Here is a 57,671-nt window from a genome sequence, read left to right as displayed (position 1 = left end):
GTCCGGATGCTCGCCGTGGTCCTCACCGTCGGCCAGCAGGCCCGCGCCGGCACCGAGCGCGTCCTGGAGCTGATCGACACCCGCCCGACCATGGAGGAGGGCACCAAGGTCCTGCCCGCCGACGCACCCGCGACGGTCGAGTTCGACGACGTGTCCTTCGGGTACGACCGCGCCCCCGGCAAAACCCGCCCGGTTCTGACCGGGCTGAGCTTCGAGATACGGCCGGGCGAGACCCTCGCCGTCGTCGGCTCCTCCGGCTCCGGCAAGTCCACGGTCTCCCTGCTGCTGCCCCGCTTCTACGACGTCACCCACGGCGCCGTCCTGATCGGCGGCCACGACGTGCGCGAGCTGACGCTCGACTCGCTGCGCGCCGCGATCGGCCTGGTCCCCGAGGACTCGTTCCTCTTCTCGGACACGGTCCGGAACAACATCGCCTACGGCCGCCCGGACGCGACCGAGGACGAGATCCTCGCCGCCGCCCGCGCCGCCCAGGCCGACCGCTTCATCTCCGAGCTGCCCGACGGCTACGACACCACCGTCGGCGAACACGGCCTCACCCTCTCCGGCGGCCAGCGCCAGCGTGTCGCCCTCGCCCGCGCCCTGCTCACCGACCCCCGCCTGCTCGTCCTCGACGACGCCACCTCGGCCGTCGACGCCCGTGTCGAGCACGAGATCCACGAGGCGCTCAAACACGTCATGCAGGGCCGTACGACCCTGCTCATCGCGCACCGCCGCTCCACCCTCAACCTCGCCGACCGCATCGCCGTCCTCGACGGCGGCCGGCTCGCCGACATCGGCACCCACGACGAACTCCAGGAGCGGTCCGCCCTGTACCGGCGGCTGCTCACCGACCCCGACGAGCTCGGTGGGGTCTCCCCGGGACACGCGCTGCCCGCCGTCCCGCGCGAGGACACGTCCGTACGCGACGAGCTGGACGCCGAGTTCGACGCCGAGCGCGGGGTGACCCCGCGGCTGTGGAGCGGTGACCGCACCCCCCGGGACCCTGCCCTCTCCGGCACCCCGGCCACCCCGGAACTGCTCGCCCAGGTCGACGCGCTGCCCCCGGCCACCGACACCCCCGACATCGACGAGGCGCGTGCCGTACGCCCCGAGGACTCCTACGGCCTGCGCCGCCTGCTGCGCGGCTTCGGGCCGCCCCTCCTCGCCAGCCTCGGCCTGGTCGCCGTCGACGCCGGCATGGGCCTGCTCCTGCCGATCCTGATCCGGCACGGCATCGACCAGGGCGTCAGCAGGATGGCGCTCGGCGCGGTCTGGGCGGCCTCGCTGCTGGCGCTGGTCGCGGTGTTCGCCCAGTGGGCGGCGCAGATCGGCGAGACCCGGATGACCGGCCGCACCGGCGAGCGGGTCCTCTACTCGCTGCGCCTGAAGATCTTCGCCCAGCTCCAGCGGCTCGGACTCGACTACTACGAGCGGGAGCTGACCGGCCGGATCATGACGAGGATGACGACCGACGTCGACGCCCTCTCGACCTTCCTGCAGACGGGGCTGGTCACCGCCTTCGTCTCGGTCGTCACCTTCTTCGGCATCATGGTCGTCCTGCTGGTGATCGACGTACAGCTCGCGCTCGTCGTCTTCACCACCCTGCCCCCGCTGATCGTCGCGACCTTCTTCTTCCGCCGGGCCAGCGTGAAGGCGTACGAGCTCGCCCGGGAGCGGGTGTCGGTGGTCAACGCCGACCTCCAGGAGTCGGTGTCGGGGCTCCGGATCGTGCAGGCCTTCCGCCGGGAGCGGGACGGCTCCCGGCGCTTCGCTGAGCGCAGCGAGAGCTACCGCAAGGCCCGTATCCGGGGCCAGTGGCTGATATCGGTCTACTTCCCGTTCGTCCAGCTGCTGTCCTCGGTCGCCGCGGCGAGCGTCCTGATCGCGGGTGCGCACCGGGTCGAGGCGGCCACCCTCACCACCGGCGCACTGGTCGCGTACCTCCTCTACATCGACCTGTTCTTCGCGCCCGTCCAGCAGCTCTCCCAGGTCTTCGACGGCTACCAGCAGGCGACCGTCTCGCTGGGCCGCATCCAGGAGCTGCTGCGCGAGCCGACGTCGACGCAGGCCGCCGACCGGCCCCGCGAGGTCCCGTCCCTGCGCGGCGAGATCGCCTTCGAGGACGTGCACTTCGCGTACGGCAACGACGAGGAGGCCCTGGGCGGCATCGACCTGGCCATCCCGGCCGGGCAGACGGTCGCCTTCGTCGGCGAGACGGGTGCCGGGAAGTCGACCCTCGTCAAGCTGGTCGCGCGGTTCTACGACCCGACGGGCGGCCGGGTCACGGTCGACGGCACCGATCTGCGCACCCTCGAACTCACCGAGTACCGGCACCGGCTCGGGGTCGTCCCGCAGGAGGCGTACCTCTTCCCGGGGACCGTCCGGGACGCCATCGCCTACGGGCGGCCGGAGGCCACCGACGCCGAGGTGGAGGCGGCGGCCCGCACGGTCGGCGCCCACGAGATGATCGCCACCCTCGACGGCGGCTACCTCCACGAGGTGGCCGAGCGCGGCCGCAACCTCTCGGCGGGCCAGCGCCAGCTGATCGCCCTCGCCCGCGCCGAACTCGTCGACCCCGACGTCCTCCTCCTCGACGAGGCGACGGCGGCCCTGGACCTGGCGACGGAGGCCCAGGTCAACCTGGCCACCGACCGCCTCGCGGGCCGCCGTACGACGCTCGTGGTCGCCCACCGGCTCACCACGGCCGCCCGCGCCGACCGGGTCGTGGTCATGGACCACGGCCGGGTCGTGGAGGACGGCACGCACGACGAGCTGCTGGCCCGCGACGGCCGGTACGCCGAGCTGTGGCGCACCTTCATCGGCCAGGCCGAGGAGCCGGAGGAGCCGGTGGGCGTGGCCGGCTGAGGGACCCGGCTCGGCGGTCGGCCGTGCGGACGGCGGTGAGGAGCAACTCCCGCCTGTCCGGTCTCGCTGACGGTCGTGCAACCATCCGACATACGTTCTGCGTCCGTACATCAGTACGTCCATGGATGGTGCACAACTGCGGTACGGGAGGGGACGACTGTGGACAGTGGCCCTGTACGTCGGTGGCTGGCGCTCGGCGCGGCCGCGCTGGCCGCCTCCGGGGCGCTCGCCCTCGCGGCACCGGCCGAGGCCCAGGCCGCCACGGCCGGCAGCTGCGCCGGGCGCGAGGTGTGGACGATGCCCTTCGCCACCGGCGTCGTGCACGTCTACCGGCAGGGCGGCTATGTCTGTGCGATGACCATTGCCGGCGGCTCCGACGCCCAGCGCGCCATGTCCGTCAGCATCCAGGCCCGCGGCAACCGCCCGGTCGTCGACAAGGGTCAGTTCCGCCATCGCGCGGGTCCGGTGACGGTGCACGCCGGGCACCGGTGTGTGTGGGTGAAGGGCTCGGTGGGGCGCAGTTCGGTGAGCTCGGGCTGGATCCTGTGCTGAGGCGCGGATCGGGCCGGGGCTGACTTCGGACGTTCACACCGGGCGGGCGCAGCCCACCGGCCGTTCCCCGCCGAGCTGGACGTACAGGGCCGTCGACGCCGGGCAGCCGGCCCGGGAGGTCACCGCCCGTACCACCTTGTACTGCGGTTTCCGCTTCCCCGAGCCGTCGCAGGCGGTCTCGCGGACCTGGCCGCGGCCCGAGCCGTACACACAGTCGCCGACGATGGTGCGTGGCCCACCGCCCCCACCGGGATCGCCGGGGTGCGGCGGCTCCAGGTTGCGCATACAGGCGTAGCCCCGCGGGATCGTTCCGGCACCGGTCCCGCCACCGGTGCGCTGGGCGCTGATGTGCAGCACGAAGTCGGTGGTACCCGGGCACAGCGGCCCGTCGGCGATGCTGCCGTCGTACCGGGCCACGACCCGGGCCGCCGCCCGTTCGCTGGTGCAGGGCACCTCGGTGAAGCCGGCGGTCCCGAAGGAGCTGCACTCGTCGACCGCGAGGAACCGCTCGCCGTACCCGGACACCGGCGGATCCGCCGTCGACCGGGCGCTGCCCGCCGGCTCCCCGGACGAGGTCAGCCGGCATCCGGCGAGCAGCAGGGCGGCCGCGAGCGCCAGCGGCACCCTCACAGAACGTCTCGCTCGCATGCCAATCCCCCCGGGCCGGCCCCTCAGCCAGCGTGGCCCGCGACCACGGTCCACGCCAGCTGTGCGGGAGGCTTTCCGCCCATTGAGGGTGTTACGCCCGGTCCGTTACGTACGTCTAGTACGTCAGCCCATGACCGATGGGGTACAGCACCTGCGCCGGAACGTCCGCCCGCTGCACCGGCACCGGCAGCTTTCCGCGCGGCGCGACCCGGCCCGCGATCACCCGGGCGGCGGCACGCAGTTCGACGTCGGTCCAGGAGTACGAGGCCAGGAAGGCCTTGACGGCGGGCAGTTGGGCCACGTCGTACGGATTGCGCACGGCCACCGCCACCACCGGCCGCCCGGTGGCGAGGAGTTGCTCCACGAGCCGCTGCTGTCCGCTGCCCGCCGTCACGTTGTACGTGCCGACGACGACCGCGTCCACCCCCCGCGCCGCCGCGACCGCCTTGTCCACGGCCTCGGCGGAGGGTTCCGTACCGGTGGACAACGCGCTCGCGGAGAAGCCGAGTTCGGTGAGGGCGGCGGCGAGCACGCCGGTGGGCGGGCCCGTCGTGCCGGACGGGGAGGCCGGGTCGGCGCCGACGACCAGCACCTTGCCGTGGGTACGGCGGGAGAGGGGGAGCAGGCCGCCCTCGTTCACCAGCAGGGTCGTCGTCCGCTCGGCGATACGGTCGGCGGCGGCGAGGTGCTGCGCCGTGCCGACCACCCGGCCGACGTCCTTGGCCTGGACGTACGGCCGGTCCAGCAGCCCCAGCCGGGACTTCAGCCGCAGGATCCGGAGGATCGATTCGTCCAGCCGGGACTCGGTCAGCTCCCCGCCCTGTACGGCCTTCAGGACGGCGTTCCAGGCGACGTCCGGGGCGGGCGGGTCGAGAAGCTGGTCGACGCCGGCCTTGAGGGCGAGCACGGGCACGCGGTCGTCGCCGTACTTGGTCCGTACGCCCGCCATGCCGAGCGAGTCGGTCACCACGACCCCGTCGTAGCCGAGTTCGCCGCGCAGGATGCCGGTGACGACGGGGTGGGAGAGGGTGGCCGGGTCACCGGAGCCGTCCAGGGCCGGGAACTGGATGTGCGCGGTCATGACCGAGTCGACGCCGGCCTCGACCGCCGCCCGGAACGGCACCGCGTCCAGCTTCTCCCACAGCTCCCGGCTGTGGGTGATGACCGGGAAACCGGTGTGGCTGTCCACGGCGGTGTCGCCGTGCCCCGGGAAGTGCTTGGCGGTCGCCGCGACCCCTGCGGCCCGGTACCCCGCCACCTCGGCGGCGACCAGCGCGCCGGCCGCGTCCGGATCGGCGCCGAAGGACCGCACGCCGATGATCGGGTTGGCCGGGTTCACGTTGACGTCGGCGTCGGGGGAGTAGTCCTGGAGGACGCCCATCGCCCGCAGTTCCGTGCCGGAGATCCGGCCCACGGTGCGGGCGTCGGCACGCGAGCCGCCCGCCCCGATCGCCATCGCGCCCGGGAAGAGGGCCGCGGGCCTGCCGATCCGGCAGACGGCGCCGTGCTCCTGGTCGGTGGCGATGAGCACGGGCAGACCGCGCGGCTGCGCCAGCGACGCCCGCTGGATCCCGTTGGAGAGGTCGGCGATCTGCCGCGGATCGCGGGTGTTGTGCGTCCAGGTGAAGTAGATGATCCCGCCGACCCGGTACTTCGCGATCAGCTCGGCGGCGGTGCGGACGCCGATCTCCTTGAGGTTGGCGTCGATGTCGGCCTGGTCCGGGTCGGTGGCCGAGTGGCCGTAGAACCGCATCACGAACAGCTGGCCGACCTTCTCCTCCAGGCTCATCCGGGAGATGAGGGAGCGGAGCTTCGTGTCGTCGGAGCCGAGGGCGTACGCGCCGGCGCCGACGGCCAGTCCCGCGGTGACGCCCGCGGTCGCGGCCAGAACGGTGCGTCTGGAGGGCATATGCGCTCCTTTTGGTGGGGAACCGCTGAAACGCACGTTAACGGGAAAGGGGCCGCCATCGGCGCATTGGAGGGGGGCACGTCGATGGCGGCGGGCCGGCGGCCGTGGTGCGGCGGAGAGGGTAGGTCAGCGATCGCAGCCAGCAGCGAGGGCCGACACCACACCACGGAGACTCTTCCGACAGCCTGGGCCTTGGACGGGAGGAGGAAGGGGTGGGTTCCCGGCAGGGGGCGGATTTCCGTAATTCGGTGCCGGTGGGTTTTGAGGAACGCGAGTGAAGCGCGCCCCGTCTTTCAGGGGCGCGGGGAACTGCGTGACCAGCCCCCACCGGCCCGCACGCATCGAACAACTTGTTCCACCCCATGGACAAACGTCCCCCCACCCCCGAGAAACCGGAGATCATCGGTCCATGCCCGCTGTCGACATCCCCGGTTCCAAGTCCGTCACCGCCCGCGCCCTCTTCCTCGCGGCCGCCGCCGACGGAGTCACCACCCTCGTCCGCCCCCTCCGCTCCGACGACACCGAGGGCTTCGCCGAGGGCCTCGCCCGGCTCGGCTACCGCGTCGGCCGCACCCCGGACACCTGGCAGGTGGACGGCCGCCCGCAGGGCCCCGCGCTGCCCGAGGCCGAGGTCTACTGCCGGGACGGCGCCACCACCGCCCGCTTCCTGCCCACCCTCGCCGCGGCCGGCCACGGCAGCTACCGCTTCGACGCCTCCGAGCAGATGCGCCGTCGCCCCCTCGCCCCGCTCACCCGCGCCCTGCGCGATCTCGGTGTCGACCTGCGCCACGAGGCGGCGGAGGGGCACCACCCGCTGCGCATCGAGGCGGCCGGGGTGGAGGGCGGCGAGGTGACGCTCGACGCCGGGCAGTCCTCGCAGTTCCTGACCGCGCTGCTGCTGCTCGGCCCGCTCACCCGCAAGGGCCTGCGGATCCGGGTGACGGACCTGGTCTCGGCGCCGTACGTGGAGATCACGATCGCGATGATGCGGTCGTTCGGGGTGGAGGTGGCACGGGAGGGCGAGGTCTTCGTCGTCCCGGCCGGCGGCTACCGGGCCACGACCTACGCGATCGAGCCCGACGCCTCCACCGCGAGCTACTTCTTCGCCGCGGCGGCGGTGACCGGGCAGGAGGTCACCGTCCCGGGGCTCGGACGCGGCGCGCTCCAGGGCGACCTGGGCTTCGTCGACGTGCTGCGGCGGATGGGCGCGGACGTGGAGATCGCCGAGGACCGTACGACCGTCCGCGGCACCGGCGGACTCCGGGGTCTGACCGTCAACATGCGGGACATCTCCGACACCATGCCGACCCTCGCGGCGATCGCCCCCTTCGCGGACGGTCCGGTCCGGATCGAGGACGTGGCCAACACCCGGGTGAAGGAGTGCGACCGGCTCGACGCCTGCGCGGAGAACCTGCGCCGGCTGGGCGTCGGGGTCAGCACGGGCGATGACTGGATCGAGATCCGGCCCGGCACCCCCGCCCCGGCCGAGATCAAGACCTTCGGCGACCACCGCGTCGTGATGTCCTTCGCGGTGACCGGCCTGCGCACGCCCGGCATCTCCTTCGACGACCCCGGATGCGTGAAGAAGACGTTCCCGGGCTTCCACGAGGCGTTCGGGGAGCTGGCCGCCGGGTGGGGAATTTCGTTCGACGGCGTGTGACCGGGTCGGCGAGACTCCGGGCGTGACCTACATATTGCAAGGCCCGGTGCTGGAGGGCGGGCTGGTGCGCCTGGAGCCGCTGGAGCACCGGCACGCGGACGATCTGGCGGTGGCGGCGGAGGAGAACCGCGGGACCTACGACTTCACCTGGGTCCCCCGGGCCGGGGAGGTCGGCGGCTACATCGACGCCCAGCTCGCCCGTGCGGCGACCGGACGGCTCGCGCCGTACGCGCAGGTGTCCCCGGCGACCGGGCGGGCCGTCGGCGCGACGGCGTTCTGGGATCCCCGGAGCTGGCTCGGTGAGGACCGGCTGGACGCGGTGGAGATCGGGTTCACCTGGCTGGCCCGCTCCGCGCAGGGCACCGGGATGAACGCCGAGGCCAAGTACCTGCTCTTCCGGCACGCCTTCGAGGTCTGGGGTGTCGCCCGCGTCGACCTCAAGACCGACGCCCGCAACGAGCGCTCCCGTGCCGCCATCGCCGCCGCCGGCGCCCGCTTCGAGGGCGTGCTGCGCAACTGGTCCCGCTCCTGGGCGCCGGGCGAGGACGGCCGGCTGCGGGACTCCGCGATCTTCTCGGTCACGGCGGCGGAGTGGCCCGGGTGCCGGCAGCGGCTGGCGGAGCGGATCGCGGGGTACGACGCCGTACGGCCACGGCCTGTGTGAGGCCCGTCCTCACGCCGACTCGTTGAGCAGCCGTGCCAGATGCTCCCGGCCCCCCGCCAGCAGGTCCGGCAGCGGGGCCGCCGTCTCGTACCAGCGTTTCTCGTACTCCCAGCACAGCCAGCCGTCCCAGCCGTGCCGGGACAGCACCTCCACGCACTCGGAGAGCGGCAGGATCCCGGCGCCGAGCGGCAGCGGGGTGGTGTCCTCGGCCGAGGCGATGTCCTTGACCTGGACATAGCCGAGGTACGGCGCGAGGGCCGCGTAGCTCTCGGCGGGCTGCTCGCCGCCCAGCCAGGTGTGCATCACGTCCCAGAGGGAGCCGACCTGCCGGTGGCCGACCGGGCCGAGGACGCGGATCGCGTCGGCGCCGGTGCGGTGCGAGTCATGGGTCTCCAGCAGGACCCGGACACCGAGTGCGGAGGCGTCCTCGGCGACCGTGCCCAGCCGTCCGGCGGCGATCGCGTCGGACTCGGCCGCGGGCAGCGCGGGATCGGCGCCGGGGAAGACCCGGACGAAGGACGCGCCCAGGTCGTGGGCCAGCTGGAGGAGCCCGCGCATCTCGTCGAGGACCGGGCCGTCCGCGCCGGGCGCCGCGACACGCGCGTACCCGGCGACGCCCAGGACCTCGACCCCGCAGGACTTGAACTCGGCGGCGACATCGGCCCGTTGGGCCGGGCCGAGGCCGGGATGCACAGGTTCCTCCGGGTGGGCGCGCAGCTCTACGCCGTGGTAGCCGTGGGCCGTGGCGAGCGCCAGCACGTCCGTCACCGGCAGACCGGGAACTCCGAGGGTGGAGAAGGCGAACCTCATACCCACCAACCTACTTCTCAGCCGCCGGTCCCGTGCAGGTCCAGCCGCCAGTCCTGGCCGACCAGGTCGTTGCCGAAGGAGCGGTGCGGTTTCTCGGCGGTGAGGACGAAGCCGTGCCGCTGGTAGATGCGGCGGGCGGCGGACAGGATGTCGTTGGTCCACAGGACCAGGTCGCGGTAGCCGACCCCGCGCGCGAACTCGATCACGGCGCCGACCAGCCGGTCGCCGATGCCGAGCCCCCGGGCCTCCGGTTCGACGAGCAGCAGCCGCAGCCGTGCGGTGCCGGGGGCGTCGTCCCGTACGCACATCACGCAGCCCATGGGCCGCCCGGCCCACTCGGCGATCCAGACCCGCTCCAGGTGCGGGTCGTGGTCCTCGGCGAAGTCGGCGACGATCCGGGCCACCAGCCCCTCGTAGTCGGCGTTGAAGCCGTACTCGGCCGCGTACAGCGCGGCGTTGCGCTGCACGATCCAGCCGAGGTCGCCGGGGTGCGGCTCGCGCAGGACGACCTCGCCGGCGCCCTCCGGGGTGTGCCCGTCGCCGAGGATCGTACGGATGGTGCGCATGGCCTCGGCGAGGCGCGGCCGCTGGCCGGGGTCGACGGCGCCCAGCAGCGAGCCGACCGAGTCCCGGGCCCGCTCGTCGAGCAGCTCGGCGGCGGCCCGGCCGCCCGCGGTGAGGGACACGCGCCGGCGCCGGGGGTCCTTCTCCGAGGGGGAGCGCTCGACCAGCCCGGCCTCCTCGAACTTGTTGAGGATCCGGCTCAAGTACCCGGCGTCCAGCGCGAGATCCGACCGCAGGTCGGCCGCGTCGGTGTCGGCGGAGTGCGCGAGCTCGTACAGCACGCGGGCCTCGGTGAGGGTGTACGGGGCGTAGAGGTGGCGGCCGTAGTCGAGGGCGCCGATGAGGTTGGTGTAGAAGCGGTTGAAGGCGCGGATGTCCTGGACGGTCATGGCTGGGCCCCGATGGTTGACTGAGTCAGAGATACCGTCCTCCGAGGCTATCCCGACCCCTGTCCGGCCGGAAGGTGTCGGCCCGAACGGCGGCTCTGCAGGCTTTACTTGTTCTTTTTGCCTAGGCCTGGTCCTGCTTTTGACTTCGTCGCATCCGAGTCGTAGGTTTATACACGAACGTCACTTATGTCCGTTTCAACTTCGGGCGTTGACGTGGTCCGCCGGAGAGCCCGGGGCGGTGCGGAAACCGACATCGCGGGCGGCGGACGCGCTCAGAGCTGCGCGCAGGCTCTGGAGTGCACGCAAGGCGGTCCCTGACGGGCCGTCGGTAACACAACCACACCCTCTGAGAGGGGCGAATCATGCGCGCGCACAGCACTCGGATCAGGAGAGTCGCCATCGCTGCCATTTCGGCACCGATCCTGGCGCTCGCGGCCGGAGCCGGCGTTGCCAGCGCGGCCACCCACTCCGCACCGGACCACGTTGTCACCTACCAGGAGCACGGCGGAGGCGGCGGTGGCGGCGGAGGCCACGGCGGCGGAGGCGGCGGTGGCGGTCACGGTGGCGGCGGCTACGGCGGCGGAGGCCACGGTGGCGGCGGCTATGGTGGCGGCGGCTACGGCGGCGGAGGCCGCGGCGGCGGAGGTTACGGCGGAGGCCACGGCGGCTACGGCGGCGGCTGGTGGGGCGGCGACGATGACTACGGCTATGGCGGCTACGGCGGCCACGGTGGTGGCGGTCACGGTGGTGGCGGCTACGGCGGCGGTGGCTACGGCGGTGGCGGCTATGGCGGCGGTGGCTACGGCGGTGGCGGTCACGGTGGTGGCGGCTACGGCGGCGGCGGTGGCGGCGGCCACGGCGGCGGCGGTGGCGGCGGCCACGGCGGTGGCGGTGGCGGCGGCGGTCGCTGATCAGCCCCTTGTGACCGACACTGCCTGACGGCAGATCAAAGGATGGATCCGGGTGCCCGAGCCGCGGGCACCCGGATCTGTGCGCGCAGAACCCGCACGGCCCCGGCCCCGTGGCCGTGCAGGCGGTGACCGGGTGAGGGCCGTCCGCGGGGGCGGAGGCCCGGGGCGGGCCCTGCCCGGCGGCCGCCGGCCGGCGGCGACCGCTGCCGGCCGGTCCGCGTCTTCGGGACGGCGAGGATGTTCGGGGGCACCTGAGCCGCGTCCCTCGACCTCCTCACCGCGGTGCCCGGACCGCCGTGTAATCGCACATCAGGCTCGCGGCACGCCCGAGGAGCCCCGCACCATCAGCTCCCCGCGGACCGTGGCGATCCCGCCCGGCGGCGGCTCCTCGCGGCCCATGGCGATACGGCCGGCCCGCGCCCCCGCCTCCGCCAACGGCAGCCGTACCGTCGTCAGCGAAGGCACCGCGTCGATGCTGAACGGCAGGTCGTCGAAGCCGGCCACCGACACGTCCGCCGGGATCCGCAGCCCCGACTCCCGCAGCGCCGCGCACGCGCCCAGCGCGACGGAGTCGTTCGCCGCCACCACCGCCGTGAGCGTCGGGTCCCGGCGCAGCAGCTCCAGCGTCGCCTCGTACCCGGCCCGCCGGTCGTACCGTCCGTGCACGGTCCAGCGCGGGTCCTCCTCGATCCCGGCCGCGGCCAGCGCCGCCCGGTGCCCTTCGAGCCGGTGCCGGGTGGTCGTCCGCTCCTCCGGCCCCGCGATGTAGCCGAGCCGCCGGTGCCCGAGCCCGATGAGGTGCTCGGTCAGGAGCCGGCCGCCGCCGCGGTTGTCGAAGGTCAGCGCCACCGCGTCGGTGTCCGGCGCCGGCGGCCGCCCGCACAGCACCACCCGGGTCCCCGCGTCCGCCAGCTTCCGCAGCTTCGCCGCCACCGCCGCCGCGTGCGGCACGTCCTCCACGGCACCGCCGGTCAGGATCACCGCCGCCGCCCGCTGCCGCTGCAGCAGGGTCAGATACGTCAGTTCGCGCTCCGGCGACCCCCCGGTGTTGCAGGTCACAGCCAGCCGCTCGCCGCCCGCGCGCCCGCCCGGACCGCCGATCTCGCCCTGGATCGCGCTCGCCATGATCCCGAAGAACGGGTCCGCGATGTCGTTGACGAGGATGCCGACCAGGTCGGACGTGGCCGCCGCGAGGGCGCTCGCCGGCCCGTTCAGGACGTAGTCCAGCTCGTCCACCGCCCGCAGCACCCGCTCGCGTGTGGTCGCCGCCACCGGGTAGTTGCCGTTCAGTACGCGCGACACCGTCGCGGGCGAGACCTGGGCGCGGGCCGCCACGTCCGCCAGGGTCACCGTCATCTCGTCGTCCTCCGGTCGCGCATCTCGTCGTACGCCGTCGTACACAGCCTGATCAAAGGAAGCCCCCTTGCCGAGCAGACCATAAGGCCAATCACCCCGGTCGTTCGCCCCCTCGAACAACTCGACCCCATCACGGTCTTGTACAGACCACCGCTGAAAGGCTAGCTTCAGACTGTATAGAAAGCGCTTGCTGCGTTGCTGAGACGCACGCGGACGAAGGGAAACACGTGACACGCAAGACGGTGCGTATCGCCATGAACGGCGTGACCGGACGCATGGGCTACCGCCAGCACCTCGTCCGCTCGATCCTCGCCCTGCGCGAGCAGGGCGGTCTCGACCTCGGCGACGGCACCGTGCTGTGGCCGGAACCGATCCTCGTCGGCCGCCGCGAGCACGCGCTCCGCGAGATCGCCGACCGGCACGGGATCGAGCACATCTCCACGAACGTCGAGGAAGTCCTCGCCGACCCGACCGTGGACATCTACTTCGACTCCCAGGTCACCTCCGCCCGTGAGGAGGCCCTCAAGCAGGCCATCGCGGCCGGAAAGCACATCTACACCGAGAAGCCGACCGCGACCGGTCTGGAGGGCGCCCTGGAGCTGGCCCGGCTCGCCTCCGCGAAGGGCATCAAGCACGGCGTCGTCCAGGACAAGATCTTCCTGCCCGGCCTGCTCAAGCTGAAGCGGCTCATCGACGGCGGCTTCTTCGGCCGGATCCTGTCGGTGCGCGGCGAGTTCGGCTACTGGGTCTTCGAGGGCGACTGGCAGACCGCCCAGCGCCCCTCCTGGAACTACCGCGCGGAGGACGGCGGCGGCATCGTCGTCGACATGTTCCCGCACTGGGAGTACGTGCTCCACGAGCTGTTCGGCCGGGTGAAGTCCGTCCAGGCCCTCACGGCCACCCACATCCCGCAGCGCTGGGACGAGGGCGGCAAGCCCTACGACGCCACCGCCGACGACGCCGCCTACGGCATCTTCGAGCTCGACGGCGGGGCCATCGCCCAGATCAACTCCTCCTGGGCGGTCCGCGTCAACCGCGACGAACTGGTCGAGTTCCAGGTGGACGGCACCGAAGGCTCAGCGGTCGCCGGCCTGCGCAACTGCCGTGTCCAGCACCGCAGCGCGACCCCCATGCCGGTCTGGAACCCGGACATCCCGGCCACCTACGCCTTCCGCGACCAGTGGCAGGAGATCCCGGACAACGGCGAGTTCGACAACGGCTTCAAGGCCCAGTGGGAGCTGTTCCTCAAGCACGTCTACGCCGACGCGCCCTACCAGTGGGACCTGCTGGCCGGCGCCCGCGGTGTGCAGCTCGCCGAGCTGGGCCTGAAGTCCTCGGCCGAGGGCCGCCGTATCGACGTTCCGGAGATCGCGCTGTGACCATCCAGCTTCCCGGCCCCGACGGGGGACTGCGGGCGTACGAGCCGCGCAGCGAGCCGCTCGCCGTCACCCCCGGCACCGCCTTCACCTCCCGCACGGTCTTCTCGGCGGCGCACGTCGTCGCCGACCCCTTCGCGGACACGAGCCCCGACTCGCCCGCCGCCGTCGACTGGGACGCCACCCTCGCCTTCCGCCGCCACCTGTGGTCGCACGGCCTGGGCGTCGCCGAGGCGATGGACACCGCCCAGCGCGGCATGGGCCTGGACTGGGCGGGCGCGGCCGAGCTGATCCGCCGCAGCGCCGCCGAGGCCAGGGCGGTCGGCGGCCGGATCGCCTGCGGCGTGGGCACCGACCAGATCACCGGCCCGGCGACCCTCGCCGAGGTCCGGGCCGCCTACGAGGAACAGCTCGCCCTCGTCGAGGAGACCGGCGCCCAGGCCATCCTGATGGCCTCCCGGGCGCTGGCCGCGGCCGCCTCCGGACCCGAGGACTACCTCGACGTCTACGGCCACCTGCTCCGCCAGGCCACCGAACCGGTCGTCCTGCACTGGCTCGGCCCCATGTTCGACCCGGCCCTGGAGGGCTACTGGGGCTCGTCCGACCTGGACGCGGCCACCGACACCTTCCTGGAGGTCATCGCCGCCCACCCCGACAAGGTCGACGGCATCAAGGTGTCGCTGCTGGAAGCCGGCCGCGAGATCGACATCCGCCGCCGCCTCCCGCAGGGCGTCCGGTGCTACACCGGCGACGACTTCAACTACCCCGAGCTGATCGCGGGCGACGAGCAGGGCTTCAGCCACGCCCTGCTCGGCATCTTCGACCCGCTGGGCCCGCTGGCGGCCGAGGCGGTCCGGGCCCTGGACACGGGGGACCGGAACGGCTTCCGGGCACTGCTCGACCCGACCGTCGAACTCTCCCGCCACCTCTTCCAGACCCCCACCCGCTTCTACAAGACGGGCGTGGTCTTCCTGGCCTGGCTGGCCGGCCACCAGTCGCACTTCACCATGGTCGGCGGCCTCCAGTCGGCACGCTCCCTCCCGCACTTCGCCCGCGCCTACGAACTCGCCGACGGCCTCGGCCTGTTCCCGGACCCGAAGCTGGCGGAGGAGCGGATGAAGACCCTGCTCGCCCTGTACGGAGTCAACCAGTGACCGGCGACCTGTCCCGCTTCTCGATCAACCAGATGACCGTCAAGCAGCTGTCGATGCCCGAGTTGGTCGACGCCTGTCTGGACCTGGGCGTGCCGGGCGTCGGCCTGTGGCGCGAGCCGGTGCAGTCGTACGGCGTCGAGGCGACCGCCAAGCTGGTCCGCGAGGCGGGCCTGGCGGTCACCACGCTCTGCCGGGGCGGCTTCTTCACGGCCATCGACCCGGGCGAGCGCGCCGCCGCCCTGGCCGACAACCGGCGCGCGATCGAGGAGGCGGCGACCCTCGGCACGGACACCCTCGTGCTGGTCTCCGGCGGCCTGCCGGCGGGCTCCAAGGACCTGCACGGCGCCCGGGAGCGGATCGCCGACGCGCTGGCCGAACTGGGCCCGTACGCCGAGCGGCACGGCGTCCGGCTGGCCATCGAGCCCCTGCACCCGATGTACGCCTCCGACCGCTGTGTGGTCTCCACCCTCACCCAGGCCCTGGACCTCGCGGAACGCTTTCCCGCGCACCAGGTCGGCGTCACCGTGGACACGTACCACATCTGGTGGGACGACCAGGCGCCCGCGCAGATCGCCCGCGCCGGCGCGGGCGGCCGTATCCACACCTTCCAGCTCGCCGACTGGACCACCCCGCTGCCGGAGGGCGTCCTCAACGGCCGCGGCCAGATCGGCGACGGCGCGATCGACATGCGCGAGTGGAAGGGCTACGTGGAGGCGGCCGGCTACACCGGCCCCATCGAGGTCGAGCTCTTCAACGACGCCTTGTGGGCCAGGGACGGCCGGGAGGTGCTGGCGGAGACGGCGGACCGCTTCGTGACGCACGCGGCGGACTGACGGGTCGGTGGCCTGCCTGCTTCCCGGGGCCAGGGGCAGGCCACGGCCCTAGGATCGGGTGCGGCACCCGAACAGCGGCGGATCGTCCATCAAGTGGCCCGTGCGAAAGGCCTCGACATAGGCCACGGGGGCGGCGTCCTCGAAGCTCAGGAGTGGTGAGACCAGGTGTTGTCCGCCGCAGCCTCAGCTCCCCCCCGTACTTCTCCCGTTGCGTCCGAGGCTTCCGGCGCTCGCTCATGCGGCCAACTCCCGTTCCTGACAGAGGCTCTGTCAAGTCCACACCTCTGGAAGCGTAGCCACCCTCGACCCCACTCTGTGAGGGCATCACCACACAACGAAGTCACCGCAGGTGAGAAGGCAGGTCGGTATGACGTGTCTCCTGGCACGGCTGGTCGAGCCGTTGCTCCGGTTCTTCCTGCCCGCTCGGGGGCGACGGCGCTATGCGTATCCGTACTCGTGCCCGTACGTCGGCCGCCCGACGGCGTACCGCAGGGGCGAAGCTCCCCTGCGCGGCGAGGGCAGCCCGCTCGTCCGCCCCTGTCTCGACCACGTGGAGACCTACGTATGAGCGGGCGGCTGCTTCCGTGGACCGGCGTGGACGGCAAACCCGGTTATCTCGGGGGCGACGGGACCGGATACGTCTCCCGGCTCGCGGACCGGATCGAGAGCATGCACCTCGGCATGGCGGGCGACCTGCTCGACCACGCGGACGAACTCCTCGCGGAGCAGCGGCTGACCGCCGAAGAACTCCGTTACCTCGCCCGGCGATTGAGCGAATCCCTGAGGGACGTCAAATGTGTCGCCGAGAGCAGGGGTGCACGGTCGGGTTGACCCTCGACCTTGTGCAGGGCCCAGAGTGCCGGTGTGGAGAACGAGATGCGCAGCATCGGGGAGATGGCCCGTGACAGTGGCCTGGGCGTCAGCGCCCTGCGGTTCTACGACCGTGCCGGTGTGCTGGTCCCGGCCTGGGTGGATCCGGTGAGCGGCTACCGCTGGTACGAACCCGGGCAGCTTGAGGAGGCTCGGATGCTCGCCTGCCTGCGCCGGGCCGGGATGCCGCTGGCGGACATCCGGCTGGTGCTGGCCAGTTGGTCCGGCGCGGACACCGGTCTGGTCCGGGAACTGCTCAAGGCACACCTGCACCGTCTCGAACAGGGGCTGTCCGACGCCCGCGGCGAGTTCTCCGCGCTCCGAGCCCTACTCGATCAACGGGAGAACGTCATGACCTCGCTCCGCAACACCACCGTCCGGCTGTCCGTCGCCGCGCCGGAGCTGGCAGCCGCGCTGGACGCGGTCCGCTTCGCGGCGAGCACCGACCCCGAGCTGCCGATGCTCGGCGGGGTGCTGTTCGACATCGAGGGGGAGAGCCTTCGTGTCGTGGCCACCGACCGGTACCGGATGGCGTTCGCGCGGGCCGGTGTCGCCGGGCACGACGGGGGCCGGGTGCAGGTCATCGTGCCCAGCCCGCTAGCCGACGCGATGCGGGCGCTGCTGGACGGCGAGGGGCCTGTGCGGCTCTCTCTCGACGGTGGCCGCGTGTCACTGGAGGCCGGGGACAGGCAGGTGGCCGGTCAGTGTCTGGACCACGACTTCCCCGACTACCGCCGCCTGTTGCCCCGGGTCGGCGGCCGCCGTGCCGTCGTCGAAGTGGCGGCCTTCCGGCGGTCTTTGGACACCGGTCCGGTCCGCTCCGGAGAGGTCGGAGCGCCCGACCTCAGCGTGCTCAGGGTGGCAGGCGGCGGCGCGGTGACCCTCTGCGCCGATGCCGACGAAGACCCGAACCGCATCGCCGTCAACCGTGAGTTCCTGTTGGCCGCGCTGGCCGCCGGGGCCCGTGACCGACTGATTCTGGAGCTCGGCGCGCCTACGACGCCGATCGCGATCCGCCGGCCCGACGACGAGGACGCCTTCTCGCTCCTGATGCCGGTCCGCCTGGATCACTGACGGCATGTTCAGGGAACCTGTGCGAGAACCTCTTCGCACAGGTTCTTTCTATATTCCCTGTTCGCGCAGGCCATTTGTTTTGAATGGCTGTGGTCAATCTGTAAGTTCGCGATTCATAAGGCCTTGGGAACTGCATTCGGTCTGCTTGTGTCTATACGATTCGAGTCAGCCGCAAGGGCGAGCGGGGACTCAGAATTGCGGCGGAAAACAGGCCATTCAAAGCCAAGGAGTTTCTTGTGAACGTGCGTATCGCCATTGTTTCCGTGGTTTCCGCCGTGTCCCTCGCCGTCGGCGCCACCGCCGCCGTCGCGGCCCCCGTCCAGACCCTCACCATCAAGCCGAGCGCCACCACCGTCCAGCTGGGCGACGCCGTCACCTTCACCGGCCGGGCCACCGGTGTCGAGGACGGCAGCCAGGTGACCCTCCAGGTGAAGGACGGCGGCGGCTGGCAGTCGCTGCCCGGGGCGGCGACCGTCGACCAGGGCACCTACCGGCTCGACGGGAGCTTCAACGACGAGGGCGTCTCGGTGGTGCGCGTCCAGGACGGCGGGGCGGTGTCCAAGACCGTCTCCATCAAGGTGGAGACGCAGGCGCCCGGGCAGCGCTGAACGACCCGTGTGAAGACTCCTTCACACAGGTCTTCCTCATGTCCCCTGCTCAGGGGTGTCCGCCCTTTTCGATCCGCTGTGGTTCACCTGTCGATTCGGTTTATTTCCGTTCGGCCGGAACCGCACCCCGACCGGTCGTGTCTATAAGGTTCGAGCCGACCGCAAGGGCGGGCAAAGGACTCGCGATTGCGGTCGGGAAAATCGAGCAAAAACCAAGGAGAATCCTGTGAACGTGCGTATCGCCACCGTTTCCGCGGTTTCCGCCGTGCTCCTCGCCGCCGGTGCCACGGCTGCTGTCGCGGCCCCCGCCCCGGCCCTCACCGTCAAGGCCGGCGCCGCCCACGTCCAGCTGGGCGACGCCGTCACCCTCACCGGCAAGGCCACCGGCATCAAGGACGGCAGCAAGGTGACCGTCCAGATCAAGGACGGCAAGAAGTGGCAGACCCTCCCCGGGACGGCGAAGGTCAAGAAGGGCGCCTACAAGCTCGCCGAGAAGCTCGACGACAAGGGCGTCGCGGTGCTGCGCGTGAAGGACGGCAAGACGGTCTCCAAGACGGTCTCCGTCGACGTCCGCTGACCTCGGCGGTCACCTCTGACCGACCCGGCTGAGAATCCTGCCCCACCCCGTCCGATCCGGGGTGGGGCAGGCGCCGTCGGGGCGTGTCCGCGCCCCGTGGATCCTAGGGATCCCATGGGGCACCTGTCGTTGTCGTTGCCTTAGATTGTCCTTAATTGCTGGTCAGGGCCGCCGACGCGGGCCCGTCGGCCGTCCCGGGAAAAAATCCGCGACCCCCGTACAACCCTCCCCCCACCCCGCCGGTCATACCTGGCATCGGAGCTTTCGGAGGGGGATCCGGGGGGATCGCGGGGGTTCTGATACGGAGGGGAAAGCCGAGGGGGTTCGGTCGACGGACCGGGCCCCCTCGAAGCATGTTCACGGCTGATTCCTGAGTTGTTCCCGGGGGCCGCGTGCCCCAGGCTGCTCCCTGGATGGGGCGACTGTTCGACTCGGGGGGTTGAGAATAGCTGGTGATAGGCGTCGATTGAACGCGTTCTGGCGCGCATGGGTGAGCGTGCCGGGCGATGGCAGGCGTGCTCTGGGCAGGGAACGGGAGTTCTTGCGTCGAATGCGTGACCTTCGCCGCTGGTGGTCGTTGGGTGGGGTGACGGATTTCGGCGACACCGGGTCGGGGGTACGGGCGGTGGCAGGCCGAACGACGGTTCCTCCAGGTCGACGGCGAGTCCGGCAAGCGGTACGGCAACGAGACCATCCGCGTCACCCCCGGCGGCGAAGTCTCCCTCAAGCTCCCGGCGCCGCTGGCGCATCTGGCCAACGCCCCGCACGGTCGGTACGTCCTGGCCGCGACGGTGGCGTTCGCGCACCGGGGCACGCCCCCGACCCGCTCTGGGAGATCACCTTCAGTCTGCACCGCCTACAGACCTCGCGGGGCCGCTGGGCGTACGCCGACTGGTACCGCGAGACCCGGGCCGTCCTCGCCGGCACCCCGCTCGGCGCCGCTGTCCGCTGGCTCCTGGTCCCGGTGCTGCCCAGGGCCCGCTACCTAGTTGCGGGCCAGGCACGGCGGAGTCCGCCCCTCGGCGTACATGGGGCGATTTGCAACGCTGTCGAGTGATATTGCCAACCAGGACAGAGGGCGGCCATCACGTTTCACCAGGATGAAAAGTCCCAGGTGCGGCCAGGGAACCGGGTGCTCCGCATGTATGTGCCCTAGAAGAACACCCCGCACCGCAGCAGCACGTTCGCGTACGGCCGGGCCTCGCCCGTGCGTACGACCAGATGCGCGTCCGCCGACAGCTCCTTCAGCGTCTCGTGCGGGACCAGGGCCAGGTCGGCGAAGTGACCGTCCAGCAGCTTCGCGGCGGCCGGGTTGGCCCGGCGGACCTCGGCCGCCGCCGTCGCGCCCTCCACGACCAGCTCGCCCAGCAGCCCCTCCAGCACCTCCGCGAAGGACGGCACCCCGGCCCGGAACGCGAGGTCCACGACCCGCGGCCCCTTCGGGATCGGCATCCCCGCGTCGCACACCAGCACCGTGTGCCCGTGCCCCAACTCCGCCAGCGCGCCCGCCAGATGACGGTTGAGGATTCCCGCCCGCTTCACAGCGCGTCGACCTCCGCCGCCGTCGGGTACGACTCCTGCGCGCCCCGCCTCGTCACCGCCGCCGCCCCGACCCGGGCCGCGTACGCCGCCGCCCCGGCGAGCGACTCGCCCGCCCCGAGCCGTACCGCGAGGGCCGCCGTGAAAGCGTCCCCGGCGCCCGTGGTGTCCACCGCGTCCACCTTCACGGACGGCACCGACTCCACCCCCTGGCCGTCGGCCACCAGCGCGCCCTGCGCGCCCAGCGTCACCACCACCGACTTCGGGCCCTTCGCCAGCAGGAGCCGTGCCCAGTCGGCCGGTTCCTCGCTCACGCACGCCTCGCCCAGGACCACCTTCGCCTCGTGCTCGTTCACGATCAGCGGGTCGCAGGCCGCCAGCACCTCACCCGGGAGGGGCTGCGGCGGGGAGGGGTTGAGGACGAAACGGCTGCCCGGGGCCACGCTCCGGACCACTTCCAGCACCGTCTCCAACGGGATCTCCAGCTGCGTGGAGATCACCCGGGAGGCGTGGAAGAGGCTGCCCGCGGCCCGGACGTCCGCCGGGGTGAGCCGGCCGTTCGCGCCCGGGGACACCACGATGCTGTTGTCGCCCGAGGGGTCCACCGTGATCAGCGCGACGCCCGTCGGCGCCCCGCCCACCAGCACACCCACCGTGTCCACACCGGCCGCCCGCTGCGAGTCGAGCAGCAGCCTGCCGTGCGCGTCGTCGCCGACCCGGGCCAGCAGGGCGGTACGGGCACCCAGCCGGCCGGCCGCGACCGCCTGGTTGGCGCCCTTGCCGCCGGGGTGCGTGGCGAGGTCGCCGCCGAGCACCGTCTCACCGGCGGCCGGACGCCGTTCGACGTCTATCACCAGGTCGGCGTTGGCCGATCCCACGACCAGGAGGTCGTAGTCGTACATCAAAGACTCCCTAAGAAAATGAATCGAGGCGGCCGGGCGTCCATTGAACCGCCCGGCCGCCTCCTCGGTGGCTCAGCCCGTGAACCCGGCCACGTTCTCCTTCGTGATCACCTTCACCGGCACCTTGATCGTCGGGTCGATCTTCTCGTCCTTGATCGCCTTGAGCGCGTTCTCGACGGCGATCTTCCCGAGCTCGGACGGCTGCTGGGCGACCGAGGCGTACAGCGTGCCGTTCTTGACCGCCGTCAGCCCGTCCGGGGTGCCGTCGAAGCCGACCACCGAGACCGACGTGCCGGCCTTGGAACCCAGCGCCTTGATGGCGCCGAGCGCCATCTCGTCGTTGGCGGCGATGACACCCTGGACGTCCGGGTGGGCCTGGAGCAGGTTCGACATCACGTCGAGGCCCTTGGTGCGGTCGAAGTCGGCCGGCTGCTGGGCCACCACCTGGATCCCGGGGTAGGCCTTGAGACCGTCGGCGAAGCCCTGCGCGCGCTCCCGGGCGGCGGAGGTGCCGGCCTGGCCCTGCAGGATCACGATCTTGCCGTGGCCGCCGAGCTTCTCGGCGATCGTCTTCGCGGCCAGCTCACCGCCCTTGACGTTGTCGGACGCGACCAGCGTGTCGGTCTTGGCGTTGTTGACGCCCCGGTCGACGGCGATGACGGGGATGTCCGCCTTGTCGGCCGCCTTCACGGAGTTGCTCGCCGCGTCCGAGTCCACCGGGTTCACGATGATCGCGCCCAGTCCCGAACTGGTGAAGTTCTGCAACTGGTTGGCCTGCTGCGAGGCGTCGTTCTGGGCGTCCGTGACGGTCAGGTCCACGCCCAGCTTCTTCGCCTCGGCCTGGGCGCCGGACCGGATCTGCACGAAGAACGGGTTGTTCAGGGTGGACAGCGACAGCCCGACCCGCGGGGTGGCGGAGGCGGAGCCCGTGTGCAGGAAGGAGGTCGCGGCCGCCAGCGCCACCGTGATGACCGCCGCCAGCACGTACGTCCCGGCCTGCCTGCCCTTGCTCCCGCCGATCCGGGGGGCCGCCGGGGTGGCCCCGGCCTTGCGGCGGATCGTGTCGAGAAGCACCGCCAGCGCGATGACGACACCGATGACGACCTGCTGCCAGAAGGCGGACACGTTCAGCAGGTTGAGGCCGTTGCGCAGCACCGCCAGGATCAGCGCGCCGATCAGCGTGCCGGACGCCTTGCCCGTACCGCCGGCCAGCGACGCGCCGCCGATCACGACCGCGGCGATGGCGTCCAGCTCGTAGCCGTTGGCGGCCTGCGGCTGTGCGGAGGACAGCCGGGACGCCAGCACGATGCCCGCGACGGCCGCGAACAGACCGGAAAGCGCGTAGATGGCGAGCTTCTGCTTCGACACCCGCAGCCCGGACAGCCGGGCGGCCTCCTCGTTGCCGCCGATCGCGTACATGGAACGCCCGATGTACGTCCGGCCGAGCACGAAGGCCGCCACGAGCCCCATGACGATCATGACGAGGACGGGCACCGGCAGCCAGCCGCCGAGCGTGTCACCGAGGTGCGAGACCGAGTCGGGGAAGGCGATCGGGGAGCCCCCGGAGATCACCAGCGCCAGACCGCGCGCCACCGACAGCATCGCGAGCGTCGCGATGAACGAGGGCAGCTTGCCGTACGCGATCAGGAAGCCGTTGACGAGACCGGCCGCGATGCCGGTCAGGACCGCCAGCACCACCGCGATGACGACCGGGACCCCGTGCTGGGTGCAGCTCCACGCCAGTACGGTCGCCGACAGGGCCGCCACCGAGCCCACCGACAGGTCGATGCCCGCCGAGACGATCACGAAGGTCGCGCCGAAGGCGAGGATGGCCGTCACGGCCGCCTGGACACCGACGTTCAGCAGGTTGTCGGTGCTCAGGAAGTCGCCCGACAGCGCCGACATGGCGATGACGAGGACGATCAGCGCGGTGAGCGCGCCGTTGTCGAGGAACAGCCGGCGTACGGCCGCGGCGCCACCGGCGCCCGATGTCTTGCCCTTGAGCGTGTCAGTGGCCACGAGCGGCCTCCTTGTCGGTCGTGGTGGGGTTGCTGACGGCGAGCGCCATCACGGAGTCCTGGGTGGCCTCGGCGGCGGAGAGCTCGCCCGCGATCCGCCCCTGGGCCATCACCAGCACCCGGTCGCTCATGCCGAGGACCTCGGGCAGATCGCTGGAGATCATCAGTACCGCGGCTCCGGCGGCCGTGAGCTCATTGATGAGCTGGTAGATCTCGACCTTGGCGCCGACGTCGATACCGCGCGTCGGCTCGTCGAGGATCAGCACCTTTGTGTCGGCGAGCAGCCACTTGCCGATGACGACCTTCTGCTGGTTGCCGCCGGAGAGCGTGCGCACCTGCTGTCCGAGGCCCGCCATCCGGACCCCCAGCTGCCGGGCGATCCGCTCGGCGGCGGCATGCTGCGCCTTGAGATCGACGATCCCGGCCCGGGTGGCTTTCCGCAAGGTCACCAGGCCGAGGTTCTCCTCGACGGAGGCGTCCAGGACCAGCCCCTGCCCCTTGCGGTCCTCGGGGACCAGCCCGATCCCGGCGGCCATGGCCGCGCTGACGTCATGGTTCCGCAGCGCGGTGCCGGAGACCTTCACGGCCCCCTTGTCGTACCGGTCGGCACCGAAGACGGCCCGGACCACCTCCGTACGGCCGGCACCCACAAGGCCCGCGATCCCCACGACTTCCCCCGCGTGCACCTCGAAGCTCACGTCGTGGAAGACCCCGTCCCGGGTCAGCCCCTCGACGGAGAGCAGCGCGGCGCCCTGCTCGCCCCGCTCCCGCGGGTACTGCTGCTCGATGGACCGCCCCACCATGAGCCGTACCAGCTCGGCCTCCGGCGTGGTGGCGGGCACCTGCCCGACGGACTTCCCGTCGCGGATCACCGTCACCCGGTCGCCCAGAGCGGCGATCTCCTCCAGGTGATGCGTGATGAAGACGATCCCGACGCCGTCCTCGCGCAGCTGCCGCACGATCGCGAAGAGCTTCTCCACCTCCTCCGAGGTGAGCACGGCGGTCGGCTCGTCCATGATCAGCACGCGCGCGTCCAGACTGAGCGCCTTCGCGATCTCGACCATCTGGAGACGGGCGATACCGAGCTCACGCACGTGCGCGCTCGGCGACACGGCGACCCCGACCCGCTTCAGCAGGACCTCGGCGTCGGCCTCCATCCGCTTCCGGTCGATCATCCCGAAGCGGCGCGGCTGGCGCCCCAGGAAGATGTTCTCGGCGACCGTGAGATCGGGTACGAGGTTGAACTCCTGGTAGATGGTCGCGATCCCGAGGCGCTCGGAGTCCTGCGCACCGTGGATGCGCACCTCCTCGCCACCGGCCAGGATCCGACCCTCGTCGGGCGTGTAGGCGCCGGAGAGCATCTTGATGAGGGTGCTCTTGCCCGCGCCGTTCTCACCGAGGAGTACGTGGACCTCGCCCCGGCGCAGATCGAAGTCGACGCCGTCGAGCGCGACCACGCCGGGGAAGGACTTCCGTATGCCCTCGATGCGCAGCAACTCGTCCGGGTTGCTCACGACGTGCTCCTTTGCACAGGGGTCTGGTTTTCGTCGCCGCGGTTCTCGTCGTCGTGGCCCTCGCCGCACGAGCGGCGGGCGACGAGCCGGGCGGGGAGGGTGACGGACTGCGGGGGCCGGCCCTCGATGCGGTCGACCAGCGCGCGCACGGCGGCGCGGCCCAGCTCGCCGGTGGGCTGGGCGATGGCGGTGATGGGCGGGTCGGTGTGTACGAACCAGGGGATGTCGTCGAAGGCCGCCAGTGCCATGTCGCCCGGCACCTGGAGCCCGCGCGCCCGGATCGCGTCCAGCGCGCCGAGCGCCATCAGGTTGTCCGTGGCGAACACGACCTCGGGCGGCTCGGGCAGGTCGAGGAAGCCCTCGGTGACCCGGCGGCCGCTCTCGGCCTGGAAGTCGCCCTGGCCTATGTAGGCGTCGGGGAGGGGGACGCCGTACTCCGCAAGGGCCTCCCGGAAGGCCTCGACGCGTTCGCTGCCGGTCGTGGTGGCGGCGGGCCCGGCGATGATCGCGAGCCGCCGGTGCCCCAGCCGGTGCAGATGCGCGACGAGGTCGCGGATGGCGGCCCGGCCGTCGGCGCGTACGACGGGGACGTCGAGGCCCGGGATCCACCGGTCGACGAACACCATCGGCGTCCCGGCCCGTACCGCCTCCAGCATCAGCGGCGAGGCGCCTTCGGCGGGGGAGACCAGCAGTCCGTCGATCCGCCGGTCGAGCAGCGTCCGTACGTGATGGTCCTGGAGGTCGGGCCGCTCGTCGGCGTTGCCGATGATCACGCTGTAGCCGAGCGCGCGGGCCTCTTCCTCGACCGAGCGGGCCAGTTCCGTGAAGTACGGGTTGAGTACGTCGCTGATGACCAGGCCGAGGGTGCGGGTCTGGTCGGTGCGCAGGGAGCGGGCGACGGCGTTCGGGCGGTAGCCCAGCGTCTCGACGGCGGCCAGGACCCGGGTGCGGGCGTCGTCGCTGACCGACGGATGGTCGTTCAGGACACGGGACACCGTGGCGACGGACACGCCGGCCGCGGCGGCGACGTCCTTGATGCTCGCCATCGTCGCTCCACCTCCTCGTGGAACTCGGGACCCCATGGAACCCATGGAATCGATTACACGCTTTCGTGTACGGAGGATTGGAATCGATTACACGGGGGTCCGGCAAGGGGGTGGCGATGGCTGAAATCCAATCGTGACCGATGTGGCGTGGCCGACATGACCGAGTGGGGGTGCACGCCAGTGCCGGGCGTGTCGTGACCTCGGCCGGGTTGCGGTGCGGCCGGGTCCGTGCCTGATATGTGTGGTGTGGGCTGGTTGCGTGCGCACGATCCGGACCTGGCGGCGACCCGGCGGGCCGCACGGACCGCGCTGGTGATGCCCGCCCTGTTCGCGCTGTGCGGTCAGGTGTTCCGCTCCCCGACGATGGCGAGCTTCGCCGCGTTCGGCTCCTTCTCGATGCTGCTGCTGGTCGATTTCACCGGCCCGATGGTCGAACGGCTGCGGGCGCAGGCGGGGCTGGCGGCGGCCTGGCTGGTGCTGATCAGCGTGGGCACGCTGGTGGCGCGCCCGCTGTGGCTCGCCGTCGCCGTGACCGTGCTGGTCGGCTTCGCCGTGCTGTTCTCCGGAGTCGTCAGTTCGGTACTGGCGGGGAGCGCGACGGCGCTGCTGCTGGGCTTCGTCCTGCCCGTGGCGACACCGGCACCCCTGTCCGAACTGCCGGCCCGGCTCGCGGGGGCCGGCCTCGCGGCAGCGGCGGCACTGCCGGCGGTCTGCCTGCTGTGGCCGCGCCCGGTCGCCGACCCGCTCGGCACACCGGCGGCGCGAGCGTGCCGAGCGGCGGCGGAGGACCTACGGGCCGACGCGTCGGGGCTGGCGGGGCGGGATCCGGTTCCTTCGGGGGCGGCCGGAGCGGACCTGGGCGGCTCGGGACCGCCGGCACCGGACGCGCCGGCTCCGACTCCGGATGCGCCGGCTTCGCCTCCGGATGCGCCGGCTTCGCCTCCGGCTTCGGCCGCTTCGGCCTCGCCCGCTTCGGCCTTGCCCGCTCCGGACCCGGCTTTGGAGCATGCCCCAACCCCGGGTTTGGGCTCTGCCTCGGACTCGCCCCCGGCCTCGGACTCGCCCCCGGCCTCGGACTCGCCCCCGGCCTCGGACTCGCCCCCCGCCCCGGCCTCGCCCCCCGCCCCGACCCCGACCTCGGATTCGGCTCCGGACTCGGCCCCGGGCCAAGCCCTGTCCCCGGGCCAAGCCCTGTCCCCAAGCCAAGCCCTGTCCCCAAGCCAAGCCCTGTCCCCGGGCCGAGCCCCGCTCACAGGCCAAGCTCTGCCCCCGGCCCAGACCGCGGATGCGGCGCGGCGGCGGTGTGCTGTGGAGTGCACTGCTGGTGCCAGTGCGGAGTTGCGGGCCGCGTTCGATGCCACGCCGTACCGGCCCACCGGGCTGTCCGCGACCTCGCGTGCCGTGGTGCGGCTGGTCGACGAGCTGACCTGGCTGTGCGGCATCCTGGCCGACCGGCCCTTCCGTACCGACCCGGCCCCGGCCTGCGATCCGGCCGCCCGGACCGTGCGTCTGCTGGCCGCCGACGTCCTCGACCACGCGGCCGATCTGCTCGCGGACCTGTGCCACGGCGACACCGGACCGCTGTGCACGGCCGCCGACGAGCTGGACGCGGCTCTGCGCGGCATGGAGCGCAGCTCCACGGCCCGGCTGCCCGCCGACCATCCCGTCGGCACCTGCGAGGCCGACGTCTACGGTTTCCTCGCCGTCCTCGACCTGTCCTTCCGCGCCCAGGAACTCGGCTTCGCCGTCCTGCAGATCGCCGGCAACGTGCGGCTCGCGGCCGCCGCCGAGCAGCGGCGCTGGTCCGACCGGCTCCTCGGCCGTGACCCGGACGCGTCGGCCGCCGCGCTGACGTCGGCCCGTGAACGCGCCGTCGCGCATCTGGGGCGGGGCTCGGTGTGGCTGCACAACAGCCTGCGCGGTGCCGTGGGACTGGGCATCGCGGTGCTGCTGGCCGGCGTGACCGACGTACAGCACTCCTTCTGGGTGCTGCTCGGCACCCTGTCCGTGCTGCGGTCCAACGCGCTCAACACGGGCCAGAAAGCCCTGCGTGCGGTGGCCGGCACGGTCGTGGGCTCGATCCTGGGCGCCGGGCTGCTGCACCTGATCGGGCACCACGGCACCGCCCTGTGGTTCGTCCTCCCGGCCGCCGTCCTGGTGGCCGGGATCGCGCCCGCCGCCGTCTCCTTCGCGGCGGGGCAGGCCGCGTTCACCGTGACCCTGGTCGTGCTCTTCAACATCGGCCACGATCCCGACTTCCACATCGCCCTGCTGCGCGTCCAGGACATCGCCCTGGGCTGCGCGGTCAGCATCGTCGTCGCCCTGTTCTTCTGGCCCCGGGGCGCCGCGGCCGCCGTCCACCGGGCGCTCGCCGCGGCCTACACCGACAGCGCCGGCTACCTCGCCGACGCCGTGGCACACGCCCTCGGCCACCCCGCGGCCGCGGCGGACACGGCCGGCCGCGAGGCCGCGGCCGCCGCCCGCCGTCTCGACGACGCCTTCCGCACCTTCCTGGCCGAACGCGGTGCCAAGCCGGCGTCCCTGGCCGACATGTCCACGCTGGTCACAGGGGTGGTCGCGCTGCGGCTGGCCGCGGACGCGGTGGTGTCGCTGTGGCGGGAGGCGGGGGCGGCCGGAGAGCGGGGCGACGGGCAGACCGAGGCCCATCGGGCCGTCCTCGGGGCCGCGGACCGGGTCGCGGGCTGGTACCGGTCGCTGGCGGTGTGCCTGGACGCCGGTACGGCGGCCCCCGCGCCCCTCCACCGCCGCCCCGAGGTCGCCGCGCGGCTCGTCGAGTCCATCCGCACGGACCTCGTCGACGGCACGGGCCGGGCCACCGGCACCGCGGTCCGCGTCATCTGGACCGGCGACCACGTCGACGTCGCCCGCCGACTGCAGCCCGGCCTCGCCACGGCGGCGAAGGGGAGCGCGGGGGGCGGGTAGGGGAGGCTCCCTGATCGTCGGCGGACCGGCGATGCCGAACGACCGTCACCAGCGCACCGCGGTGAAGTCCACCGGGCGGGGCCGGAGTTCCCGGGTGCGGGCTGCCAAGTGCCTTAGCCGGGAGGCCATTTCGTCCTCGGGGAGGTGCCGGCGGTCGCCGTGGCCCGGCAGCAGCCACTCGAAGCGGAGCCGGCCGGCGGCCCGGGTCAGCGAGGCGGCCAACTCCTGGACGGAGAACCAGGTGACGCTCTCGGCCACCTCCAGGTCCGCCGTCGTACGCGACCAGTAGAAGCTGTCGCCGGTGAAGCAGTACCGCTCGTCCGCGAGGTAGAGCACGCTGCCCCGGGTGTGCCCGGGGAAGGGGAGGGCGAGCACGCCGTCGGTGATCTCGGCCGGCTCGGTGCCGCGCAGCACCCGGTCGGCGTCCGGGGCCGCGTCGAGGTCGCCCTCGTGGATCCAGAGCCGGGCGCCGAAGCGGTCGGCGTACCGGCGGCCGTGCGCCGCGTGGTCGCGGTGGGTGAGCAGGACGTCGGTGACCGGGCCAAGCGCCTCGTGGCGCGCGGCGAGGGCCGGGCTCCAGCGCGGGGTGTCCACCATCAGCGACGTGCCGTCGGGGCGGTGGAGGAGGTAGGAGTTGGCGCCGGCGGTGTGCGGGGAGTTGTGCCCGCACAGCCGCACGGTGTCGTCCAGGGCCAGCGGGAAGGGGTCCTGCGCCGCGTCGAGCCGCCCGGCCGGGGGACGGACGGAGCGGGTCGGGCAGGCATGCGCGGCCGTGTACAAGAGCCCGGTCTCCGTCGCGTCGCGCGGCTGGCGCAGTACGGCCGAACGTCCGCCGACCTCGCCGATCAGCCCCGGTGCGAGCTGCCGCGCGACATCGCAGTTCGTACAGCGTTCGTCCACCAGCCAGCCGTGCTCGGCCTGTTCCGTTCCCATGGCCCCGCTTCCCTTCCGCTTTCCGCACCGCCGGTCACCTCAGGGGTATCCCGAGCCGCGCGGAAAGAGGAAGGGGGTCCGGATCTGGTGCTTAAGGCAGAGGGCTGCTCTCTCGGCTCAAGCTCATCGGCTCAAGCTCATCGGCTCGGTTCAGCGGCTCAGCCCAGCGGCTCAGCCCATCGGCTTCGGTTTGAAGGCCGCGAAGACCGCGCCCTGCGGGTCGGCGACCACGGCCATCCGGCCGGCCATCATGTCGAACGGCGGTGCGAGCACCGTGCCGTTCCGCTTGACCAGCGCGTCCACGGTGGAGTCGACGTCGTCCACGGCGAAGTACGTCAGCCAGTGCGGCGGGGTGTCGGGCCGTTCGTTGCCGAGCCGGGCGGCGCCGCCGACGCCCTTGCCGCCGACGTTCAGCGACCAGTAGTTGCCGCCGGCGCCCTCCATCGGCTGGATCTCGATGCCGAAGGCCTCGCCGTAGAAGCCGGTGGCGCCGAGTACGTCGCTGGTGTTCAGCTCGTTCCAGATCAGCGCGCCGGGCTCGTTGACCAGCCCCGCGCCATGGAACTCGACCGGCTGCCACACCCCGAACACCGCGCCCTGCGGGTCGGCGGCGATCAGCATCCGGCCGATCGTGCCGACGTCCATGACCGGCGCGATCAGGGTGCCGCCCGCCGAGACGATCGCGTCCTGTGTGGCCTGCGCGTCGGTGCTGGCCAGATAGGTGGTCCAGACGGTCGGCGGCTCCGGCTGCCCCTCGGGAGCCATGGCCGCACCGATGCCGGCCACCGGCTTGCCGTGCAGGGTGCAGACGGCGTACCCGCCGAAGTCGGCCCCGCCGACCTCGCCCTGCCAGCCGAACAGGTCACGGTAGAAGTCCAGCGCCGCCTGCTGGTCCTGCGCCATCAGATCGACCCAGCACGGGGTGCCGGTCGCGTACGGAGTGGTGATCTCGGGCATCTGCAAGTTCTCCCTGCGCGCGATGAAGTCCTCCGCCGCCCACCTTCACCGCCTCCGCCCCATCCCGCCACCCGAGTCGGCGGGGTTTTACCGTCGGCTCACCGGCAGTGCCGACCGGCCCTGGGGCACCGCCGGAATTGTTCAAATGTGCGTCGGGCGTGTGTGCGATGATCCGCTCTCGTATTCGGAGAGGAATGTGGCTCCATGTCATCGCACAGACGTCGCCTCGGCGTATCGGTGGTCGCCGCCGGGGCCTTGGCCGTCGCCGGGACCGTCGTGTTCGTCCCCGCGGCCTCGGCCGCCTCCGGCGTGACGGCCGCACTGCCGGCACGGAACACCTCCGCGCCGTCGGTCGGTGAGGTGTCCGGGTCGGGTCGGGCGGTCGTCTGGGAGCAGGGGACCTCCGCCGACCGGCTGCCGCACGGCTGGCTCTCCGTCTCGGGAGGCACCCCGCAGGATCTGGGGGCGCTGGCCGACGACGGCGAGGGGCTCTCCGTCCGCAGGGTCTCCGTCCAGAACTCGGTGGTGGCCGTCGCCACCTCGACGAATCCGAACGGGGCTCTCGCCGACCATGTGACCCTGCGGCACCTCGACACCGGCCAGCAGGAGACCCTGGCCGTCGCGTACGACAGCTCGGGCGCGGCGGGCGACGAGCGGTACCGGGCCCAGGCCGGTGACGGCATCCTCGTACAGCAGAGCTACTACAACGCTGATTCGGCGTACCGAGTGCGCCTCGTACTGCGCACCTCCCAGGGCGACCGCGTGCTGCTCTCCGACGACGAGCAGTACAGGGTGCTGGCCTCGGACGCCGAGGGCGCACTGGTGCTGCGGCGGACCGCTCCCGGCTGGGGCTACCGGATCGACTACGTCGACTTCGCCGGCGGCGCGAGTGTCACCGTCGCCGAGCCCGACACCGACGCGCTGCCGCAGGGCCTGGAGTTCACCCCCTCCCACTTCGGGGTGATCGACGGTGCCACCCTGACCGAGTGGCGGCGGTCCGCGCCCGGTGAGGGTCCGGCGACCGTCACCCTGCCCACCGACAAGGCCCGCTGGATCAGCGACGACACCCTGGCCTGGTACACGTGGAGCGCCGACGGCAACGAGCTGTACGCGATGTCCCGGGACGGGTCCACCCCGGCCGCCGATCTCGACGGCACCTTCGGTGACATCTCCGTGGGCGACGACGGCAGGATGCGCGCGGCGCTGTACCGGCCCGACGTGGACGCCGCCGTCCAGACCCTGACCGACGGCAGGGTCTCCACCGCCGACGGCGACGCCTCCGCCATCCCGGCCGGCCTCGCCCGCCTGGACGCCCTGGCACTGTCCGGCGGAGCCCTCTACACCGCCGACGACTCCTCCCGCCGTACCGGCGTGCTGCTCTCCTCCGCCCTGACGGTCGGTCCGTCCGGGGCGTCGGCCACCGCGCCGTCACGCGTCCTGGCCTACTCGACCGGCACCGTGCACCAGACGCTGGCCGCCGCCGGGAACCGGGTACTCGTCGAGCAGGGCGGTGCCTACGAGGTCTACGACAAGGGCACGCCGACCGGTGTACCGCTCCAGCCGAGCGACATCTCGGCCGACCAGGTCGTGGACTTCGACGGCGGTCACTTCCTGCTGTCGGACAAGACCACCGTCTACAACGGCACGCTCCTGCTGTACACCGTGGCCACCGGTGCGAGCGAACGGGTGCCCGCGGGCTCGGCCCTGTACGGCGGCGCCCTCTACACCTCGGTGAAGGACGCCGCCTCCAGCTGGTCGGTCCGGCGCACCGATCTGACCACCGGAACCACGTCCACGGTCACCACGGTGGACTGTCTGCCGGGCGGCCTCCAGGTGCGCGGCTCCTGGATCCTGCTGACCACCTGCGGAGCCGCCGCCACCCAGGGCCTGCTCCTGAAGGCGGGCACCACCACCCGTACGACGGTGGACGCCTCCGTGGTGGCACCGATCCTCGGCACCGGGGTCCTGTACACGTTCACCAAGGACACCGCGACGAGCGTCACGCTGAACGCCCAGGTCCTGGGCGTGAGCGGAGCCACGGCGCAGGCGCTGTTCGTTCTTCCGGGCAGGGCCGACACCGCTGCGGCCCAGCGCTGGGCGGTGGACCGCGAGGCGCCCTGGGCGGCGTGGATGGGCGACGACGGCGTCACCCACGCGGTGTGGGCCGGGGCTCCCTCGGTCACCTCCGCCGCCGTCTCCGTCCCGGCCGGGTTCAGCCCCAACGGCGACGGCTCCTCCGACACCTGGGCCCCGGTCTGGACGTACAACCGGCCGGTGACCTGGACGCTCACCCTCAAGTCCGGCAGCGCGCAGGTGCGCACCCTGACCGCGACGGCCTCCTCCGGCAGCGTCGCCCCGGTCTGGAACGGCCGGAACGACGCGGGCGGTACGGCCGCGGACGGCACCTACACCTGGACCCTGGCCGTCAAGGACGCGGCCACCGGAGTGCCGGCGGCCGACGTCAGCGGCAAGGTCGCGCTGCGCAGGACCGTCCCCGCCGCGTCCGTCACCGCGCCGGCCCTGGCCAGCGATGCCTCGGCCCGTGCGGTGATCCCGGTGAGCTGGGCGGCGAAGACGGCGGGTGTGACGTCGTACGACGTCGGCTGGCGGGTCGCCACCCGCGGCAGCACCGGTGCCTGGACGCTCGGGCCGCTCAAGACCTGGCGCAGCGGCACCACGACGAAGTCCGGCAGCTTCGGCTCCTCGGGCAGCCCGGTGGCGCCGCAGCCCGGTCTGACGTACCGCTTCTACGTACGCGCCCACGACGACGCCGGACAGACCGGAGCCTGGACGGCGGCCGCCACCACCGGCATCCCGGTCGACGACCGGTCCTCGGCGCTGGCGTTCCGCGGCACCTGGGCGTCCTCGTCGGTGGCTTCCGCCTGGGCGGGGACAGAGCGGGTCTCCGCCACGAAGGGGGCCACGGTGTCCTTCACGGCGGACGGCACCAAGCTGCGGATCGTCGCGACCCGCAAGTCCGACGGCGGCCGTTTCGCGGTCGTGGTGGACGGGGTCACGGTGGGCACGGTGAACACCTACGCCCCGACGACGGGATACCGGAAGACGGTGTTCACGTACACCCTCGGCACGAAGACCACCACGCACAAGGCGCAGCTGAAGGTGCTGGCCGGCAGCGCGCGGGGACGCTCCACCGTGCACCTGGACGGGGTCATGGTCACCCGCTGACCGGTTCCCGGTCGGCGCGTCGGGCGCAGCGCACACGCCGTGCGCTGCGCCCGACGTCGTCTAGCTCAGCGTGGAGTCGACCGAGGACAGCGGCACGGAGTACAGCAGCCGTTGCGGGCGCGCGTTGTCGGTGCCCGACCATTTGGCGTTGATGTCGGCCGCCCATTCGGTGACCGTCCACAGCCGGCCGGTGTTCCACCAGTAGGACATGCCCTCCGTGTGCATGCCCCAGCAGGCGTAGGTGATGTCGCCACCGCAGTTGGCGGCCGCGCCGGCGGTGTCGGTGGTGTTCTGCCGCCACAGGATGCCGTGCTGGTCGACGCCGCCGCGCGCGTCGTCGACGTAGAAGTCCGGTGTGCCCCCCTGGGTCTTGCTGTGCGACAGCACGCCCTGCAGACCGACGGCCTTCGTCTCGTAGATCTTGCCGTCGGCCTCCACGTAGCCGTCGCTGTTCTTCGCGAGGTAACCCGGGTCGTCGCCGTCGAAGTTGTAGCGCCAGATGCGGGCCGGCTGGGAGCCGCCGGAGGAGAACCACTCGGTGGCGACCAGGCTGTCCGGCACGCTGCTGCGGTCGAGCGAGATGGAGGCGAAGCACGGGAAGGAGTCGTCGCTGCTGGAGACGCAGCCCCCGCCGGTGAGGCTGTAGGAGCCGATCGCCGGCATCACGTACTGGTAGCCGTCGGCGGACCAGCCGTTGCTCACCTTGCCGACCGCGGAACTGTTGACGGTCGCCTGCAGGATCCGGTGCATGTCGAAGATGTACAGCTGGTTGTGGTCGGCGTCCCCCTCGTAGGAGGTGACGATCAGCTTGTCCTGGTACCAGACCATGCCGCCGATGTGGGACTTCAGGGCGCGGTAGTCGGTGCCGCCGTTGAGGGGGATGACGGGCAGGACCCAGCGGTACTTGAAGTTGCCCGCGTCGTTGGCGTCGATGAAGGCGATGCGGGCCATGTGGTCCGAGGTGGTGGACCCGTTCTGGCCCCAGCCGGACAGGATCACCTTGTTGGTGCCCCACTTGCCGTCGTTGTCGGCGTCACCGCTGGACGTCACCGACTGCGGCAGCCAGTCCTGGGTCTTGTCGTCACCGGAGTCCCAGCAGTAGGAGGACTCGGCCGCCGGCTTCAGCGGCAGCGCGCTCTTCTCCAGGCTGGAGCAGTCCGCCGCGTTGCGCATCGGGTGGTTGGCGCTGGCGAGGACCTGGTCGACCCCGCGGGCGGTGCCCATCTCACTGGCCAGGTTGTCCAGCGAGGAGGTCGGGACCCGGTGCTCCTGGAGCTCCAGCTTCGCGCGGTCTGCCGAGGAGGTGAGGGTGGTCAACGGCCCCGGGTTGTCGCCGGGTTTCGCCTGCGCGGAGCCCGCCGGCACCATGACGAGGGCCACCGCGGAGAACGTGGCGGCCACCACGAGTCTCAGTCGGTCACCGAATGTTTCAGAAGGCTTCATCTGGCAGATGCTAGGACGCTTGTCGTGTCATGATCAATGCGATTTGGATTCAACTGTCCTGTAAGGAGCGGGAGTTCACGGCCCGGCTGGCTTCCGGCCGTCCGCCGGCCGCGCGAACTCGGGCTGGTCGAGCAGACGCAGCCAACTGCCGTCGGGCTGGCGCCTGACGACCTGAGCCCGTGCGCCGGTCCCGTCCTTCGGCGGGGTCGACGTGAGGGCGATGCCGCCGCTGACCAACGTCGGCAGCGGCTGCTCCGGCGCGAAGCGGGGACCGCCGGCCAGCACCTTCTCCCACAGCGTCCGGATCGCCTCCCGACCCACCGTCAACTCGCCGGGCGGGTACGCCAGCACCGCCTCCTCCTCGTAGAGCGCGGCGACCCCGGCCGCGTCACCGGCGTTGGACCGCTCGACGAACAAGCGGGTGATGTCCTCGGGCCGCATGGCCTTCTCGTACTCCGGCATGACTGCCTCCTGGTGTCGGGCTCCGGCAGTTCCCAGCCTCGTAGCGCACCGATCAGAAGTCCAACAGATGCATCTTCTGCAAACTAGAATCAGCAGTCATGGAGCAGGCATGGATCTGAGGCAGCTCGAATACTTCGTCGCGGTGGCCGAGGAGCGCAACTTCACCCGGGCCGCCGAGCGCGTGCACATCAGCCAGTCCGGCGTCAGCGCCCAGATCCGCCAGCTCGAACGCGAGCTCGGTGCCGAGCTGTTCGACCGGTCCGCACGCACCGTCACGCTCACCGTCGCGGGAAAGGCGGCGCTCGAACACGCCCGTGCCACGATCGCCGCGGCCGGGGCGGTCGGCCGGGCGGTGGACGGGGTGACCGGCCTGGTCCGGGGCAGGCTCACCGTCGGCATGGTCATCGGCTGCACGCTCACCCCGCTGTTCGACGCCCTCGCCGCGTTCCACGAGGCGCATCCCGGTGTCGAGATCCTGCTGCTGGAGGACGGCTCCGACCGGCTCGTCGAAGGCGTGCGCACCGGCGCCCTCGACCTGGCGCTCGTCGGGACCGCTGCCACCACGCCCGACGGCTTGGACGCGCTGACCATCATCAGCGAACGGCTCGTCGCCGCGGTCCCGCCCGGCCACCCGCTGGCGAAACGGCGGCGGCTCACCCTGCCCGACCTGATGGGCCATCCCATCGTGTGCATGCCGACCGGCAGCGGCCTGCGCACGGTGTTCGACCAGGCCTGCGCGGCACAGGGACTTCGGCCCCCGATCGCGTTGCAGGCCAGCGCGCCGGACGCGATCGCCGACCTCGCCGTCCGCGGGCTCGGCGTGGCCGTCCTCAGCGAATCGATGGCCGCGAACCACCGTGACCGGCTCACCGCCCGCGCCATCGACGACGTCGAGACCCCGGCACTGCTCGCCCTGATCTGGAAGAGCGCGCACAACCCCGCGGTACGCGAGCTGCTCGCGCACAGCCGGCGGGCGTTCGCCTAGTCAGGCCGCGGCCAGCTCGCACCACACGTACTTGCCCCGGTTGCCGTATCTCGACAGCGGCTGCCAGCCCCAGAGGTCCGAGCATGCCCGTACGAGCGCCAGCCCCCGCCCCTCCTCCGACTCCGTGACCTCCCCCAACGGCACGGGAGGCTCGGGAGGTTCGGGGTCGGCATCCCACGCGCCGATCCTCAGAGTGCCAGGAGGCGACCAGCGGACGCGCAGCGCGGCGGGGCCCTTCGTATGCCGTACGGCATTGGACACCAGCTCGGTGGCGAGGAGTTCGGCGACGTCCAGGAAGCGGGCGAGTCCATGTGCGGTGAGCACGAGTCTGAGCGTGTGACGGCTGACGGTGACCGCCCGGAGGTCGTTGGGGATGGTGAGCGTGTACTCCCAGGCTTCGGGCATGCGTCGTCAACTCCGGTGCTTGTGGGGGAGATCCACGCACGGTGGCATTGCCGCAGCCGTCATGGCAGGAGGGAGCGGTGCGCTTCCGTAGCGTGTGTGTTGCGTCACTGACGGTAGGGCTAACATGTCTACCCGGGCAAGCCGATCGCGTAATCCGCCCCCGAACGAGGAGCAGTTGATGACTCTGAGGCGCGAAGCAACCGCACGCCAGATGCGCTTGGGGATGGAAATGCGCAGACTCCGCGAGACTGCGGGACTCACCGCCATCCAAGCGGCAGCGCTGTTGGGGGCGAATCGTGTCCAGATGAGCCATATCGAGTCCGGACTCGCGGGCGTGAGCGAGGAGCGGCTACGCCGCCTTGTATCTCACTACGCCTGTATGGACATGGAGTTCATCGACGCCCTGGTAGCCATGGCCACCGACCGGACACGCGGCTGGTGGGAGGAGTACCGGTGGAAGCTGCCTACGTCGTTCTTGGATCTCGCCGAACTGGATCACCACGGCTCGTTCCGCCACGAAGTGGCCATCCTGTACGTGCCGGGCCTGATGCAGACGGAGGACTACGCGCGTGCGGTCTTCTCCGCCAGATTGCCCGAGCCGACCTCCAGCGAGCTTGAGTTGCGCGTACTTCACCGTATGAGGCGCCAGCAGATCACCATCCCGTACAAGTTGGTGATCCATGAGTCGGCCCTGCGTATGAGGGTCCGTGATCGCTCCGTCTCCCGAGCTCAACTCGGCAGGCTCCTTGAGCGCTCTGAAGCGGACCACATCACCGTGCGGGTCATCCCCTTCGACTTGGACGATTTCGCGACAGCCTCAAGCACAATGACGTACGTGGGTGGACCCGTACCCAAGTTGGACACCGTGGTGCGCGATGCCCCTCATGGCTCTGTCTTCATCGACTCCGAGGCTCAGCTCAACGTCTACCGAACACGCTTCCGCAGGGTTGAAGATGTATCACTCGAACCCGAACGGTCACGTGACTTCATGCACAACCTGGCGAAAGAGCTGTGAGGCACCCATGGACAACTGGCGGAAGTCGTCCTACTCGGGCGAGGGCGACGGCAATGACTGCGTGGAGATCGCGACGACCCTGACCCACATAGCCATCCGCGACTCCAAGGCTCCGGCCCGCGCCATGCTGACCGTCCCGGCCGGAGCTTTCACCGCGTTCATCGAGGACCTCAAAGAGGCAGGCTGGCGCAAGTCGTCCTACTCGGGCCCAGGCGACGGCAACGAGTGCGTGGAGATAGCCACCACCCCCACCCACACAGCCGTCCGCGACTCCAAAGCCCCCACCTCCCGCGCCCTCACCTTCCCCGCCCCCGCCTTCGCCGCCTTCCTCGAAGCCCTCAAGGCTGCCCCCGCAACTCACTGACGCAGCACGACAGCGCCGGCCACTCAATCGTGACCGGCGCTGTCGTGCGCTCGGTTACTCGCCGATCGGGTTGAGGTAGGTGGCCGGGTGGGTCGCGGCGTCCTGCTTGAGGATCTGGCCGCCGAAGGGCCACTTCAGGGTGAAGGACTTCGTCTCGTTCGGCGGGGTGACGACGAACTTCGCCGGGACGAACTTCTGCTTCTTCGGCGTGGACTTGGCCACCGGGGCCAGGTTGATGCTGAAGTCCACCGTGTCCCCCTTGTGCAGGGTGATCTTGTGAGTCCTCTTGGCGGACCGCACCAGCGACCAGGTGCCGTCGGTCGACTGGGCGCCGACCATGTCGACACCGGCGAAGCCGGACAGCGTGCAGGTGCGGTTGCTCTTGTTGGTGAACCAGATGAACGCCTGGGTCTGGTGGCGGGTCTGGTTCATCTCCGGCGCCGCGTCGCCCCCCGTGGCGAAGCCGGCCTTCAGGTCGGCGGTGTGGCAGCGGGTCGGCTGGGCCGTGGCGGCCGAGGCCGGGATGGCGGTGGCGGCGGTACCGGCGGCGGCGACGGTCGCGATGAGCACGGCGATCAGCTTGTTCTTCATGGTGTTTCGGGTTCCCCTCGGATACGGAAGTCGCGGATACGAAAATCGCGTGGCACCGGTCGTTGTGCAGCACGCTGTCCGACGACCACAACCCTGCACCGTGATCCGTTCCAGCTGCCGCACCGTCGGGCATTGCGGGACGCTGGAACGTTCGCAGCCACTCTGACCTGCGCAAACGACACGTCCTTGGAACGCCCGCCGGGACGGGGGGACGGCTGTCAGTCCGTGCCAGTACCGTCGGATCATGGCCAATCAGGAGGGGGCGGGGACCCCCACGGGCGAACGGCGGCTCGCCACCGTCGAAGGCGTGCTCGAACGCATCACCTACGCCAACGAGGAGAACGGCTACACCGTCGCCCGTGTCGACACCGGCAGAGGCGCCGGCGACCTGCTCACGGTCGTCGGGGCGCTGCTCGGCGCCCAGGCGGGGGAGTCGCTGCGGATGGAGGGGCGCTGGGGGTCGCATCCGCAGTACGGGAAGCAGTTCACCGTCGAGAACTACACGACCGTGCTGCCGGCCACCGTGCAGGGGATACGGCGTTACCTGGGGTCGGGGCTGGTCAAGGGCATCGGGCCGGTCTTCGCCGACCGGATCACCCAGCACTTCGGGACGGACACCCTCCGGATCATCGAGGAGGAGCCGAAGCGGCTGATCGAGGTGCCGGGGCTGGGGCCGAAGCGGACCAAGAAGATCGCCGACGCCTGGGAGGAGCAGAAGGCGATCAAGGAGGTCATGCTCTTCCTCCAGACCGTCGAGGTGTCGACGTCGATCGCCGTGCGGATCTACAAGAAGTACGGGGACGCCTCGATCTCCGTCGTGAAGAACCAGCCGTACCGGCTCGCGGCCGACGTCTGGGGCATCGGGTTCCTGACCGCCGACAAGATCGCCCAGTCGGTGGGGATTCCGCACGACAGTCCGGAGCGGGTGAAGGCCGGTCTGCAGTACGCGCTGTCGCAGTCCGCCGACCAGGGGCACTGCTACCTCCCGGAGGAGCGGCTCATCGCGGACGCGGTCAAGCTGCTCCAGGTCGACACCGGTCTCGTCATCGACTGCCTCGCCGAACTGGCCGCGGAGCCGGAGGAGGGGGAGGACCCGGGGGTCGTACGGGAGAAGCTTCCCGGCCCCACCCCCGACGCCGAAACCGTCACCGCCGTCTACCTCGTCCCCTTCCACCGGGCCGAAGTGGCCCTTTCCGCACAGCTGTTGCGGCTGCTGCGGACGGGTGACGACCGTATGCCCGGTTTTCATGACGTGGACTGGGACAAGGCGCTCGCCTGGCTGAAGGACCGTACGGGGGCGGACCTCGCCCCGGAGCAGGAGGCCGCCGTCAGGCTGGCGTTGACGGAGAAGGTCGCCGTGCTGACCGGCGGGCCGGGCTGCGGCAAGTCGTTCACCGTCAGGTCCATCGTGGAACTGGCGCGTGCGAAGAAGGCCAAGGTGGTGCTCGCCGCCCCCACCGGGCGTGCCGCCAAGCGGCTCGCCGAGCTGACCGGCGCCGAGGCGTCCACCGTGCACCGGCTGTTGGAGCTGAAGCCGGGCGGCGACGCGGCCTACGACCGGGACCGGCCGCTCGACGCCGACCTGGTCGTCGTCGACGAGGCGTCGATGCTGGACCTGCTGCTAGCCAACAAGCTCGTCAAGGCCGTGGCGCCCGGCGCGCACATCCTCTTCGTCGGCGACGTCGACCAGTTGCCCAGCGTCGGGGCCGGTGAAGTGCTCCGGGACATGCTCGCCGACGGCAGTCCCGTTCCGGCCGTCCGCCTCACCAAGGTCTTCCGGCAGGCCCAGCAGTCGGGGGTGGTGACCAACGCGCACCGCATCAACGCGGGGCAGCACCCCGTCACCGACGGCATGAAGGACTTCTTCCTCTTCGTCGAGGACGAGACCGAGGAGGCCGGACGGCTCGCCGTCGATGTCGCCTCCCGGCGTATCCCCGCCAGGTTCGGGCTGGATCCCCGGCGGGATGTGCAGGTGCTCGCGCCCATGCACCGGGGGCCGGCCGGCGCCGGTGTGCTCAACGGACTGTTGCAGCAGGCCATCACCCCCGGCCGCCCCGACCTCGCCGAGAAGCGGTTCGGCGGGCGGGTCTTCCGTGTCGGCGACAAGGTCACCCAGATCCGCAACAATTACGACAAGGGCAAGAACGGCGTCTTCAACGGCACCGTGGGCGTGGTCACCTCGCTCGACCCGGTCGACCAGCGCCTCACGGTGCTGACGGACGAGGACGAGGAGGTCCCGTACGAATTCGACGAACTGGACGAACTCGCCCATGCCTACGCGGTGACCATCCACCGTTCGCAGGGGAGTGAATATCCCGCCGTGGTGATTCCGGTCACCACGGGAGCGTGGATGATGCTTCAGCGGAACCTGCTCTACACGGCGGTCACCCGGGCCAAGAAGCTGGTCGTCCTGGTCGGTTCGCGCAAGGCGATCGGGCAGGCGGTGCGCACGGTGTCGGCAGGTCGGCGCTGTACGGCGCTGGACTTCAGGCTCGCCCGGGGCGGCATCACGAAAAATGATCGATCAAATGAGTCGTGAAGGTCACAGAGCACTTCCGGTTGGGGAAACAAGGGGGCAGGATGAGCAGGTTGGCGGCACTGAGTGCCGCCGATGGGCCCAATGGTCGACCCCGAGTGCACTCTCCTGCGCCAAATGGGGGATGGTAGAGACAGTCAGGGCACCTCGAAGATGAGGCACTACGTCGGTGAGGGAAGACGTGAGCGACAACTCTGTAGTACTGCGGTACGGCGACGGCGAGTACACCTACCCGGTGGTTGACAGCACCGTCGGCGACAAGGGCTTCGACATCGGGAAGCTCCGGGCGCAGACCGGCCTTGTGACCTTGGACAGCGGCTACGGGAACACCGCTGCCTATAAATCCGCCGTCACCTACCTCGACGGCGAGGCGGGCATCCTCCGGTACCGCGGCTACCCGATCGAGCAGCTGGCCGAGCGCTCCACCTTCCTGGAGGTGGCCTACCTGCTGATCAACGGTGAGCTGCCGACCGTGGACGAGCTCACCACGTTCAAGAACGAGATCACGCGGCACACGCTGCTGCACGAGGACGTCAAGAACTTCTACCGGGGCTTCCCGCGCGACGCGCACCCGATGGCCATGCTGTCGTCGGTCGTCTCGGCGCTGTCCACGTTCTACCAGGACAGCCACAACCCGTTCGACGCGAAGCAGCGCGACCTCTCGACGATCCGGCTGCTCGCCAAGCTTCCGACGATCGCCGCGTACGCGTACAAGAAGTCGGTCGGCCACCCGTTCGTCTACCCGAGCAACGACCTCTCCTACGTGGAGAACTTCCTGCGCATGACGTTCTCGGTGCCGGCGCAGGACTACGAGCTGGACCCGGTCGTCGTCTCGGCGCTGGACAAGCTGCTGATCCTGCACGCGGACCACGAGCAGAACTGCTCGACGTCGACGGTCCGTCTGGTCGGCTCGTCGCAGGCGAACATGTTCGCGTCGATCTCCGCCGGTATCTCCGCGCTCTGGGGCCCGCTGCACGGCGGCGCCAACCAGTCCGTCCTGGAGATGCTGGAGGGCATCCAGGCCAACGGCGGCGATGTCGACTCCTTCATCACCAAGGTGAAGAACAAGGAGGACGGCGTCCGCCTGATGGGCTTCGGCCACCGGGTCTACAAGTCCTTCGACCCGCGCGCCAAGATCATCAAGTCGGCCGCGCACGACGTCCTCTCCGCTCTCGGCAAGTCCGACGAGCTGCTGGACATCGCGCTCAAGCTGGAGGAGCACGCGCTCTCCGACGACTACTTCGTCTCGCGCAACCTCTACCCGAACGTGGACTTCTACACCGGCCTGATCTACCGCGCCATGGGCTTCCCGACCGAGATGTTCACGGTCCTGTTCGCCCTCGGCCGGCTGCCGGGCTGGATCGCCCAGTGGCAGGAAATGATCAAGGAGCCGGGTTCCCGTATCGGCCGCCCGCGCCAGATCTACACGGGCGTCGTCGAGCGCGACTTCGTGCCCGTCGAGGAGCGCTGACACCTGTCGGCCAGGGGGCGCCGTGCTGATCGGTGCCCCCGCCGTACGGATGTAGCGCGTACGGACGCAGCACGCACGGAGATACGCGTACGGGCATAGCAGAAGGCGCCCTGGAGCACCGGTCCCCCCACGGGCCGGCGACCAGGGCGCCTTCCCGTGTCCCGGTGCGGATTCCCCCCACGGGATCCGGCCGGGCGCTCGGTACGGCAGCGCCTGAATCGCTGCTTTGAGCACAACGAGCAGAACTCGCCGTGCTACTGCATCCAGTGATGCGGTGCGATCTGCCGGGACCCGTACGGCACGGGAGGGCCGCTCAAAGCTTCCCGTCGTACGTGCCCCGGCAACGCATCTCTGAGGAAGTCCCCCAAGACATCCCCAGATGCCAGGTCAGCGCCCCCCAAGACGCTTCTCTGACATCGCCAACTTAGACCTTCGAAGCCCTTCGATGGTTACGTTCACATCACTGTGATCTGCGTCTCTTGCATCTGTCCTATAGATGCGCAAGAGCCCCGATATGGCGATCGGAGCTCAAGCGTAAGGATGATGCGCGAGCCTTGTGAAGAGCTTATGTGAGGTGCGCGTTGGACTCCAGGGGGACCGTGACATCCGATGGGTCGAACCGTCGGTAACTTTCAGCGGAAGGTACGCAACCGCAGACTGTTGGTCACCACGAACACCGACGAGAAAGCCATCGCGGCCCCCGCGATCATCGGGTTCAGCAGCCCGGCGGCGGCCAGTGGGAGCGCGGCCACGTTGTAGCCGAAGGCCCACACCAGGTTGCCCTTGATGGTGGCGAGGGTCCGCCGGGACAGCCGGATCGCGTCCGCCGCCACCCGCAGGTCGCCGCGCACCAGGGTCAGATCGCCGGCCTCGATCGCCGCGTCCGTCCCCGTGCCCATCGCGAGCCCCAGATCGGCGGTGGCCAGCGCCGCCGCGTCGTTGACGCCGTCACCGACCATGGCGACGGTCCGGCCCTCGCCCTGCAGCCGTCGTACGACGTCCACCTTGTCCTCGGGCAGCACCTCGGCGATCACATGCTCGGAGTCGATGCCGACCGCTCGCGCGACCGCCTCGGCCACCGCCCGGTTGTCCCCGGTCAGCAGCACCGGCGTGAGCCCGAGCGCGCGCAGTTCGCGCACCGCCTCGGCGCTGGACTCCTTGACCGCGTCGGCGACCGCGAGCACACCCCGCGCCGCCCCGTCCCACCCGACCAGGACGGCCGTACGACCCTCCTGCTCGGCCCGGGAACGCGCCAGCGCCAGCTCCTCCGGCACGGTCTCGAAGAGACGCCCCACGGTCACCTCACGGCCCGCCACGCGCCCGCGTACGCCCCGTCCCGGGACGTTCTCGAAGTGCTCGACCGCGGGCAGCTCCCCGACCCGCTCCTCCGCACCCGCGGCGATCGCCCGGGCGACGGGATGCTCGGAGGCGTGTTCGAGGGCGCCCGCGAGCCGCAGTACCTCGGCCTCGTCGGTGCCCTCGGCGGTGTACACCTCCTGAAGGCTCATCCGCCCGGTGGTCACCGTCCCCGTCTTGTCCAGGACGACGGTGTCGACCCGGCGCGTGGACTCCAGCACCTCGGGGCCCTTGATGAGGATGCCGAGCTGCGCGCCCCGCCCGGTACCGACCATCAGCGCGGTCGGGGTGGCCAGGCCCAGGGCGCACGGGCAGGCGATGATCAGCACGGCCACGGCGGCCGTGAACGCGGCGGCCGTGTCTCCGGTGACGCCCAGCCAGACCCCGAAGGTGGCGAGCGCGATCACGATGACGACCGGGACGAACACGGCGGAGATCCGGTCGGCGAGACGCTGCACCTCGGCCTTGCCGTTCTGCGCGTCCTCCACCAGCCTCGCCATCCGTGCGAGCTGGGTGTCGGCGCCGACCCGGGCGGCCTCGACGACCAGCCGGCCCCCCGCGTTGACGGTCGCCCCCGTGACGGCGTCGCCGACGGTCACGTCCACCGGCACCGACTCGCCGGTCAGCATCGACGCGTCCACCGCCGACGCGCCCTCCACCACGGTCCCGTCGGTGGCGATCTTCTCCCCGGGCCGTACGACGAACCGGTCGCCGACGGCCAGGGACGCCACCGGAATGCGCACCTCACGGCCGCCCGCCCGTCGCCCGCCACCACCCTCAACCGAGAGCGCTTCGCGCTCGCCTTCCTCGTATCGCAGAACGGCCACGTCCTTGGCGCCCAGCTCCAGCAGGGCCTTGAGGGCCGCGCCCGCCCGGCGCTTGGAGCGCGCCTCCAGATAGCGGCCGAGCAGGATCAGGGCGACGACCCCGGCCGCCACCTCCAGATAGATCGTCGACGCGCTGTCCATCCGCGAGACGGTGAACCGGAACTCGTCGTGCATGCCGGCCATGCCCGCGTCGCCGAAGAACAGCGCCCACAGCGACCAGCCGAACGCGGCCAGCGTGCCGACCGAGACCAGGGTGTCCATGGTGGCCGCGCCGTGCCGGGCGTTGGTCCAGGCGGCCCGGTGGAACTGCCAGCCGCCCCAGACGACGACGGGGGCGGCGAGGGTCAGGGACAGCCACTGCCAGTTGTCGAACTGCAGGGCCGGAACCATGGCGAGCAGCACCACCGGCGCCGCGAGCAGGACGGAGACGAGGAGACGGTGGCGCAGGGCGGCGAGTTCGGGATCCCGGTCGGGCCCGGCTTCCTGCGAGGGCTGCGGCTGCGGCGGTGCGGGTTCCTCGGCCGTGTACCCGGTCTTCACCACGGTGGCGATCAGGTCGGCGACCTGAACCCCCCCGGGGTATGTGACCTTCGCCTTCTCGGTCGCGTAGTTCACGGTGGCGGTGACGCCGTCCATGCGGTTGAGCTTCTTCTCGACCCGGGCGGCACAGGAGGCGCAGGTCATGCCGCCGATGAGCAGCTCGACCTCGCAGGTCCCGGCCGGCGGTGGCGGGGCTATCGGTGTCTCGGCGGTGGTGGTGCTGGTCATGTCCGGACTCCAGACATCGGACCGGGCCGCACGGATCCAGTATCAGCTGGTCGGCGCGGCCCGGCGGAGAGATACGTGTCAGTCGTACGCACTGCTCGTACTGCTGGTGTTGCTCGTGCGGTGGATCTCAGGCGCGGCCGACGAGCTCGTAGCCGGCCTCGTCGACGGCGGTGCGCACGGCCTCCTCGTCGAGCGGGGTCCCGGAGACCACCGTGACCTCGCCGGTGGCCGCGACGGCCTTGACCGACGTGACGCCCGGGAGCTCGGAGAGCTCGGCGGAGATGGAACCCTCGCAGTGTCCGCAGCTCATGCCGGTCACCTTGTAGACGGCGGTCACGGAGCCCGGGGCGTCGGTCTGGGCGGTCATGTCGTTCTCCTCGTCGAGGCGTGTGGGGCCGATGGGGCCGGTGGGGCTCACGAGGGAGCTCCACTGTTTTCACACTATACCCCTAGGGGGTATTTCTCCAAGAGGGGTCGCGGCGCGCCAGCGAATTCACCCAGGCGATGCCGAGCAGCGAGACGAGCACCAGCAGACCGACCGAGAACAGGGTGAAGAGATGTTCCTGTTCGGCGGTGGGGCGCGGGATGTACCCCTCGGCGAACAGCTGCCGCTCCGGTCCGCCGCCGGCCAGCTGCCCCACCAGCCAGATCGCCACGCCGTGCGTGGAGTCCCACAGAGCGTGCAGCAGGGTGACGCCGAGACAGGTGGCGAAGGCCGGCGCGGTGAACCGGAAACGCCCGTTCGGGCGGCGGTACGACAGCAGGACGCCGCCCGCGATCGCCGTCCACAGACCGTGCCCGAAGGGGGTCAGCACCCCGCGCAGGATCTCCGTCTCGATCAGTGCCCGCAGATCGATGCCCTCGGTGGAGACCGCCGCGTTGAAGGCGTACCCCGAGCTCTCCAGGGCCGCGAAGCCGAAGCCGACGGCGGCGCCGAGCACCAGACCGGCCCGTATGCCCCGGATCCCGGGCAGCCGGTGCAGCACGAACACCAGCGCGGCGAGCTTCACCGCCTCCTCGATCAGGCCGACGGACACGAACATCCCCCAGGACGGATGGACGAGGTAGAACTCCATCACCGAGGCGCCCAGCACCCCGAGCGTGCCGCCGGTCAGGAAACAGCCGAGGATCGCGCTGACGCCCAGGTCGCGGCCGTGCCGCTCGTACGCCCACAGCACGAAGGCGACCGGCACGAGAAAGCTGCCGAGCAGGATCAGGGTCGGCAGCAGTGTGGTGTTGCGCGTCGCGTACGTGACCATCGCGGTCAGCACCCACAGGGCGAGCCCGCCGCCGAGGCAGCGCTTCCACAGGCCCGCGCGGATACGGGGGTACGGCGGAGGCGGCTGCTGCGGGCCTGGGATACGGGCCTGCGGCCGGCCGGGGTACGAGTGGGTCACGGCGGGGTCCCCCTGGTGCTCCTGCGGTGCGCATGACTGTATGTGAAATATGGAGATTTACTCGCACATTAGGCATACGTGACGTATGTCGCAGTCCGGGGAGCTCGGGGGAGTGACGGTTCGGTGTGCGCCCCCGTCACCCGCCGGCACCGGCCGACGGGGGCGGTCGAGGGGGTACGAACGAGCCCCGTGAAGGGCGCGGCGAACTGCGCGACCAGCCACAGCCACCGTCAACCGTCGGTGTCCGACCTGGCCGCAGCGCCTACCCTTCCCGGAGTCGTCCGAAGGGAATGTGTATGCGAGCCGTCGTCTTCGAGCACTACGCCAGGCCCGCCGAGGTGCGGGACGTCCCCGATCCCCGTCCCGCTCCTCACGGCGTGGTGGTCCGTGTAGAGGCCACCGGGCTCTGCCGGAGCGACTGGCACGGCTGGATGGGCCACGATCCGGACATCACCCTCCCGCACGTCCCCGGTCATGAACTCGCCGGTGTCGTCGAGTCCGTCGGCGCCGGGGTGACCGGCCGGCGTCCCGGCGACCGGGTCACGGTCCCCTTCGTCTGCGCCTGCGGCAGCTGCCCGTCCTGCGCGGCCGGCGACCAGCAGGTCTGCGAACGCCAGACCCAGCCCGGCTTCACCCACTGGGGCTCCTTCGCCCAGTACGTGGCCCTGGACCACGCGGACGTGAACCTGGTGGCCATCCCTGACGGCATGTCATACGGCACCGCCGCCTCCCTGGGCTGCCGCTTCGCGACCGCCTTCCGCGCGGTGGTGCAGCAGGGCACGGTCGCGGCGGGGGAGTGGGTGTCGGTGTACGGCTGCGGGGGTGTGGGCCTGTCGGCGGTGATGATCGCGGCCGCGGCGGGGGCGCGGGTGGTGGCGGTCGACGTGTCGCCCCAGGCCCTGGACCTGGCACGGAAGTTCGGCGCGGTCCACGGTGTGGACGCGAGGGACACCGACGACCCGGCGGCGGCGGTCCGCGACCTCACCGGCGGCGGCAGCCACCTCTCCCTGGACGCCCTCGGCTCACCGGCCACCGCCGCCGCGTCGGTCAACTCCCTGCGCCGCCGCGGCCGTCACGTCCAGGTGGGTCTGCTCCCGTCCCCGGACGGCAACACCCCGCTGCCGATGGCCCGCGCCATCGCCCTGGAGCTCCGACTCCTCGGCAGCCACGGCATGGCCGCCCACACCTACCCCGCCATGCTGGAACTGGTCCGCGCCGGCACTCTGCGCCCCGACCGCCTCGTGACCTCCACGATCACCCTGGACGCGGTCCCGGCGGCCCTGGCGGCGATGGGCACGGCCCCGGGGGCGGGGGTGACGGTCGTCGAACCGTGGGCCTGACGGGTTCGCCGCCCCGCCCCCGGCGGGCGGGGCGGGCGGCTCAGGCCTCTCTGCGGCCTCTGTTGCCCGGCCGGGAGGCGACCCAGGCGCGGACCGTGTCGGCGTACCAGTAGGGCTTGCCGCGCTCGACATGGTCGGGGGGCGGGAGGAGACCGTGTTTTCGGTACGAACGGACGGTGTCGGGCTGCACCCGGATGTGTGCCGCGATCTCCTTGTAGGACCAGAGCCTTCGGTCGGTCATGAGAGGCACCTCCCTGCGCGCACCGCGGCGGCGACCGGGGAGGTCGGCGGGGGAGCCGGGCGCTGCGCTGGCGATCACAAAGCCTGTGCCCGGTGAACGACGGAGAGTGACTGTGCGCTAGGGGCTGTGGACCAGGTGTGACCGAGAGCCCGCGTAGGTGTGACATGTGTGACACAAGGGAGGTGTTTGTGACACGACTGAGGCACTTGCGCATCCGCCCACCGATGTGAACGACTCTCATCCTCTCGTCCGAATGTCCAGACAAACCATTGACAGCACTCCCGCTGCGGGGCTACAAACCGGGGGAGAGCCGTGACGAAGGGAAGCCGATGGCGTACGACCTGATCACCATGGGGCGGATCGGGGTGGACCTCTATCCACTCCAGACCGGTGTCCCGCTCGCCCAGGTGTCGTCCTTCGGCAAGTTCCTCGGTGGGTCCGCGACGAACGTGGCCGTCGCGGCCGCCCGGCTCGGCCACAGCACGGCCGTCATCACCCGCACCGGAGAGGACGCCTTCGGTGCCTATCTGCACGAGGCCCTCCAGGGCTTCGGCGTCGACGACCGCTGGGTCACCTCCGTCCCCGGCCTCAACACCCCCGTCACGTTCTGCGAGATCTTCCCGCCGGACGACTTCCCGCTGTACTTCTACCGGCAGCCCAAGGCCCCGGACCTGGAGATCGACGCCCACGAACTGGACCTCGACGCCATCCGCGACACCCGGATCTTCTGGATCACCGGCACCGGCCTGAGCGAGGAGCCCAGCCGGACGGCGACCCTCGCGGCCCTCGCCCACCGCGCCAAGTCGGGTACGACGGTCTTCGACCTGGACTGGCGCCCCATGTTCTGGAAGGACCCGGCCTCGGCCCGCCCGTTCTACGCGGAGGCGCTGAAGCACACCACCGTCGCCGTCGGAAACCTCGACGAGGTCGAGGTCGCGACCGGTGTGCGCGAGCCGCAGGCCGCCGCGCAGGCACTGCTCGACGCCGGTGTCGAGATCGCCGTGGTGAAGCAGGGCCCCAAGGGCGTCCTCGCCGTCAACCGGAACGGCGACTCCGCCGAGGTGCCGCCTCTGCCTGTGAACGTTCTCAACGGCCTCGGCGCCGGGGACGCCTTCGGCGGCTCCCTCTGCCACGGCCTCCTCGAAGGCTGGGACCTGGAGAAGATCATGCGGCACGCCAACGCGGCCGGCGCCATCGTCGCCTCGCGGCTGGAGTGCTCCTCCGCGATGCCGACCCCGGAAGAGATCGACGCCGCGCTCGCCGCCGGAGCGGTGCTGTGAGGGCCGGCCGCGTCGCGGGCGCGCACTCCGACGGCGGCGACGGCGCCCCCGCCAAGCAGCCGAGCGTGGACATCCCGGCGCTCGTCCGCACCCGCACCCACCACCCCGAGGCCATCGCCGAGGCGGCCACCCGACGCGCCCGCCGTCCGCTCCTCAACGAGGACGGCAAGCTGATGATCGTCGCCGCCGACCACCCGGCCCGCGGCGCCCTCGGCGTGGGCGGCGACAAGCTCGCCATGGCCAACCGCGCCGACCTGCTGGAGCGGCTGTGCCTGGCGCTGTCCCGGCCGGGTGTCGACGGTGTCCTCGCCACCGCCGACATCCTCGACGACCTGCTCCTGCTCGGCGTCCTCGACAACAAGGTCGTCATGGGCTCGATGAACCGGGGCGGTCTGCAGGGCGCCTCCTTCGAGCTCGACGACCGGTTCACCGGCCACCGCGCCGAGGACATACAGCGCCTCGGGTTCGACGCCGGCAAGCTGCTGCTCCGTATCGACTACGACGACCCGGGGTCCTTGACGACCCTGGAGTCCACCGCCCGCGCCATCGACGACATGGCCGCGCGCCGACTGCCCGTCTTCGTCGAGCCGTTCATCAGCCGCCGCACCCCCGAGGGCAAGGTCAGGAACGACCTGTCCCCGGAGGCGGTCACCAGGTCCATCGCCATCGCCTCGGGCCTGGGCGGGAGTTCGGCCTACACCTGGCTCAAGGTGCCGGTGACGGACAACCCCGACGACATGGCCCAGGTCATGGAGACGTCCACGCTCCCCGCCGTGCTGCTGGGCGGTGAGGTCGGTGACGATCAGGACGGCGCCTACGAGAAGTGGCGCAGCGCCCTGCAACTCCCCACCGTGCGCGGCCTGGTGGTCGGCCGCTCGCTGCTGTACCCGGCGGACGGCGACGTGGCCGCCGCCGTCGACACCGCCGTAGGACTTCTGTGAGGCCCTGATGACGATCAACGAGCTGCACCTGAGCAAGGGTTCGACCGCGAACGCCCAGTACACGCTCGACATCGACCCCAAGCGGGCCGGTTGGGCGCACAGCAGCCTGAGGATCGTCGAACTGCCCCCGGGCGGTACGCATTTGTTCACCACCGGGGACAGTGAGTGGATCGTGCTTCCGCTGCAGGGCGGATGTACCGTGCGAACAGAGGGACAAGAGTTCCAGATCCTGGGCCGGGAGAGCGTGTTCAGCGGAGTCTCGGACTTCGTGTACGTGCCCCGGGAAGCCCAGGCCCAGATCGCCTCCGGCGCGGGAGGCCGCTTCGCCCTGGCAGGAGCGAAGTGCGAGCGACGACTCCCCGCCCGCTACGGCCCCGCGCCGGAGGTCCCCGTCGAAGACCGCGGCAGCGGCACCAGCGCCCGGCAGGTGCGCAACTTCGCCTCCGCCGCCGCCTTCGACTGCGACAAGCTGATCGCCGTGGAGGTGATCACGCCCGGCGGGAACTGGTCCTCGTACCCGCCGCACAAGCACGACGAGCACCGGCCCGGCGAGGAGTCGGAGCTGGAGGAGATCTACTACTTCGAGATCGACGGACCGAACGGTATCGGGTATCAGCGCGTATTCCCCTCCCGTGAGGGCGGTACCGACGTCCTCGCCGAGGTCCGCTCCGGCGACGCCGTGCTGGTCCCCGACGGATGGCACGGCCCGTCGATCGCGCAGCCCGGGCACGACATGTACTACCTGAACGTCATGGCGGGGCCGGGTGAGACGCGGGAGTGGCGGATCTGCTTCCACCCGGACCATACGGAGGGTTACCGATGACGATTCGGTTGACCGTCGCGCAGGCGCTTGTCCGCTTCCTCGCCGTCCAGTACAGCGAGCGGGACGGCGAGCGCCGCCGCCTCATCGCCGCCACCTGGGGAATCTTCGGCCACGGCAACGTGGCCGGGCTCGGCCAGGCACTCCTCCAGCACAGGGACGAGATGCCGTACCACCAGGGCCGTAACGAACAGTCCATGGTGCACGCGGCAGTGGGCTACGCGCGTCAATCGAACCGTCTCTCCGCACACGCCGTCACCACCTCCATCGGCCCCGGCGCCACCAACCTGGTCACCGGCGCCGCCCTCGCCACCGTCAACCACCTCCCGGTCCTGCTCCTGCCCGGCGACGTCTTCGCCACCCGCCCCGCCGACCCGGTCCTCCAGCAGCTCGAAGTCCCGTACGCGGCCGACGTGTCCGTCAACGACTGCCTGCGCCCGGTGTCCAGGTTCTTCGACCGGATCACCCGCCCCGAGCAGCTGATCCCCTCCGCGCTCGCCGCCCTGCGGGTCCTCACCGACCCCGTCGAGACCGGCGCCGTGACCCTGGCGCTCCCGCAGGACGTCCAGGCCGAGGCGTACGACTGGCCGGAGGAGTTCTTCGCGGACCGGGTGTGGACCGTACGACGGCCCGGTGCCGATCCCGTCGAACTCACCGCGGCCGTAAGGGCGATCAGGGACGCGCGCCGCCCCATGGTCATCGCCGGCGGCGGGGTCCACCACAGCCGCGCCGAGGCCGTCCTCGCCGAGTTCGCCGAGGCCACCCGCATCCCCGTCGCCTCCACCCAGGCCGGCAAGGGCTCGCTGCGCTGGGACCACCCGCAGGACGTCGGCGGCGTCGGCCACACCGGCACCGCCACCGCCGACGAACTCGCCCGCACCGCCGACCTGGTGATAGGCGTGGGGACGAGGTACACCGACTTCACCACGGCCTCCGGCACCCTCTTCGAGAACCCGGACGTCCGCTTCCTCAACCTCAACATCGCGCCCTACGACGGCCACAAGCTCGCCGGGCTGCCCCTGATCGCCGACGCCCGCAGCGGCCTCGCCGAACTGACCGAGGCGCTGGTGATGCACGACCACACGGTCGCCGACCCGTACGTCACCGAGTACACCGAGGACAAGGAGCGCTGGGAGCAGCGCGTCGACGCCTGCTACGAGGCCGACGAGCCGGACGTCCGGCCGACCCAGCCCCAGGTCCTCGGCGTCCTGGACGCCCTCGCCGACGAGTCCGACGTGATCATCAACGCGGCCGGCTCCCTCCCCGGCGACCTGCACCGACTGTGGCGGGCGCGGTCCTACGACCAGTACCACCTGGAGTACGGCTACTCGTGCATGGGCTACGAGATCCCCGCCGCCATCGGGGTGAAACTCGCCGCGCCCGAGCGGAACGTGTGGGCGCTGGTCGGCGACGGCACGTATCTGATGATGCCCACCGAGATAGTCACCGCCGTACAGGAGGGGATAGCCATCAAGGTGCTGCTGGTGCAGAACCACGGCTACGCCTCCATCGGCGGCCTGTCCGAGTCCGTCGGCGGCGAGCGGTTCGGCACCGCCTACCGCTACCCCTCGGACGACGGCACCTTCACGGGTGCCCCGCTGCCCGTCGACCTGGCCGCCAACGCGGCCAGTCTGGGCATGCGCGTCCTGCGTGCGAAGACCGTCCGCGACCTGCGCACGGCGCTCGCCGAGGCACGGGACGCCGACACTCCCACATGTGTCTACGTGGAGACCGAAACCGCAGACACAGTGTCGGGCCCGCCTCCGGCGCAGGCCTGGTGGGATGTACCTGTGGCCGCGACCGCGACCCGATCCGCCGCGGTCAAGGCACGTGAGCTCTACGAACGGCACGTCTCGACCCGACGCCGCCATCTGTGAAGGAGTAACCGGTCATGACGAAGATCGTCAACCACTGGATCGGCGGCAAGTCCGTCGAAGGCACGTCGGGCAACTTCGGGCCGGTCACCGACCCGGCCACCGGCGCGGTCACCACCAAGGTCGCGTTCGCCTCGGTCGACGAGGTCGACGCCGCGGTCCAGACGGCCAAGGACGCCTATGTGACCTGGGGCCAGTCCTCCCTGGCCAAGCGCACGGAGATCCTCTTCAGGTTCCGCGCGCTGCTCGACGCCAACCGGGACGCGATCGCCGAGCTGATCACCGCCGAGCACGGCAAGGTGCACAGCGACGCGCTCGGCGAGGTCGCCCGCGGCCTGGAGATCGTCGACCTGGCCTGCGGTATCAGCGTGCAGCTGAAGGGCGAGCTGTCCACGCAGGTCGCGACCCGGGTGGACGTCTCCTCGATCCGCCAGCCGCTCGGTGTCGTCGCGGGCATCACGCCGTTCAACTTCCCGGCGATGGTCCCGATGTGGATGTTCCCGATGGCCATCGCGTGCGGCAACACGTTCGTGCTGAAGCCGTCCGAGAAGGACCCGTCGGCCTCCATCAAGATCGCCGAGCTGCTGGCCGAGGCCGGGCTGCCCGACGGCGTCTTCAACGTCGTGCACGGTGACAAGGTGGCCGTCGACCGGCTCCTGGAGCACCCGGACGTCAAGGCGGTCTCCTTCGTCGGCTCGACCCCGATCGCCCGCTACATCCACACCACCGCCGCCGCCAACCACAAGCGCGTACAGGCGCTCGGCGGCGCCAAGAACCACATGCTGGTCCTGCCGGACGCCGACCTGGACGCGGCGGCCGACGCGGCCGTGAGCGCGGCCTACGGTTCGGCCGGCGAGCGCTGCATGGCCATCTCCGCGGTCGTCGCGGTCGGCTCGGTCGGCGATGTGCTGGTGGAGAAGATCCGCGAGCGCGCCGAGAAGATCAAGATCGGTCCCGGCAACGACCCGACGTCCGAGATGGGCCCGCTGATCACGGCCGTGCACCGCGACAAGGTGGCGTCGTACGTCACCGGTGCCGCCGCCGAGGGCTGCGAGGTCGTCCTGGACGGCACCGGCTACACGGTCGAGGGCTTCGAGGACGGCCACTGGATCGGCATCTCGCTCCTGGACAAGGTCCCCACGTCCGCGAAGGCCTACACGGACGAGATCTTCGGCCCGGTCCTCTGCGTGCTCCGCGTGGACACGTACGAGGAGGGCGTCGCCCTCATCAACAGCTCCCCGTTCGGCAACGGCACCGCGATCTTCACCCGGGACGGCGGCGCCGCCCGCCGCTTCCAGCTGGAGATCGAGGCCGGCATGGTCGGCATCAACGTCCCGATCCCGGTCCCCGTCGGCTACCACAGCTTCGGCGGCTGGAAGGACTCCCTCTTCGGCGACCACCACATCTACGGCAACGACGGCACGCACTTCTACACCCGCGGCAAGGTCACCACCACCCGCTGGCCCGACCCGTCCGAGGCCCCGGCCGGCGTCGACCTGGGCTTCCCGCGCAACCACTGAGTGCGATCGCTCCACCCCGTTGAGGCCGTCCGATATTCGGACGGTCTCAACTTTTTTTGTCACCGCACCTTCGGTTCTCGTTTCCGTGGGATGAAACGGGTGGCTTAAGTTCTTTGCGTTCATGACCTTCGAAAGCAAGGTCATGCTGGGAACAGGCTTGATGATTGCCTCATTGAAGCGTTCGGCCCTATGAAAGCGATGTGACACCCGTCGCTTTACGAGTACGGAATCCGAAGGTAAACGGCCATTGACGCAGCGGTTTTCGTCGGGGTTCCATGCAGCGCAGCCCAACCGCCGGAGGCATCCGCACAAGCCGATCGGAACCGCCGCATGACCGACACGCTCCGCCCTGTCGACACCGCCGTTGCAGAGGCGTCCGACAGCCCCAAGACGCTCAAGCGCTCCATCGGAGTGGTAGGCGGCACCCTGCTGACCCTCTCCTGCGTCACCCCGGCCTCCACGCTCTTCGTGGTGGTCCCCGATCTGTTCGGTTCCCTCGGCACCGCCACGGCCCTCACGATCGCCATCGGCTCCCTCCTCTGTATCGCCGTGGCGTTCTGCTACTCCGAGCTCGGCACGCTCATCCCGAGCGCGGGCGGCGAGTACGCGATGGTGTCCACGATGGCGGGCCGCCTGGCCGGCTGGCTGGTCTTCGTCCTCTCCCTCCTGGTCGTCATGATCGTGCCGCCGGTGATCGCGATGGGCACGGCCGACTACCTGGCCCCGATCGTCCATCTCGACCCGGCCATGACCGGCGCCGGTGTGATGCTCCTCGCGACCCTCGCCGGCCTTCTCGACCTGCGCGCGAACGCCTGGATCACCGGCATCTTCCTGGTCCTGGAGGTCATCGCGGCGGGCGTGGTGGCGGTGCTCGGCTTCAGCCACAGCCACCGCGGAGTGGGCAGCCTCACGTCCATGCAGGTCGCGGACTCCGGCGGGCACGCCACCACCGTCACCGCGATGATGGTCGTCTCCGGCCTGGCCATCGCCCTCTTCGTCACCCAGGGCTTCTCGACCGCGGTCTACCTCTCCGAGGAACTGGAGGACCCGCGCCGCAACGTCGCCCGTACGGTCCTCGCCACCCTCGCGATCTCCACGGTGGTCATCCTCGTCCCGGTCGCCGCGATCACCATGGGCGCGACCGACATCAAGGCCCTCACCGGCGGCGACATCAGCTCCATGGTCACCGCGTGGTCCAACTCCGCGGTCGGCACGTTCGTCAGCCTCTGCGTGGCCCTCGCGATCATCAACGCGGGCATCGTCATGGTCATCCAGAACTCCCGCGTCCTGTTCGCCTCGGCCCGCGACAAGGCCTGGCCGGCCCCGGTCAACAGCGCGCTCTCCCGCCTCGGCCGCTTCGGCTCCCCCTGGGTCGCCACGCTCGCCGTCGGCGTCCCCGGCGCCCTCCTCTGCTTCGTCAACCTCGACACCCTCTACGGCGTGACGGGCGTCTCGGTGACGGGCATGTACCTCCTCGTCGCCGTCGCGGCCCTCCTCTCCCGCCGAGGCCACCACAAGCACACCCCGGCGTGGCGGATGCCGCTCTGGCCGGCGATGCCGGTCCTCCTCATCGCGGTCCTCGCCTACATCCTCACCCAGCAGGAGACGACCTACCTCCTCTGGACCGGCGGCATCACGGCAGCGGCCACCCTCTACTGGGCCTTCTACCTCCGCCCCCGCAAGGACACCCACTGGGTGGTGTCGATCCCGGAGGATGTAGCACCCCACTAGAAGCCCGGGGAACCACGCGCCCCTGGGTGGAGCGCCGGTGCGTTGTGGGCGCCGGGAGGGTGGCCGACTCGGGGGCACGGGGAACTGCGCGACCGGCCCCCACCGGCCCGCAGGTGCCCACGGCCCGGTTCGGCACCGGCGTGATCCGCCGGCGCGGCTGACCGCCGCCGCGGCGGGATATGGCTGGGGGCCGGCTCGTCGTACCGCGCTCGAAGTACGTGCGGACACCCCCGTAGTCCCGAGGGATGGTCCGGGGTTCACCCCTCCGTCGGCATCGGACGTCAGTCCCGCACCGTACCGTTGAAGCATGGATCTTCGACCCCCCGGCCTGCGAGGGTTGCTCGGGCGGCCGCGGCGGCGTCTGGCCGCCCCGGCCGCCGGCGTCGTGCTCGCCCGTGCCGGTACCGGGACGGCCCGCGCCGCCCCCCACGACCCACCAGCCCTCC

Annotated in this window: 47 protein-coding genes and 2 pseudogenes (1 of these 49 cut by a window edge); 29 read left to right on the top strand and 20 right to left on the bottom strand. The window is 71.2% G+C overall.

Annotated features, from left to right (window positions below):
• Together ACIRR9_RS16925 and ACIRR9_RS16920 are read left to right on the top strand one after the other, a co-directional pair.
• Positions 1-2,865, top strand: partial view of an ABC transporter ATP-binding protein gene (locus tag ACIRR9_RS16925; protein ID WP_403751900.1) — the 3' portion only. Its footprint begins 882 nt before the window's first position; 2,865 of the gene's 3,747 nt are visible here — the last part of the coding sequence; the start codon falls outside the window, past its left edge; the stop codon is at positions 2,863-2,865.
• A gap of 159 nt (positions 2,866-3,024) precedes the next feature.
• A complete protein-coding gene (locus ACIRR9_RS16920) occupies positions 3,025-3,417 on the top strand; it encodes a hypothetical protein (RefSeq protein ID WP_403751898.1) in 393 nt (130 codons plus the stop codon).
• A 33-nt stretch (positions 3,418-3,450) separates the two neighbouring features.
• Here ACIRR9_RS16920 and ACIRR9_RS16915 read toward each other — a convergent pair whose 3' ends face one another.
• Positions 3,451-4,065 carry a hypothetical protein gene (locus ACIRR9_RS16915; RefSeq protein WP_403751896.1) on the bottom strand — a complete coding sequence of 205 codons (615 nt, stop codon included), beginning with the start codon at positions 4,063-4,065 and terminating at the stop codon, positions 3,451-3,453.
• 115 nt (positions 4,066-4,180) lie between these two features.
• Complete coding sequence (locus tag ACIRR9_RS16910) at positions 4,181-5,974, bottom strand: glycoside hydrolase family 3 protein (RefSeq protein ID WP_403751894.1); 1,794 nt, start codon at positions 5,972-5,974, stop codon at positions 4,181-4,183.
• 409 nt (positions 5,975-6,383) lie between these two features.
• On the opposite strand from ACIRR9_RS16910, the gene aroA reads away from it, so the two are divergent.
• Both aroA and ACIRR9_RS16900 read left to right on the top strand, forming a co-directional pair.
• The gene (gene aroA, locus ACIRR9_RS16905; RefSeq protein ID WP_403751892.1) at positions 6,384-7,634 is read left to right on the top strand and encodes a 3-phosphoshikimate 1-carboxyvinyltransferase; all 1,251 of its coding nucleotides are present in this window, start codon (positions 6,384-6,386) and stop codon (positions 7,632-7,634) included.
• Between the two features lie 22 nt (positions 7,635-7,656).
• Positions 7,657-8,298: a GNAT family N-acetyltransferase gene (locus tag ACIRR9_RS16900; RefSeq protein ID WP_403751890.1), complete on the top strand. Its 642-nt coding sequence runs from the start codon at positions 7,657-7,659 to the stop codon at positions 8,296-8,298.
• 9 nt (positions 8,299-8,307) lie between these two features.
• Here ACIRR9_RS16900 and ACIRR9_RS16895 read toward each other — a convergent pair whose 3' ends face one another.
• Positions 8,308-9,108, bottom strand: coding sequence for a sugar phosphate isomerase/epimerase family protein (locus ACIRR9_RS16895; RefSeq protein ID WP_384571041.1), 801 nt, complete (start codon positions 9,106-9,108; stop codon positions 8,308-8,310).
• 17 nt (positions 9,109-9,125) lie between these two features.
• Complete coding sequence (locus ACIRR9_RS16890; RefSeq protein WP_403751888.1) at positions 9,126-10,061, bottom strand: GNAT family N-acetyltransferase; 936 nt, start codon at positions 10,059-10,061, stop codon at positions 9,126-9,128.
• A gap of 362 nt (positions 10,062-10,423) precedes the next feature.
• Between ACIRR9_RS16890 and ACIRR9_RS16885 the strand changes: the two genes are divergently transcribed.
• Positions 10,424-10,972 carry a hypothetical protein gene (locus tag ACIRR9_RS16885; RefSeq protein WP_403751886.1) on the top strand — a complete coding sequence of 183 codons (549 nt, stop codon included), beginning with the start codon at positions 10,424-10,426 and terminating at the stop codon, positions 10,970-10,972.
• Between the two features lie 309 nt (positions 10,973-11,281).
• Here ACIRR9_RS16885 and ACIRR9_RS16880 read toward each other — a convergent pair whose 3' ends face one another.
• The gene (locus ACIRR9_RS16880; protein WP_365344077.1) at positions 11,282-12,328 is read right to left on the bottom strand and encodes a LacI family DNA-binding transcriptional regulator; all 1,047 of its coding nucleotides are present in this window, start codon (positions 12,326-12,328) and stop codon (positions 11,282-11,284) included.
• A gap of 227 nt (positions 12,329-12,555) precedes the next feature.
• Here ACIRR9_RS16880 and ACIRR9_RS16875 point away from each other — a divergent pair, with 227 nt between their 5' ends.
• The 9 genes and pseudogenes from ACIRR9_RS16875 to ACIRR9_RS16835 all read left to right on the top strand — a co-directional run.
• Complete coding sequence (locus ACIRR9_RS16875; protein ID WP_403751884.1) at positions 12,556-13,707, top strand: Gfo/Idh/MocA family protein; 1,152 nt, start codon at positions 12,556-12,558, stop codon at positions 13,705-13,707.
• Positions 13,704-14,858 carry a dihydrodipicolinate synthase family protein gene (locus ACIRR9_RS16870; RefSeq protein ID WP_403751882.1) on the top strand — a complete coding sequence of 385 codons (1,155 nt, stop codon included), beginning with the start codon at positions 13,704-13,706 and terminating at the stop codon, positions 14,856-14,858. Before ACIRR9_RS16875 ends, ACIRR9_RS16870 begins: the two co-directional genes overlap by 4 nt.
• A gap of 32 nt (positions 14,859-14,890) precedes the next feature.
• Positions 14,891-15,691 (top strand): sugar phosphate isomerase/epimerase family protein, encoded by an 801-nt coding sequence (locus ACIRR9_RS16865; RefSeq protein WP_403752315.1) that lies wholly within the window; start codon positions 14,891-14,893, stop codon positions 15,689-15,691.
• Between the two features lie 367 nt (positions 15,692-16,058).
• Positions 16,059-16,259, top strand: a complete 201-nt coding sequence (locus tag ACIRR9_RS16860) for a hypothetical protein (RefSeq protein ID WP_403751880.1) — start codon at positions 16,059-16,061, stop codon at positions 16,257-16,259.
• Positions 16,256-16,522 carry a hypothetical protein gene (locus tag ACIRR9_RS16855; protein WP_403751878.1) on the top strand — a complete coding sequence of 89 codons (267 nt, stop codon included), beginning with the start codon at positions 16,256-16,258 and terminating at the stop codon, positions 16,520-16,522. Before ACIRR9_RS16860 ends, ACIRR9_RS16855 begins: the two co-directional genes overlap by 4 nt.
• A gap of 45 nt (positions 16,523-16,567) precedes the next feature.
• Positions 16,568-17,635 carry a MerR family transcriptional regulator gene (locus ACIRR9_RS16850; RefSeq protein ID WP_403751876.1) on the top strand — a complete coding sequence of 356 codons (1,068 nt, stop codon included), beginning with the start codon at positions 16,568-16,570 and terminating at the stop codon, positions 17,633-17,635.
• A gap of 236 nt (positions 17,636-17,871) precedes the next feature.
• On the top strand, positions 17,872-18,243 hold the full coding sequence (locus tag ACIRR9_RS16845) for a hypothetical protein (protein ID WP_403751874.1): 372 nt from the start codon (positions 17,872-17,874) through the stop codon (positions 18,241-18,243).
• Between the two features lie 226 nt (positions 18,244-18,469).
• Positions 18,470-18,820: a hypothetical protein gene (locus tag ACIRR9_RS16840; protein WP_403751872.1), complete on the top strand. Its 351-nt coding sequence runs from the start codon at positions 18,470-18,472 to the stop codon at positions 18,818-18,820.
• Between the two features lie 623 nt (positions 18,821-19,443).
• Positions 19,444-19,636: pseudogene (locus ACIRR9_RS16835) on the top strand (IS200/IS605 family accessory protein TnpB-related protein); the annotation flags it as partial.
• A gap of 336 nt (positions 19,637-19,972) precedes the next feature.
• On the opposite strand, the gene rbsD reads toward ACIRR9_RS16835, so the two are convergent.
• From rbsD to ACIRR9_RS16810, 5 genes are all read right to left on the bottom strand, one after another.
• A complete protein-coding gene (gene rbsD / locus ACIRR9_RS16830; protein WP_365344051.1) occupies positions 19,973-20,362 on the bottom strand; it encodes a D-ribose pyranase in 390 nt (129 codons plus the stop codon).
• Positions 20,359-21,261 (bottom strand): ribokinase, encoded by a 903-nt coding sequence (locus ACIRR9_RS16825; RefSeq protein WP_403751870.1) that lies wholly within the window; start codon positions 21,259-21,261, stop codon positions 20,359-20,361. Before ACIRR9_RS16825 ends, rbsD begins: the two co-directional genes overlap by 4 nt.
• A gap of 72 nt (positions 21,262-21,333) precedes the next feature.
• Entirely contained in the window at positions 21,334-23,280 is a 1,947-nt protein-coding gene (locus ACIRR9_RS16820; RefSeq protein ID WP_403751868.1) for a substrate-binding domain-containing protein, read from the bottom strand.
• Positions 23,270-24,793, bottom strand: coding sequence for a sugar ABC transporter ATP-binding protein (locus tag ACIRR9_RS16815; protein ID WP_403751866.1), 1,524 nt, complete (start codon positions 24,791-24,793; stop codon positions 23,270-23,272). Before ACIRR9_RS16815 ends, ACIRR9_RS16820 begins: the two co-directional genes overlap by 11 nt.
• On the bottom strand, positions 24,790-25,839 hold the full coding sequence (locus ACIRR9_RS16810; RefSeq protein ID WP_403751864.1) for a LacI family DNA-binding transcriptional regulator: 1,050 nt from the start codon (positions 25,837-25,839) through the stop codon (positions 24,790-24,792). The genes ACIRR9_RS16815 and ACIRR9_RS16810 overlap by 4 nt, the downstream gene beginning before the upstream one ends.
• Before the next feature lie 246 nt (positions 25,840-26,085).
• Between ACIRR9_RS16810 and ACIRR9_RS16805 the strand changes: the two genes are divergently transcribed.
• Positions 26,086-28,782 (top strand): FUSC family protein, encoded by a 2,697-nt coding sequence (locus tag ACIRR9_RS16805; protein ID WP_403751862.1) that lies wholly within the window; start codon positions 26,086-26,088, stop codon positions 28,780-28,782.
• Positions 28,783-28,827: 45 nt separating this feature from the next.
• On the opposite strand, the gene ACIRR9_RS16800 is transcribed toward ACIRR9_RS16805, so the two are convergent.
• Positions 28,828-29,715: a 4Fe-4S domain-containing protein gene (locus ACIRR9_RS16800; protein WP_403751860.1), complete on the bottom strand. Its 888-nt coding sequence runs from the start codon at positions 29,713-29,715 to the stop codon at positions 28,828-28,830.
• A 171-nt stretch (positions 29,716-29,886) separates the two neighbouring features.
• Positions 29,887-30,672 (bottom strand): VOC family protein, encoded by a 786-nt coding sequence (locus tag ACIRR9_RS16795; RefSeq protein ID WP_365344037.1) that lies wholly within the window; start codon positions 30,670-30,672, stop codon positions 29,887-29,889.
• 204 nt (positions 30,673-30,876) lie between these two features.
• Here ACIRR9_RS16795 and ACIRR9_RS16790 point away from each other — a divergent pair, with 204 nt between their 5' ends.
• Positions 30,877-33,858, top strand: coding sequence for a hypothetical protein (locus ACIRR9_RS16790; protein WP_403751858.1), 2,982 nt, complete (start codon positions 30,877-30,879; stop codon positions 33,856-33,858).
• A gap of 60 nt (positions 33,859-33,918) precedes the next feature.
• On the opposite strand, the gene ACIRR9_RS16785 is transcribed toward ACIRR9_RS16790, so the two are convergent.
• The gene (locus tag ACIRR9_RS16785; RefSeq protein ID WP_403751857.1) at positions 33,919-35,301 is read right to left on the bottom strand and encodes a hypothetical protein; all 1,383 of its coding nucleotides are present in this window, start codon (positions 35,299-35,301) and stop codon (positions 33,919-33,921) included.
• 75 nt (positions 35,302-35,376) lie between these two features.
• Positions 35,377-35,763 carry a YybH family protein gene (locus tag ACIRR9_RS16780; protein WP_403751855.1) on the bottom strand — a complete coding sequence of 129 codons (387 nt, stop codon included), beginning with the start codon at positions 35,761-35,763 and terminating at the stop codon, positions 35,377-35,379.
• A 109-nt stretch (positions 35,764-35,872) separates the two neighbouring features.
• Here ACIRR9_RS16780 and ACIRR9_RS16775 point away from each other — a divergent pair, with 109 nt between their 5' ends.
• Positions 35,873-36,748 carry a LysR family transcriptional regulator gene (locus ACIRR9_RS16775; RefSeq protein ID WP_403751853.1) on the top strand — a complete coding sequence of 292 codons (876 nt, stop codon included), beginning with the start codon at positions 35,873-35,875 and terminating at the stop codon, positions 36,746-36,748.
• On the opposite strand, the gene ACIRR9_RS16770 is transcribed toward ACIRR9_RS16775, so the two are convergent.
• Entirely contained in the window at positions 36,749-37,153 is a 405-nt protein-coding gene (locus ACIRR9_RS16770; protein WP_403751851.1) for an ATP-binding protein, read from the bottom strand.
• 178 nt (positions 37,154-37,331) lie between these two features.
• Between ACIRR9_RS16770 and ACIRR9_RS16765 the strand changes: the two genes are divergently transcribed.
• The 3 genes and pseudogenes from ACIRR9_RS16765 to ACIRR9_RS16755 all read left to right on the top strand — a co-directional run bounded on the left by ACIRR9_RS16765 (position 37,332) and on the right by ACIRR9_RS16755 (position 38,532).
• Positions 37,332-38,168, top strand: a complete 837-nt coding sequence (locus ACIRR9_RS16765) for a helix-turn-helix domain-containing protein (protein ID WP_403751849.1) — start codon at positions 37,332-37,334, stop codon at positions 38,166-38,168.
• Positions 38,169-38,175: 7 nt separating this feature from the next.
• A pseudogene (locus tag ACIRR9_RS16760) lies at positions 38,176-38,343 on the top strand (DUF397 domain-containing protein); the annotation flags it as partial.
• Positions 38,329-38,532, top strand: a complete 204-nt coding sequence (locus tag ACIRR9_RS16755) for a DUF397 domain-containing protein (RefSeq protein WP_403752312.1) — start codon at positions 38,329-38,331, stop codon at positions 38,530-38,532. The pseudogene ACIRR9_RS16760 and the gene ACIRR9_RS16755, both read left to right, overlap by 15 nt.
• Positions 38,533-38,586: 54 nt before the next feature.
• On the opposite strand, the gene ACIRR9_RS16750 is transcribed toward ACIRR9_RS16755, so the two are convergent.
• The gene (locus ACIRR9_RS16750; protein ID WP_403751847.1) at positions 38,587-39,123 is read right to left on the bottom strand and encodes a DUF4232 domain-containing protein; all 537 of its coding nucleotides are present in this window, start codon (positions 39,121-39,123) and stop codon (positions 38,587-38,589) included.
• Positions 39,124-39,367: 244 nt separating this feature from the next.
• On the opposite strand from ACIRR9_RS16750, the gene ACIRR9_RS16745 reads away from it, so the two are divergent.
• A complete protein-coding gene (locus ACIRR9_RS16745) occupies positions 39,368-41,662 on the top strand; it encodes an ATP-dependent RecD-like DNA helicase (RefSeq protein WP_403751845.1) in 2,295 nt (764 codons plus the stop codon).
• 178 nt (positions 41,663-41,840) lie between these two features.
• Positions 41,841-43,130, top strand: coding sequence for a citrate synthase (locus tag ACIRR9_RS16740; protein ID WP_403751843.1), 1,290 nt, complete (start codon positions 41,841-41,843; stop codon positions 43,128-43,130).
• Between the two features lie 632 nt (positions 43,131-43,762).
• On the opposite strand, the gene ACIRR9_RS16735 is transcribed toward ACIRR9_RS16740, so the two are convergent.
• From ACIRR9_RS16735 to ACIRR9_RS16725, 3 genes are all read right to left on the bottom strand, one after another.
• Positions 43,763-46,081 carry a heavy metal translocating P-type ATPase gene (locus tag ACIRR9_RS16735; protein ID WP_403751841.1) on the bottom strand — a complete coding sequence of 773 codons (2,319 nt, stop codon included), beginning with the start codon at positions 46,079-46,081 and terminating at the stop codon, positions 43,763-43,765.
• Between the two features lie 127 nt (positions 46,082-46,208).
• Positions 46,209-46,448, bottom strand: coding sequence for a heavy-metal-associated domain-containing protein (locus ACIRR9_RS16730; protein ID WP_403752309.1), 240 nt, complete (start codon positions 46,446-46,448; stop codon positions 46,209-46,211).
• Positions 46,449-46,530: 82 nt separating this feature from the next.
• The gene (locus tag ACIRR9_RS16725) at positions 46,531-47,478 is read right to left on the bottom strand and encodes a PrsW family intramembrane metalloprotease (protein WP_403751839.1); all 948 of its coding nucleotides are present in this window, start codon (positions 47,476-47,478) and stop codon (positions 46,531-46,533) included.
• A 296-nt stretch (positions 47,479-47,774) separates the two neighbouring features.
• On the opposite strand from ACIRR9_RS16725, the gene ACIRR9_RS16720 reads away from it, so the two are divergent.
• Entirely contained in the window at positions 47,775-48,818 is a 1,044-nt protein-coding gene (locus tag ACIRR9_RS16720) for a zinc-dependent alcohol dehydrogenase family protein (RefSeq protein ID WP_403751837.1), read from the top strand.
• Between the two features lie 40 nt (positions 48,819-48,858).
• Here the strand turns inward: ACIRR9_RS16720 and ACIRR9_RS16715 are convergent, their stop codons facing one another.
• Positions 48,859-49,059 (bottom strand): AlpA family transcriptional regulator, encoded by a 201-nt coding sequence (locus ACIRR9_RS16715; protein ID WP_123976845.1) that lies wholly within the window; start codon positions 49,057-49,059, stop codon positions 48,859-48,861.
• 329 nt (positions 49,060-49,388) lie between these two features.
• Here ACIRR9_RS16715 and iolC point away from each other — a divergent pair, with 329 nt between their 5' ends.
• From iolC to ACIRR9_RS16685, 6 genes are all read left to right on the top strand, one after another.
• Positions 49,389-50,339: a 5-dehydro-2-deoxygluconokinase gene (gene iolC / locus ACIRR9_RS16710; protein WP_365350211.1), complete on the top strand. Its 951-nt coding sequence runs from the start codon at positions 49,389-49,391 to the stop codon at positions 50,337-50,339.
• Positions 50,336-51,280 (top strand): deoxyribose-phosphate aldolase, encoded by a 945-nt coding sequence (locus tag ACIRR9_RS16705; RefSeq protein WP_403751835.1) that lies wholly within the window; start codon positions 50,336-50,338, stop codon positions 51,278-51,280. Before iolC ends, ACIRR9_RS16705 begins: the two co-directional genes overlap by 4 nt.
• A gap of 7 nt (positions 51,281-51,287) precedes the next feature.
• A complete protein-coding gene (gene iolB, locus ACIRR9_RS16700) occupies positions 51,288-52,103 on the top strand; it encodes a 5-deoxy-glucuronate isomerase (RefSeq protein ID WP_403751833.1) in 816 nt (271 codons plus the stop codon).
• Positions 52,100-53,977 carry a 3D-(3,5/4)-trihydroxycyclohexane-1,2-dione acylhydrolase (decyclizing) gene (iolD, locus tag ACIRR9_RS16695; protein ID WP_403751831.1) on the top strand — a complete coding sequence of 626 codons (1,878 nt, stop codon included), beginning with the start codon at positions 52,100-52,102 and terminating at the stop codon, positions 53,975-53,977. Before iolB ends, iolD begins: the two co-directional genes overlap by 4 nt.
• 14 nt (positions 53,978-53,991) lie before the next feature.
• The gene (gene mmsA, locus ACIRR9_RS16690; RefSeq protein ID WP_403751829.1) at positions 53,992-55,494 is read left to right on the top strand and encodes a CoA-acylating methylmalonate-semialdehyde dehydrogenase; all 1,503 of its coding nucleotides are present in this window, start codon (positions 53,992-53,994) and stop codon (positions 55,492-55,494) included.
• Between the two features lie 330 nt (positions 55,495-55,824).
• Positions 55,825-57,225 (top strand): APC family permease, encoded by a 1,401-nt coding sequence (locus tag ACIRR9_RS16685; RefSeq protein ID WP_403751827.1) that lies wholly within the window; start codon positions 55,825-55,827, stop codon positions 57,223-57,225.
• Positions 57,226-57,671: the final 446 nt, after the last annotated feature.

It is taken from the genome of Streptomyces sp. NPDC101234 (genome assembly GCF_044767525.1).
Classification (GTDB): Bacteria; Actinomycetota; Actinomycetes; order Streptomycetales; family Streptomycetaceae; genus Streptomyces; species Streptomyces sasae.
The sequence above is the reverse complement of the archived record's forward strand: the minus strand, read 5'-3'. Positions and strand labels throughout refer to the sequence as shown.

Bases quoted from the DNA above. Each gene is read 5' to 3' on its own strand.
- ACIRR9_RS16895 (WP_384571041.1), bottom strand. From the start codon at position 9,108: ATGAGGTTCGCCTTCTCCACCCTCGGAGTTCCCGGTCTGCCGGTGACG.
- aroA (WP_403751892.1), top strand. From the start codon at position 6,384: ATGCCCGCTGTCGACATCCCCGGTTCCAAGTCCGTCACCGCCCGCGCC.
- ACIRR9_RS16855 (WP_403751878.1), top strand. From the start codon at position 16,256: ATGAGCGGGCGGCTGCTTCCGTGGACCGGCGTGGACGGCAAACCCGGT.
- ACIRR9_RS16775 (WP_403751853.1), top strand. From the start codon at position 35,873: ATGGATCTGAGGCAGCTCGAATACTTCGTCGCGGTGGCCGAGGAGCGC.
- ACIRR9_RS16850 (WP_403751876.1), top strand. From the start codon at position 16,568: ATGCGCAGCATCGGGGAGATGGCCCGTGACAGTGGCCTGGGCGTCAGC.
- ACIRR9_RS16790 (WP_403751858.1), top strand. From the start codon at position 30,877: ATGTCATCGCACAGACGTCGCCTCGGCGTATCGGTGGTCGCCGCCGGG.
- ACIRR9_RS16715 (WP_123976845.1), bottom strand. From the start codon at position 49,059: ATGACCGACCGAAGGCTCTGGTCCTACAAGGAGATCGCGGCACACATC.
- ACIRR9_RS16785 (WP_403751857.1), bottom strand. From the start codon at position 35,301: ATGAAGCCTTCTGAAACATTCGGTGACCGACTGAGACTCGTGGTGGCC.
- ACIRR9_RS16885 (WP_403751886.1), top strand. From the start codon at position 10,424: ATGCGCGCGCACAGCACTCGGATCAGGAGAGTCGCCATCGCTGCCATT.
- ACIRR9_RS16750 (WP_403751847.1), bottom strand. From the start codon at position 39,123: ATGAAGAACAAGCTGATCGCCGTGCTCATCGCGACCGTCGCCGCCGCC.
- ACIRR9_RS16825 (WP_403751870.1), bottom strand. From the start codon at position 21,261: ATGTACGACTACGACCTCCTGGTCGTGGGATCGGCCAACGCCGACCTG.
- ACIRR9_RS16890 (WP_403751888.1), bottom strand. From the start codon at position 10,061: ATGACCGTCCAGGACATCCGCGCCTTCAACCGCTTCTACACCAACCTC.
- ACIRR9_RS16685 (WP_403751827.1), top strand. From the start codon at position 55,825: ATGACCGACACGCTCCGCCCTGTCGACACCGCCGTTGCAGAGGCGTCC.
- iolB (WP_403751833.1), top strand. From the start codon at position 51,288: ATGACGATCAACGAGCTGCACCTGAGCAAGGGTTCGACCGCGAACGCC.
- ACIRR9_RS16780 (WP_403751855.1), bottom strand. From the start codon at position 35,763: ATGCCGGAGTACGAGAAGGCCATGCGGCCCGAGGACATCACCCGCTTG.
- ACIRR9_RS16730 (WP_403752309.1), bottom strand. From the start codon at position 46,448: ATGACCGCCCAGACCGACGCCCCGGGCTCCGTGACCGCCGTCTACAAG.
- iolD (WP_403751831.1), top strand. From the start codon at position 52,100: ATGACGATTCGGTTGACCGTCGCGCAGGCGCTTGTCCGCTTCCTCGCC.
- ACIRR9_RS16720 (WP_403751837.1), top strand. From the start codon at position 47,775: ATGCGAGCCGTCGTCTTCGAGCACTACGCCAGGCCCGCCGAGGTGCGG.
- ACIRR9_RS16880 (WP_365344077.1), bottom strand. From the start codon at position 12,328: ATGACGGTGACCCTGGCGGACGTGGCGGCCCGCGCCCAGGTCTCGCCC.
- ACIRR9_RS16865 (WP_403752315.1), top strand. From the start codon at position 14,891: ATGACCGTCAAGCAGCTGTCGATGCCCGAGTTGGTCGACGCCTGTCTG.
- ACIRR9_RS16915 (WP_403751896.1), bottom strand. From the start codon at position 4,065: ATGCGAGCGAGACGTTCTGTGAGGGTGCCGCTGGCGCTCGCGGCCGCC.
- ACIRR9_RS16745 (WP_403751845.1), top strand. From the start codon at position 39,368: ATGGCCAATCAGGAGGGGGCGGGGACCCCCACGGGCGAACGGCGGCTC.
- mmsA (WP_403751829.1), top strand. From the start codon at position 53,992: ATGACGAAGATCGTCAACCACTGGATCGGCGGCAAGTCCGTCGAAGGC.
- ACIRR9_RS16810 (WP_403751864.1), bottom strand. From the start codon at position 25,839: ATGGCGAGCATCAAGGACGTCGCCGCCGCGGCCGGCGTGTCCGTCGCC.
- iolC (WP_365350211.1), top strand. From the start codon at position 49,389: ATGGCGTACGACCTGATCACCATGGGGCGGATCGGGGTGGACCTCTAT.
- ACIRR9_RS16735 (WP_403751841.1), bottom strand. From the start codon at position 46,081: ATGACCAGCACCACCACCGCCGAGACACCGATAGCCCCGCCACCGCCG.
- ACIRR9_RS16800 (WP_403751860.1), bottom strand. From the start codon at position 29,715: ATGGGAACGGAACAGGCCGAGCACGGCTGGCTGGTGGACGAACGCTGT.
- ACIRR9_RS16795 (WP_365344037.1), bottom strand. From the start codon at position 30,672: ATGCCCGAGATCACCACTCCGTACGCGACCGGCACCCCGTGCTGGGTC.
- ACIRR9_RS16860 (WP_403751880.1), top strand. From the start codon at position 16,059: ATGACGTGTCTCCTGGCACGGCTGGTCGAGCCGTTGCTCCGGTTCTTC.
- ACIRR9_RS16910 (WP_403751894.1), bottom strand. From the start codon at position 5,974: ATGCCCTCCAGACGCACCGTTCTGGCCGCGACCGCGGGCGTCACCGCG.
- ACIRR9_RS16770 (WP_403751851.1), bottom strand. From the start codon at position 37,153: ATGCCCGAAGCCTGGGAGTACACGCTCACCATCCCCAACGACCTCCGG.
- ACIRR9_RS16765 (WP_403751849.1), top strand. From the start codon at position 37,332: ATGACTCTGAGGCGCGAAGCAACCGCACGCCAGATGCGCTTGGGGATG.